Below are 55760 nucleotides of genomic sequence, written 5' to 3'. Positions count from 1 at the left end.
CGCCGCAGGGCCGCACGGTCAAGCTGTTCGCCGAATTCGGGATGCTCGGGAAGCTCGGCGTGAACAGCGCCGGGCTCGGGCTGCACTTCAACATCCTGCATCACGCGAGCGACGACGGCAGCGCGGGCGTGCCCGTGCATGCGATCGCGCGGCGTCTGCTCGAAGAGGCGACGACGGTGCAGGAGGCGATCGAACTCGCGCGCACCGCGCGCGTGAGCGCATCGACGGTGCTGACCGTGTTCACGCGGCACGACGCGAACCCGCGTGCGGCGAGCATCGAACTGAGCCCGTCGGGTGTCGGTGTGGTCGTGCCGCGCCCGGACGGCTGGCTGCTGCACACGAACCACTTCCTCGATCGCGCGTTGAGCGGCGGCGAGTGCATGCCCGACAGTTCCACCACGCGCGAACGCTTCGCGTACCTGAACGAGGTCGTGACGGGCATGACGGGCGCCGATGTGCGCGAACGCGCGGCGGCGATGTGCGGTGCGGCCGGCGACGCGGCCGTCGTGTGTTTCCACCCGGATCCGTCGATGCCCGACACCGAGCGCTGGGAAACGCTGCTGACCGTCGGCATCGATACCGATGCGTGCGCGCTCGACTATGTGGCCGGCAATCCGCACGATCTCGCGCGCGACGGGTTCACGCGGTTCTGACGCGGCACGCGGACAGCGGCAAGGCCGGGACGGCTCGTATGGGCCGCCCTCGTGACGCTCATGCGTCGATGCGTTCGACCTTGCCGACGAGCAGCCCGTACGACAGGCTGCCGGCGAGCGCCATCGCGGCGATGTAGGTGATCGCGCGCGAGAAGTCGGCACCGTCGACCAGCAACCCGATCACGATCGGCGTCGCGATCGCGGACAGGTTGCCGATCAGGTTGAAGACGCCGCCCGTGAGGCCGAGGAGCCGCGCGGGCGCGAGCCCCGATACGAGCGACCACGTGATCGACGCGAAGCCGTTGCCGAAGAACGCGATCGTCATGAACGCGATGACCCAGCCCGTCGACGACACGTAGTTAGCGCCGATGATGCAGGTCGAGACCAGCAGCCCCGAGATGATCGGCAGCTTGCGCGCGAAGGCCTGCGACGCGCCGCGGCGCATCAGCCAGTCCGACAGCACGCCCGAGCACAGCACGCCGACGAACGCGGCGAGGAACGGCAGCGATGCGAGGAAGCCCGACTTGATGAAATCCATCCCGCGGTATTTGACGAGGTAGGTCGGGAACCACGTGAGGAAGAACCACAGCGTCGAGTTCAGCGCGAACTGGCCGAGGTAGATGCCCCACAGCTTGCGTCGGCCGAGCACGACGCCGAGGTCGCGCCACGTCGACGGCGCGCGTTCGCTGCGTGCCGCGACACGGTCCTCCAGATCGACGAGCCCGCCGCCGTCGCGGATCAGCTCGATCTCGGCCGCGTTGACGCCGCGAAACGCGCGCGGCTCGCGATATACCGCATACCAGATCGCGGCCCATGCGATGCCGGCAAGGCCCGTCGCGACGAACACCATGTGCCAGCCGAGGTGCACCTGCAGCCAAGCGAGCACCGGCGTGAGGAACGCGAGGCCGACGAATTGCCCCGACGTGTAGCCGCCGATCGCACTTGCGCGTTCGCGGGTCGGGAACCACGTCGTGACCACACGGTTGTTGATCGGGTAGGCCGGCGCTTCCAGCGCGCCGACCGCGAGACGCAGCACGATCAGCCCGACGAACGAACCCGCGAAGCCGAGCAGCAGCGTCGCGGCCGACCACAGCGCAAGCGCGCCCGCATACAGGACGCGCGGCGATACCTTGTCGACGAGCCAGCCGCCCGGAATCTGCATCAGCGCGTAGGTCCAGCCGAATGCGGAGAACACCAGGCCCGCGCGGACCGGATCGATGTTCAGTTCCTTGAACAGCGCGGGTGCGGCGATCGACAGGTTGCTGCGGTCGAGATAGTTGATCACGACCGTGACGAACAGCAGCGCGAGGATCAGCAGGCGCTTGCGGCTCGGCTGGGTGGTTGCGGTTGAGCGGGGCGTGGATTCGGGGGTGGTACCGCCATGCGCGGTCGAGCGCTCAGGCGGGGTTGCATGGGTGCGTGACGCGGATTGGGCCACGGTCGTCTCCTGTGTTCTCTGCCCGGCCGGCGCCCGCGAGCGGGGCGGCCGAATCGGATGGCGTTGGGGCGAACGTTAGAACCGTGGCGCGACGCGCGTCAACATTTGGACAGGCATCCCTATTAATGGGATGTTTGGCGTTCAGTATGTGGGAAAGGGCGGTGCGTGTCGCGTCGTGCGTCAGTCGGCCATCGCTTCCTTCGCCCTGACCCAGCCCTGCACCACACCCGCGTGCGGATTGCGATACCGCACCTTCAGCCACTGAAAATCATCGCTCGCGTCGATCACCTCCACCGTGTCGCCCGCGACGACATAACGGCGCGTGGGCGCATCGATCATTGCGTCGTGCAGCGGCAGGCGCGCCGGATGTACCTTGAACGTCACGTTGCCGCCGCCATACGCCTGCGGTCGGCGCGACACACGCTTGCCGTGCTCGTCGTAGGTCAGCAGCATCGACGCCGGGCCGTTGTCGTCGTCGAGGAGCGTGCGCAGGTCGTCAGGTACCGCTTCGCTGGACTGGTACAGATACATCTTGCCGGCGGTGTCGAAACGGTACGCATCGGTATACCAGATTGGGCCGCCGCGGCACGAACTGTACAACGTGCGCTCCTTCGGTTTCACGTCGACGTTGATCAGCTCGTCGCAACTGCCGTGCGGCAGGTTGCCCGCCGGCATCGAAAGCGGCGCGAACTGCTGGCGCGCGGCATCGTACAGGTAGATGCCGTAGCTTTCGTTGACCATGCCGAGCAGCGCATGCACCGCGAGATCGCGGTGGCCGTCGAAGTTGTAGTCGTCGGTCGCGAGGTGATAGTGGCCCTCCTCGTCGGTGGCCGTGACGTCGAGCGTTTGCGTTTTCCCGCTCGGCAGGAAGCGGACCGTGATGCGCGCGCTGTCGGCGCGTTCGACGCGGGCCGTGACGGTGTCGTCGACCTTGAACGTGAGCAGCGGCTTGGCCGCATGCGCGGCGGGGGCGATCGATGCGCACGCGGCGAGCAGCAGCGCGGCGACGCGGGGAAGCGGGCGGAGCCGCGGCGAGTGCGTCACGAGCGGGTGCCGGAGCGAAGCGAAGGGGCGCATGCGGGCAGCCGGTCAGCGTTGCGTGCTGTCGTCGCGATAGCCGCTCTTGCCGACGAAGATCTCCTTCAGCGCGGCGCGCAGCGTGACCGGATCGTACTGGCCGGGCGCGAGATGGATCACGTAGCGCGTGTGGCCGTCGAGCCGCGCGGCGATGCCCGGTTCGATCTCGACGTCGATCGCATCGTCGGTCAGGCGCACCGACAGATCCTTGACGCGCAGGTTGACCTGGTCGCGCACCATCACTTCGATCAGCGCGTCGTCCGGAAAGCGCGACAGCGCGAAGCAGTAGTCCTGCTCCGCATCGTGACAGTAGAGGTTGGCGAAGCTTTCGTCGTCGTCGAGGTCGGACGTCGCCGCGCCGACGGTAGCGTGAAGTTCCATGAACGTCGGTTCCTGCATGAAGATTATCGGGGGGAATGCATGCGTGTTTCGATCGTGGCCGCGGTGTCGGGCGTCGGATCGGCCTGCTCGTCGCGCGCCTTCAGCCACAGCCCGAACTCGCGCATGACTTCGACGACCGGCCGCAGCCGGTCGCCGTCCGCGGTGAGATCGTACTCGACGCGCACCGGCACTTCGGGATAGACGGTCCGCTTCACGAGCCCCGCATCCTCCAGCGCGCGCAGGTCGAGCGTCAGCATGCGCTGCGAGATGCCCGGCATGTCGCGGCGCAGGTCGCTGAAGCGCCGCGGCCCGTCGAGCAGATACGACACCAGCAGCAGCCGCCAGCGGCCGCCGAGCAGGCGCATCGCTTCTTCAACGGAACATCCTGTCGCACTCGTTTTCATCGTGCTGAACCCTGGTCGGTAAATTTTTTGTGACTACGGCACAAACGACTGCCGTCTTCCCAGCCGTGCGCCGATGCGAGATATTAGCGCCCGCGTCGCGGCGAATCGATACCTGGACTACCCACGAAGGATACGCATGAAGCTCTATCACGCTCCCGGCAGCTGTTCGCAGGCGATCTGCATCGTGCTGCGCGAAGGCGGCATCGACGCGGAGATCGTCAGGGTCGACGCGCGCAAGCACGTCGTCGAAGACGGCCGCAACTACTACGACGTGAACGAACTCGGCTACGTGCCGCTGCTCGAACTCGACGACGGCACGATGCTGCGCGAAGGGCCGGTGATCGCGCAGTATCTCGCGGACCAGCGCCCGGAAGCCGCGCTCGCGCCGGCCCATGGGACGCTCGCGCGTTACCGGCTGATGGAATGGCTCAACTTCCTCGGCACCGAGATCCACAAGGGCTTCATCCCGTTGCTGTATGCGGTGCAGGCGGGGAAGTACGTCGAGCCCGTCCGACAGAAACTCGACGGCCGCTTCGCATGGATCGACCGCCAGCTCGACGGCCGGACGTTCGTGACCGGCGACACGTTCACGGTCGCCGATGCTTACCTGTTCGCGCTGACCGGCTGGGGCAAGGCCGACTGGATGCGCTCGGTGTACAACGCGGATATCGACCTGAGCCGCCATGCGCATCTGCGCGCGTGGTACGAGCGCGTGCGCGCGCGGCCGGCCGTGCAGGCCGCGCTGGCCGCGGACGGCCTGCTGAAGTGAGCTGTGGCGGCGCGTCATTCTGCCGTAGCGACGCGCCGCCGCGCAGCGACCGGCCGGGATATAATCGCCGCCATGAAACTGCTTCGGACCTTCATCCTGCTGCTGCTGTGCGCGGTGCTGCCCCTCACCGGGCTGGCAGCCAGCGGCCTGACCGGTGAATGTCCGATGCAGCACACGATGTCGACGGAGCCGGATACCGGCATGAACCTGGCGATGTCCGCCGGCATGAGCGGCTGCGATTCGATGCAGCCGTCATCCGCCGATCACGCGAAGGCCAAAGCCAAGGGCGCGGCCTGCAAGGTGACGGCCGAATGTCAGTTCGGCAGCCTCTATCACCCGGTCGCTCGCGTCGACGTCAGCCGTCCCGCCGCATTCGCGAGCACGATCGTCTTCCATTACACGCAGTCCGTCCCGGCCCGCGACCCGAACGGGTTGTGGCGCCCGCCGCGCATCAACTGATCCCGATCTGACCGGTTCACCGCGCACGCGGTGAGGTTCGTCCTGTGCGCAGGACGTGGAATCCTTTTGGGTTCCGACCTGGGGTTACACCATGTCATTCGATTTCAGCACGCCGCGTACGCGGCGTGCGTGTCGGCGCGCGCCCGTACTGTGGGTCGCGCTGCTGGCGGCGGGCGCTGTTCACGCACAGCAGTCGCCTGTCACGCTCGACGCCGCGCTGCAGTCCGCGACCGATCATTCCGCTTCGATGCAGGCCGCGCAGGCTTCCGTGCTCGCGCGTTCCGAAGCGGCCGTCAAGGCCGGCCAGTTGCCCGACCCGATGCTCAAGGCCGGTATCGACAACCTGCCAGTCAATGGCGGTCAGCGCTTCACCGTCGGCCAGGACTTCATGACGATGCGCCGCATCGGCATCGAGCAGGAGTGGGTGTCCGGCGACAAGCGGCGGTTGCGCACGGCACTTGCCAACGAGCAGGTCGGCCGTGAGCGCGCGGGCTATCTCGCGCAGCTCGCCATCGTGCGCCAGCAGACCGCGACGGCTTGGCTCGACGCCGTCTACGCGAAGCAGGCGCTCGCGCTTCAGCAGGCGCTGCTCGGCCACATGAATCACGAACTCGACGCCACGCAGGCGTCGTATCGCGGCGCGAAGGCGGGTGCCGGCGATGTCGTGCAGGCGCGCGCGATGCTCGCGCAAACGCAGGATCAGGTGCTCAAGGCGCAGCAGGCATACCGCACCGCGCTTGTCGTGCTGGCCCGCTGGACGGCCGTTTCGGTAGCCGACGTGACGGGAGCGCCGCCCGCACCCGAATCCTTCGTGTCGTCGCTGCCGCCGGACGAGCTGCGCCTGGCGCAGCCGGCGCTCGTCGCCGCGGCCGACGACATCGCGGTGGCCGAAGCCGACACGGCGGTCGCGAACAGCGAGCGCAGCCCGAACTGGACATGGGAGATCGCGTACCAGCAGCGCGGCGGCGCGTATTCGAACATGGTGTCCGTCGGCGTCTCGATCCCGCTGCCGCTCAATCGCAAGAACCGCCAGAACCGCGACGTCGCCGAGAAGGCCGCCCTCGAGACGAGGGCGCGCCTGATGTACGAGGACACGCTGCGCCAGGTGCAGGCCGATATCCGTACGCAATCCGAGGCGCTGGCGAGCGGCCGCGAACGCATCGCGAACCTGAGCGCCGCGCTGCTGCCCGCCGCCGACCAGCGCGTGCAGCTCGCGATGGCCGCGTACCGGGCCGGTACGGGGTCGCTCGCCGACACGTTCGCCGCGCGGCGGGCGCAACTCGACGCGCAGTTGCAGCTGCTCGATCTCAGGCGCGACGTGTCGCGGACCTGGGCGCAGCTCGAATATCAGGTCGTGCCGTCGGCGCTGGCCGCCGCGCAGTGAAGGAGAACACCATGAACAAGCAAGCACTCGCACGCGCGGTGGTGCTGGCGTTCGCCGGCGCGGCGCTCGGCGGCGCCGGCTACTTCGCGGGCGTTCGCCATGCGGCGGGCGGCGCGGCGACGGCCGCCCCGGCCGCTGCCGCGCCGTCCGGCACGCAGGATCCGCAAGCGGCACGCAAGGTGCTGTACTGGCACGACCCGATGGTGCCGAACCAGCATTTCGACAAACCGGGCAAATCGCCTTTCATGGACATGCAGTTGCAGCCCGTTTATGCGGACGAAGAGGGCGCCGCACCGGGCATCCGGATCGATCCGGGCCTGCAGCAGAACCTCGGCATCCGGTATGCGACCGTGCGGCGCCAGCAGACGGCCGCCGGCTTCGACGCGGTGGGCACGACGCAGTTCGACGAATCGCGCGCGGACGTCGTGCAGTCGCGCGTCACCGGCTATATCGATCGCCTGTACGCGCGTGCGCCGATGCAGCGCATCGAGAAGGGCGCGCCGGTCGCGTCGCTGTTCGTGCCCGACTGGCTCGCGCCGCAGGAGGAATATCTCGCGCTGAAGCGCGGCGGGATGGACGGCAGCCTGCTCGATGCGGCGCGCGCACGCATGCGGGCGCTGTCGATTCCGGACGGGATGGTCGCGACCCTCGAGCGCACCGGCCGTGCGCAGACGCATGTCGTGCTCACGGCGCCGGAAACGGGTGTCGTGAGCGAGCTGAACGTGCGCGACGGCGCGATGGTGGCACCCGGTCAGACGCTCGCGAAGATCGCGGGGCTGTCGACGCTGTGGCTGATCGTCGAGGTGCCGGAAGCGCTCGCGCTGACCGTGCAGCCGGGGATGTCGGTCGACGCGACGTTCGCGGGCGATGCGGCGCGGCACGTCAGCGGCCGCATCCGCGAAGTGCTGCCCGGCATCGGCACGGGCAGCCGTACGCTGCAGGCGCGCGTGGAGATCGACAACGCGTCGCTGAAGCTCACACCCGGCATGCTGATGCGCGTGCGCGTAGCCGCGAAGGATACGGTGTCGCGCCTGCTCGTGCCGTCCGAGGCCGTGATCGCGACCGGCAAGCGCACGATCGTCATCGTGAAGAACGGCGACGGCCGCCTTCAGCCGGTATCGGTCACGACCGGCAACGACGTCGGCGGCGACACGGAAGTGCTCGACGGGTTGCACGAAGGCGACACGGTCGTCGCGTCGGGCCAGTTCCTGATCGATTCGGAAGCCAGCCTGAAAAGCGTGCTGCCGCGGCTCGAACGCGCGTCGGAGGCAGGTACGGCCGCATCGTCCGCTGCGGCGACCGCGCCGGTCTACGAAACGACCGGCAAGGTCGAGAAGGTGACGGCCGACGACATCACGTTCTCGCATCAACCGGTGCCGGCGCTCGGCTGGGGCGCGATGACGATGGCGTTCGGCAAGCCGTCGGCCCGGGCGTTTCCCGACGTGAAGCCGGGTCAGACCGCACGGTTCGCGTTCATGCAGACCGACGACGGCTACCGGCTAACGAAGGTCGAGCCGCAGGGAGGCGAACGATGATCGCGCGCGTCATTCTCTGGTCCGTCCGGAATCGCTTCCTGGTGCTGCTGGCCACCGTGCTGATCGCCGCGTGGGGTGTTCATTCGCTGCGGCAGACGCCGCTCGATGCGTTGCCCGACCTGTCGGACACGCAGGTGATCGTGAAGGCGTCGTATCCGGGCAAGGCGCCGCAGGTCGTCGAGGATCAGGTCACCTATCCGCTGACGACGACGCTGCTCGGCGTGCCGGGCGCGACGACCGTGCGCGCGTACTCGTCGTTCGGCGATGCGTTCGTCTACGTGCTGTTCGACGACCGCACCGATCCGTACTGGGCGCGCTCGCGCGTGCTCGAATACCTGAGCCAGGTGCAAAGCCGCCTGCCGGCCGGCGCGACCGTGTCGCTCGGGCCGGATGCGACCGGCGTCGGCTGGGTGTACGAGTACGCGCTCGTCGATCGCACCGGCCGTCACGATCTCGGGCAACTGCGCGCGCTCAACGACTGGTTCCTGAAGTTCGAGCTGAAGGCCGTGCCGGACGTCTCGGAAGTCGCGAGCATCGGCGGCATGGTGCGCCAGTACCAGGTCGTCCTCGATCCCGACAAGTTGCGTGCCTACGGCATCACGCAGGCGGCGGTCGCGGATGCGCTCGGCAAGGCCAACCAGGCATCCGGCGGCTCGGTCGTCGAGCTGGCCGAGTCGGAGTACATGGTGCGTTCGTCCGGCTACCTGCGCACGCTCGACGACTTCCACCGCGTCGTGCTGCGTACCGACGACGCGGGCACGCCGGTGCTGCTCGGCGACGTCGCGCACATCCAGGTCGGCCCGGCGATGCGGCGCGGGATCGCCGAGTTGAACGGGCAGGGCGAAGTGGCGGGCGGCGTCGTCGTGATGCGCTCGGGCAAGAACGCCCTGACGACGATCGACGCGGTGAAGGCGAAGCTCGCCGGCCTGAAGCGTTCGTTGCCGCCCGGCGTCGACATCGTCACGACCTACGACCGATCACAACTGATCGAGCGCGCGGTCGGCAACCTGAAGGACAAGCTGATCGAGGAATTCGTCATCGTCGGGATCGTCTGCGCGGTGTTCCTGTTCCATCTGCGCAGCGCGTTCGTCGCGATCCTGTCGCTGCCGCTCGGCGTACTGGCCGCGTTCATCGTGATGCGTTACCAGGGCGTGAATGCGAACCTGATGTCGCTCGGCGGGATCGCGATCGCGATCGGCGCGATGATCGACGCGGCGATCGTGATGATCGAGAACGCGCACAAGCATCTGGAAGCGTACGACCACGCGCATCCGGGCGAGCCGCCGACTGCCGCGCGCCGCTGGGAGCTGGTCGCGGCGTCGGCCGCGGAAGTCGGGCCCGCGCTGTTTTTCTCGCTGCTGATCATCACGCTGTCGTTCGTTCCAGTGTTTTCGCTGGAAGGGCAGGAGGGCAAGCTGTTCGCGCCGCTGGCGTTCACGAAGACCTACACGATCGCCGCGGCCGCCGGATTGTCGGTGACGCTGGTGCCCGTGCTGATGGGCTATCTCGTGCGCGGCCGCATTCCGCACGAGCACGCGAACCCGATCAACCGCGTGCTGATCCGCCTGTACCGGCCGCTGCTCGAGGCGACGCTGCGGCGCCCGTGGTTCGCGATCGGTATCGCGGTTGTCGCGCTCGTGCTGACGGCCGTGCCGTTGTCGCGGCTCGGCAGCGAATTCATGCCGCCGCTCGACGAAGGCGACCTGCTGTACATGCCGACCGCGCTGCCGGGCATCTCGGCCGACAAGGCGGGCGAACTGTTGCAGCAGACCGACCGGCTGATCAAGACCGTGCCCGAGGTCGACACGGTGTTCGGCAAGTCGGGTCGGGCCGATTCGGCCACCGATCCCGCGCCGCTCGAGATGTTCGAGACGACGATCCGCTTCAAGCCGCGCAGCACATGGCGGTCCGGCATGACGCCGGAGAAACTCGTCGACGAACTCGACCGGACGGTGAAGGTGCCGGGCTTGTCGAACGTGTGGGTGCCGCCGATCCGCAACCGGCTCGACATGTTGTCCACCGGGATCAAGACGCCGGTCGGCGTGAAGATTTCCGGGCCGGACCTGGCAGGCATCGACGCGATCGCGACGCAGGTCGAGGCGGCCGTGAAGCGCGTGCCAGGCGTGACGTCCGCGCTCGCGGAACGGCTGAACGGCGGCCGCTACATCGACGTCGATATCGACCGGCTCGCGGCCGCGCGCTACGGATTGTCGGTGGCCGACATCCAGTCGGTCGTGTCGTCGGCGGTCGGCGGCGACGATGTCGGCGAAGTGGTCGCGGGGCGCGAGCGTTTCCCGATCAACCTCCGCTATCCGCGCGAGATCCGCGATTCGCTCGAGAACCTGCGGCAACTGCCGGTCGTCACCGCGCGCGGCGCGCAGATCCGCCTCGGCGATGTCGCGCGCATCGGCATCGCCGACGGGCCGCCGATGATCCGCAGCGAGAACGCGCGGCTGTCCGGCTACGTGTACGTCGATCTGCGCGGCGTCGACCTGAGCACGGCCGTCCGCGCGATGCAGCGGGCCGTCGCGCAACGGGTCGCGTTGCCGCCCGGCTATTCGATCGCGTGGTCGGGCCAGTTCGAGTATCTCGAACGCGCGGCGGCGACGCTGCGTACCGTGGTGCCCGTCACGCTCGTCGTGATCTTCGTGCTGCTGCTCCTCACGTTCGACTCGGTGGCCGATGCGCTGCTGCTGATGTCGACGGTGCCGTTCGCGCTGGTCGGCGGCTTCTGGCTCGTGTGGGCGCTCGGTCATGCGGTGTCGGTCGCGACGTCGGTGGGCTTCATCGCGCTGGCCGGCGTGGCCGCCGAATTCGGCGTCGTGATGCTGCTGTACCTGAAAGGCGCGCTGCAGCGCCGGCTCGACGGCGGCGAACCGCTGACCGATGCGCTGCTGCTCGACGCGATCCGCGAGGGCGCGGTGCTGCGTGTGCGACCGAAGGCGATGACGGTCGCCGTCGTGCTCGCCGGTCTCGTGCCGATCATGGTCGGCCATGGCGCCGGCTCCGAAGTCATGCAGCGCATCGCCGCGCCGATGGTCGGCGGCATGGTCACGGCGCCGCTGCTGTCGATGTTCGTCATTCCCGCCGCGTGGCTCCTGCTTCAGCGCCGTCGTGCGTACGGCGCGGGCCGGGCGCGGCATTCCGATGCAGTTCCTTCCGGCACGAACGTGCCACCCATCCCAACCGGAGAATCACGATGAAGATGAATCAATTGATCGCCACCGCAACCGCCGTTGTCGCGCTCGGCGCTGCCGCCATACCGGCGTTTGCCGCCGGCGAGATGTCGGGCATGGACATGGCCGGCATGAAGATGGCGCCGGACGGCGCGGCCGATTCGCATGCCGCGCTGACCGACGCCGAGGTGAAGAAGGTCGATGCCGCGAGCGGCAGGATCACGCTAAAGCACGGCGCCCTCGACAACGTCGGGATGCCGGCGATGACGATGGCGTTCAAGGCGAAGGATGCGGCGATGCTCGCGCACGCGCAGGCGGGCGACAAGGTCAAGGTGCGGATCGAGAAGGTCGACGGCACGCTGACGATCGTCAAGCTCGTCAAGGGTTCCTGACCGTCGTCGGCAGGTGCGGCGGTCGCCCGCATCTGCGCAGTGAAGTGCGCCGCGCCGACGTGTCCGTCGGCCGGCGCGCCCGGTCCACGCATCGGCGCATTCAGCGTGTCAGCGTCAGGACCAGATAACCCGCATACCCCGCGCCGTTCGCGAGCAGTGCCCAGATCGCGAGCCCGCGCGTCCGCGCGTTGACGCGCAGCCACGCGGCCGCCGCGAGCGTGATGATCACGCCGGTCAGCACTTCGGGGCGCGGCTCCCACGGCGTCAGCATGATGCCGATCGCCGGCAGCAGCGTGCCCTGGAACACCATCGCGCCGGTAATGTTGCCGAACGCGAGCGTGTCCTTCCTGCGGCGGATCCACAGCACGCTGTTGACCTTCTCCGGCAGCTCCGTCGCGATCGGCACGATGATCAGCGACAGCAGCAGCGCCGAGATGCCGAGCGCATGCGACACGCCTTCCACGCCGTGAATGAAGCCCTTCGCCCCGCCGACCAGCAGCGCGACGCCGATCAGCAGTTGCAGCGCGATCGTCGCGAGGTTGGTCGGCAGGCCCGCGCGCGACAGGAACATCGCATGCGGCGCCTCGGTGCCGTGCCCGGCATCGACGAGCCGGGTCGACGCGCGGAACGTCATCACGACGTACATCACGTAGAGGCCGACGAGCATCGCGGCGAGCAGCGCGCGCACGGCCCAGTTGTGATGCGGGACGAACATCGCGGCGGTCGCCAGCGAGAACGCGGCGAGGAAGTAGTTCATGTCGCGCACGAAGCCCGTGCGTTCCGGCGCGATCGTGCCGCGCAACCCGCGCGAGCGGATCACGGCGAGCGTCATCAGGAACGTGGTGAGCGTCGCGAGCATCAGCGGCGCGCCGAGGATCGCGCCGACGCCGATTTCCTCGTTCACGGCCTGGTTCGCGGTGCCGCCGGCCAGCGCGAGCAGCGGCACCATCGTTTCGGGCAGCGCCGTGCCGACGGCCGCGAACAGCGAACCGGTCACGCCTTCGGAAATCTTCAGGCGTTCGCCGAGATGTTCGAGCGCATTGGTGAAGACTTCGGCCGCGACGAGGATGACGATCAGCATGAACGCCAGTTCGAGGAACATGAACGTCATGCGGCACCTCCGCGGGCAACGGTGGCGTATGGGGAGAGAGCGGGGAGGAACATGGGGACTCCGTGGTCGGACGCTGACGAACCATGGCGCATCCGCCGCCGTCCGACCAGGAACGACGCGATGCGCCCATGGTCTCGCCAAGCCGATCAGGCCGAACGCGCCACGGCCGCAGGCCGAGTGTGTTGACGCGTTCGCTTTCCGGGGGACGGAAAGCAGGCTACTCCCCAAAGACGAAGGGCAGTCTAGCCGAGCGGGTTGCTTTCGACAAGCCTTCATCTCGAAAAAATGTCTCCCTCCACCCTATGGGGAAACTGTCGTGGAGATATACTCCCCTACCCTATACAGGAGCCATCGATGAGTCATACCGTTCGCGACAAACAGAAGCTGCTGAACCGCGTGCGCCGTATCAAGGGTCAGGTCGAGGCGATCGAGCGCGCGCTCGAGGACGAGCGCGGCTGCAACGATGTGCTGCAGCAGATCACGAGCTGCCGCGGCGCGATGAACGGCCTGCTGGCCGTCGTGCTGGAAGACCACATCCGGTCGCATCTCGTCGACGCGGACACGCCGGACGCGCATGAAGGCAGCGCGACCGAGCAGCTCATCGACGTCGTCCACAGTTATTTCAAGTAACCGGATCGGAACATGAGCAAACTCGAGGGGAGTGCCGCCGACGGCTGGCACAGCCATGCGTTTCTCGGCGCCGCGCACGCGCGGAACGAGCGGAAGACCTGGATGGTCATCGGCCTGTGCACGGCGATGATGATCGCCGAAATCGTCGGCGGCACGCTGTTCGGCTCGCTGGCCCTGGTCGCCGACGGGCTGCACATGTCGACGCATGCGGGCGCGATGCTGATCGCGGCGCTGGCCTACACCTACGCACGCAGGCATGCGGACGATCCGCGCTTCGTGTTCGGCACCGGCAAGCTCGGCGATCTGGCCGGGTTCACGAGCGCGATCGTGCTCGCGATGATCGCGCTGCTGATCGGCTACGAGGCGATCGCGCGCCTTCTGTCTCCGGTGCCCATCCATTTCGGCGAAGCGATTCCGATCGCGGTGCTCGGGCTCGCGGTGAATCTCGCCAGCGTGTGGCTGCTGAGCGGCGATCATCATCACGGGCATGGTCATGCGCATGTCCACGATCACGACCATGACGACGCGCATCACGCGCATCACGCGCATCACGCGCATCACGACCACGGCTCGCTCGCGGCGGCGCATCGCGACCACAACATCCGGTCCGCCTACGTTCACGTGATCGCCGACGCGGCCGTGTCGGTGCTGGCTATCGTCGGCCTGCTGCTCGCGCGGGCGTTCGGCTGGGTCTGGATGGATCCGCTCGCGGGGATCGTCGGCGCGCTGGTGATCGCCAACTGGGCCTACGGGCTGATGCGCGACACGGGCGGCATCCTGCTCGACGTCAACGTCGATCGCAAGCTGACGGACAACGTCCGCCGCGCGATCGAGGCGCTTGGCGACAAGGTCAACGATCTCCATGTGTGGCGCGTGGGCCCGGGGCACATGAGCGCGATCGTGTCGGTCGAAACCGGCGATACCGCGCGCGATGCGCGTTTCTACCATGCGCTCGTCGCGCGCTTCGACGGCGTGTCCCACGTGACCGTCGAAGTGACGACGCGTGCGAAGGCGGCCTGATCGTGGCCGTGAAATCGCCGTGTATCGACCGGTGCGCGTTCGACGGCCGGACGGGCTTTTGTGCCGGCTGCCTGCGCACGCGCGACGAGGCGCGCGACTGGAAGAAGATGACCGATCACCGCCGGCACCAGATACTGAATGACCGGTCGCGCCGCGAGGCGAAGCTGCGGCGCGGAACGGACGCGTGAGCGGGCGGGCGGATTACCCGTGCGTGCCGCGCGGAAAATAAAGCGCGAACGTCGTGCGCCCGTCACGGCTCGCGACCTCCACCTTGCCGCGATGCAATTCCATGATCGACTTCACGATCGCGAGCCCGAGCCCCGCGTTGCGCGCCGCGCCGTGCCGCGACGAATCGATGCGGTAGAAGCGCTCGAAGATCCGTTCGACCTGTTCGGGCGGAATCGCGGCGCCGCGATTCGTGACCTCGACGACCGCATCATTCCCTTGCACCGAAACGGCCAGTTCGATCGCCGACGCGACTTGCGCGTGTTCGAGCGCATTCGATGCGAGGTTGCTCACCGCGCGCCGGAACAGCGTCGCGTCCGCGACGACCGGTGCTTCGCCGCGCACGTCGATGCGCACGCCGGCTTCGTCGGCCAGCGCCTGGAAATACGACGCGAGCCGGCGCAACTCGCTGCCGGCGTCCAGCTCGGCGGTTTTCAGGTGCTGACGCGCATTGTCGGTGCGCGCGAGAAACAGCATGTTCTCGATCATCCGCTGCAGCCGCTCGCATTCCTCGATGTTCGAATCGATCAGCGTTTCGTATTCCTCGGTCGTGCGGGCACGCGACAGCGTGACCTGCGACGAGCTGATCACGTTCGCGAGCGGCGTGCGCATGTCGTGCGCGAGATCGGACGAGAACTGCGACAGCCGCACGAACGCGCGTTCGAGGCGGTCGAGCATCCGGTTGACCGACGTCGCGAGTTCGCGCAGCTCGACGGGGCCGCCGCGCGCGTCGAGGCGCGCGTTCAGGTTGTGCGCCTCGATGCGCGACGTCTGCCGGCCGAGGCTCTCGACCGGGCGCAGGCCGCGCGATGCGACCGCGTAGCCGAGTGCGCCGACCAGCAGCGCGCCGACGGCCGCCGCGAGCCAGATGTCGACGCGATAGCTTTCGAGCAGCGACTGGCGATCGGTCGCCGTGCGTGCGAGCGCGACCTGGATCGCTTCGCCGGACGGCAGCGTTGCACGCGCATACACGCAGCGGGACGTGCCGATGCCCGATGGCGAGCAGGAGAACGGCCCGGCGGCGCCATCGGCTGGATGCGGTGCCGTGATCACCGACGCCAGCGTGTTGCCGGCCGCGTCGGAGTGCTCGACGAGCGGGCGGTCCTGCGCATCGTAGATGCCGAGATAGACCCCGGGGTGCGACAGCAGCACTTCATGGAACACGGCCGGATCGGCGCGCAGCGCGGCTGTCGATCCGCTCGCGTGCGCGAGCTGCAGGAACTGGTTGAGCTTGCCGGAGATCTCGATGTCGTCGCGCCGCGTGAGTTCGGCGGACAGCGAGCGGTACAGGTATGCGCCGGTCAGCGCGAATACGAGCGCGGCGACGACGGCGAACGCGAGCGTCAGGCGCCGCAGCAGCGAATACGAAGCCGGGCTCGCGCTCACGAGCGATCCTCGAGCACGTAACCCATGCCACGGATCGTGTGGATCAGCTTCTTCTCATATGCGTTGTCGATCTTCGCGCGCAGCCGCTTGATTGCCGCATCGACGACGTTCGTGTCGCTGTCGAAATTCATGTCCCAGATCTGCGACGTGATGAACGTACGGGTCAGCACTTCGCCTTCGCGTTCGGCGAGCAGCTGCAACAGCGCGAATTCCTGCGCGGTCAGGTCGATGCGGGTGTCGGCGCGCCGCACGCGGCGCTTGAGCAGGTCGATCTCGAGATCGGCAACGAGCAGGATGTCGCGCGCGTTGCGCGGCGCGCGGCGCAGCAGCGAGCGGATGCGCGCGAGGAATTCGGCGTACGCGAACGGCTTGAGCAGGTAGTCGTCGGCGCCGAGTTCGAGCCCGGCCACCTTGTCCTCGATCGCGTCGCGGGCCGTGAGCAGCAGCACGGGCGTCTGCTTCTGCGCACGCAGCCGCCTGAGCACCTCGAAGCCGTCCAGCGCCGGCAGCATCACGTCGAGCACGACGAGGTCGAAATCCTCGTGCAGCGCGAGGAACAGCCCGTCCTGGCCGTTTTCCGCGATGTCGACCGTGTAGCTCGCCTCCATCAGCCCCTTGCGGAGGTACGACGCCATCTTGGGTTCGTCTTCGACTATCAGTATCCGCATGGTGGGGCAGGTTGTCCGTATTTCCAGCCGGTCAGTGTAACGCCTGAGCTTAAGGTGCCGCGCGTGCGCGAACGATGACCGCCGGATGACGGGATTGTCATGCATCGCCCAGGCGCCGCGTCACCCGCGTTTCATGAAAATCCGGTCATGTTTCGGCCATGTCGTCGTCACCGCGGCGGCGATAACCTGCAGCCGTCTTGTCCCCGGAGCGCGCCGTCGCGGCGCCGCGCCGGCCCAACCGGTCGTTGCCTGCCCGATTCCGCATCCATGTCGTATTGGCGCAAATTCCTCGTCGTCGTGCTGCTGGCGCTGAGCCTGCCGATCCAGTCGTTCGCGGCTGTGTCGATGCAGTGCGCGGGCGCTGCCGTCATGCTGGCGGAGGCGGCCCCGCACGCGCAGGAGGGCCGTCACGATCATGACGGTCACGCGCGGCATGCGTCGTCGTGTTCCGCGTGCGTGTCGTGCTGCTTCGGCACGGGCATGTCGGGTGCCGGGGCGGTGCCCGCCGTCACGAGCGTCGGCGTCGCGATCGCCGCGCCTCCCCCATCGGCCGGCGGCGTGTCGTTCCTGACCGGCGGCATCGACCGGCCGCCTCGCGCGATACCCGTCTAGTTCCCGCCCGTGGCCGACAGGCCGCGACCTGCAATTCACGCTGGCGGCCGCACCCGGTCCGCCGGACGACTCACGACGAGATATTTTCATGCGACTGATCACTGCGGCGCTGTTGAGCGCGGCGGCCTTCATGCCGTCGCTCGCGCCTGCGCAAACCCCGTTGCCCGATCCGGCGGACGCCGCCGCGTCGGTGCCGGACGTCACCGTGACGTCCGCGTTCGACGGCTACCGGCCGTATCGCGACGACGAAGGCCCCGGCTGGAAACAACTGAACAGGGACGTGACGGAGCGGCCCGCGAAGCCCGGCAATGCGGCGCGCAACGACGGCGCGCATGCGACGCACGGAGGGGCCGCGCGATGACGAACCTGGCGATATCGCCGAGGATCGGTGCGGCCGCGGTCGCGCTGGCGTTCCTTGCGGGCTGTACGACGTTTTCGAAGGACGGCGGTTTCGACGCCGTGTCGTCCGCCGCATCGGAACGCATCGGGAAAGACGCGGTGGTCGTCAGGACCGATGCCGACCGCGAGGCCGTCGACAGGCGGACGCAGGAACTGCTGGCCAGGCCGCTGTCGATGGACGATGCGGTGCAGGTCGCGCTGCTGAACAACCGCGGCCTGCAGGCGTCGTACGCCGAACTCGGACTGTCGGAGGCCGACCTCGTGCAGGCCGGCCGGCTGCCGAACCCGCGCTTCGCATTCAGCCGCACGCGCGCCGGCGACGGCGAACTGACGCTCGGTCGCACGTTGTCGGCGAACGTATTCGCACTGCTGACGATGCCGCTCGCGACGAACATCGAACGCCGCCGCTTCGAGCAGACCAGGCTCGAAACGGCCGATGCGATGCTGAAGGTGGCGGCCTACGCGCGCCGCGCCTACGTGGAAGCCGTCGCCGCCGGGCAGGCCGCGAACTATGCGCAGCAGGTGCGCGACGCCGCGAGCGCGGCCGCCGAACTCGCGCAACGCATGCGGCAGGCCGGCAACTTCAGCCGCCTCGATTACGCGCGCGAACAGGCGTTCCAGGCGGACGCGGTCGCGCTGCACGCGAAGGCGCGCCAGCAGGCGCTGGCCGCACGCGAGAAGCTCACGCGCGCGATGGGGCTGTGGGGCGAGCGCACGCGGTACGCGCTGCCCGAGCGCTTGCCCGACCTGCCGAAAGCGCGCCCGAACCTGCCCGATCTCGAACGCTTCGCGATGAGCAACCGCTTCGACATCCAGGCCGCGAAGCTGCAGACGCAGGGCGTCGCGTCGTCGCTCGGCCTGAGCAAGGCGACACGCTTCGTCAACGCGGTCGATCTCGGCTACGTGAACAACTACGAAACCGGCAAGGGCCACGAGCACGGCTACGAAATCAGCGTCGAGATTCCGCTGTTCGACTGGGGCGGCGCGAAGGTCGCGCGCGCCGAGGCCCTCTACATGCAGTCGGCGAACCGGCTCGCGAAAACGGCGATCGACGCGCGCTCCGAAGTGCGCGAATCGTACGCGGCGTACGTGACGAGCTACGACGTCGCGACCCACTATCGCGACGAAGTCGTGCCGCTGCGCAAGACGATCTCCGACGAACTGCTGCTGCGCTACAACGGGATGCTCGCGAGCGTGTTCGAACTGCTGGCCGACGCGCGCGAGCAGGTCGGCGCGGTCAACGGCTACATCGATGCGCTGAAGGACTACTGGCTCGCCGAAACCGATCTGCAGATGGCCGTCGGCGGGCGCTTGCCGTCGTCAGGCGCTGCGCCGCGCGCGGCGAATGCCGCCGAACCGGCACCCGAAACCACGCCCAGGGCCGACGCTGCCGCGCAGCCGGTCTCCACTCCCGCGGCGCCACCGGCGCCCGCGACGCAAACGCATCCGGAAGGTCATTGACATGGTGTCCCGTCGACAATTTCTCAGCGGCTCGGGCGCCGCGCTGCTCGGTGCGGCGATGGTCAGCAAGGCCGGCGCCGCGTCGCTGCCCGAAGCGCCCACGATGGCGAAGACCGGCACGCAGCCGCCGCTCGTGCCGCCGAACGGCCGCCCGTACACACCCGTCGCGACGCTGAACGGCTGGTCGCTGCCGTGGCGGATGAAGAACGGCTGGAAGGAGTTCCACCTGACGGCCGAGCCCGTCGTGCGCGAGATGGCGCCCGGCATGAACGCGAACTTGTGGGGCTACAACGGCCAGTCGCCGGGCCCGACGATCGAGGCCGTCGAAGGCGACAAGGTGCGCATCTTCGTGACCAACCGGCTGCCCGAGCATACGACGATCCACTGGCACGGGCTGCGGCTGCCGAACGGGATGGACGGCGTCGGCGGCCTCACGCAGCCGCACATCCCGCCCGGCAAGACCTTCGTCTACGAGTTCCAGCTCGAAGCGCACGGCACCTTCATGTATCACCCGCACGCCGACGAGATGGTGCAGATGGCGATGGGGATGATGGGCATGTTCATCGTGCACCCGAAGGATCGCGGCACGATGCCGGTCGATCGCGATTTCGTGTTTCTGCTCGCCGCGTACGACATCGACCCGGGCAGCTACACGCCGCGCGTGAACGAGATGACCGACTTCAACATGTGGACTTTCAATTCCCGCGTGTTCCCGGGCATCGATCCGTTGCCGGTGCGCGCCGGCGACCGCGTGCGGATTCGTTTCGGCAACCTGACGATGACGAACCATCCGATCCACCTGCACGGTTACAGCTTCGAAGTGGCCGGCACCGACGGCGGCTGGATTCCACCGGCCGCGCGCTGGCCCGAAGTGACGGCCGATGTCGCGGTGGGGCAGATGCGCGCGATCGAGTTCACCGCCGATCGTCCGGGCGACTGGGCGTTCCACTGCCACAAGTCGCACCACACGATGAATGCGATGGGCCACCAGGTGCCGAACCTGATCGGCGTGCCGCAGAAGGATCTCGCGCAGCGTATCGGCAAGCTCGTGCCCGACTACATGGCGATGGGCAGCACGGGCGGCGCGATGGGCGGGATGGAAATGCCGTTGCCCGACAACACGCTGCCGATGATGACGGGCACGGGCCCGTTCGGGCCGCTGGAGATGGGCGGCATGTTCACGGTCTGCAAGGTGCGGCAGGGGCTCGGCCGCACCGACTATCGCGATCCGGGCTGGTTCCGGCATCCGAAGGGCACCGTCGCCTACGCATACACCGGCGAATTGCCGGACGGTTGAGCAGCAGCATGCGGCGGCCGTGCGTATGCGGCCGCCGGTTTCCATTCACTCACACGGGAGTCGACACGATGAAGAAGGGACTGGTTTTGATGGCAACGGGTTGCGCGCTGGCGTTTTCCGCCGCGTCGTACGCGGCCGGCGACATGGCCGGCATGGACATGAGCGGCGGCGCGAAGCAGGGCGCCGACGCGGCGCAGCGCATGTCGCACGGCGAAGTTCGCAAGGTCGATGCGGCCGCGGGCAAGCTGACGATCAAGCACGGCCCGCTCGAGAACCTCGGGATGGAGGCGATGACGATGGTGTTCAAGGTGAAGGACCCGGCGATGCTGTCCCAGGTCAAGGCCGGCGACAAGATCGACTTCGTCGCCGAAGAGGTGGGCGGCGCGCTGACCGTCGTCGAACTGAAGAAGCCGTGACGCGGAGCGCGAACATGACGATCACGATGCTCAAGCGGCTGGCCGGCTTTGCCGCGGCCGGCGCGATCCTCGCGGCCGCGCCTGTCGCGGCCTCGGCGCACGGCAAGCTGGAAAGCGCCGCACCGGCGACGGGCAGCACGGTCGACGTGGCGCCCGACACCGTGCGGCTCGCGTTCAACGAAGACCTCGAACCGGCATTCAGCTCGGTGAAGGTGTCGGACGCGAACGGCAATGCCGTCACGCAGGACAAGGCGAAGGTCGATGCGTCGAACCCGCGCGTGATGACGGTCGCGATGCCGAGGCTCGCGCCCGGCGCATACACGGTGCAATGGGTGGCGATGACCGCCGACGCGCATCGCACGAAGGGCACCTATACGTTCCGGGTGAAAGGATGAACGACGGTATCGTCGGCCTGCTGCGGCTCGTGGCGGTAGCGATCCAGAATGCGGGGTTCGCCGTCGTCGTCGGTGCGCTGCTCGGCGGCCGCTGGCTCGGGCTTGGCGCGTCGGCATGGCAGCACGGGATCGGGCGACGGCTCGTCGCGACGCTGCGGATCGCGTCCGCCGTGTCGCTGCTCGCGAGCGTCACCGCGTTCTGGGCGCACTGCGCGTTGATGAGCGAAGTGCCGTTGTTCGAAGCGGGGCCGGCCGTCCGCGCGATGCTCGCGGGCACGGGCTTCGGTCATGCATGGCTGGCCGGCGCCGTGTTCATGCTCGTCGTCGTGCTGCTGGCGTTCGTCAGGCGCGCGAACGACACGCGTTTTCCGTTCGCGATGTGGGCCGCGCTTGCCTGCGTTGCGCTTGCGCGCAGCAACGGCGGGCATCCGGTGGACGCAGGCCTGTTCAGCGTGCCCGTGTGGATCGACTGGCTGCATCTGCTGGCGATCAGCGCGTGGGTCGGGCTCGTGCTCGTGACGGCATTCGGCGTGATGCCGCGACTCGCCGGCATGCCCGCGAGCGAACGCGCGACGGGCGCATCGTTCGTGCAGTCGCTGTCCGATGCGTCGACGTATGCGCTGGTCGTGCTGTTCGCGACCGGCGCGTACAACGGGTGGCGCGGCGTCGATACGCCGGCCAACCTGCTCGTGTCGACGTACGGGCAGATCCTGCTGCTGAAGCTTTCGCTCGTGTTGATCGCAGCGGCGCTCGGCAGCCATAACCGCTTCTTCGGGATGCCGAAGCTGTTGGCCGCGCTGCGGGACCCGGCTGCCGCGATGCCGGCCGTCTCGTTGAAACGGTTTGGCGCCGTGTTGCGGATCGAGGCGGTCGTGCTCGGCGGCGTGCTGATGGTGGCGGCCGTGCTCGTATCGAGCGCGTTGCCGGGAACGGCCTAGCGCGGCGATGCGGCGGCGACGGCGCGGGGGAATCGTCCGGAGCACGGAGGCGTTCCTGCCAGCCGATTGCCCCGCATTTCCGGGCCCAAACATGCGATCGGTGGGGATCGCGGCGGGATGACGGGCATTACGTCGGCCTGTCTGTTCATTACCAAAAACTGTCATTGAGCGCCGCTAAGCTTTCGCCACCCTCACAACCGGGATTCCCCGTCATGCGCTCGACAAACCGCCTGTTTGCCCCGCTATTGTTGCTTCCGACGCTTGCCGCGCCGGTATTTGCCGCTCCCGTCAGCCCGAACTGCGGCGGCAGCACGACGCCGATCGCCGATATCCAGGGGCCGGGCGCACCGTCGCCGCTCGCCGGCCAGAACGTGTCGGTCGAGGCGGTCGTCACCGCCGATTTCGGCGGCACGGACGGCTTCGGCGGCTTCTTCGTCCAGCAGGCCGACGCGCAACGCCGCAACCAGCCGGGCGTGTCCGAAGGCCTGTTCGTCTATGCGCCGAAAGCGCGCGCGAAGGCCGGCGATCTCGTGCACGTGACGGGCAAGGTCGAGGAGAAATACGGCCAGACGCAACTGACGCTGTCGGGGGCGATCGCGGTGTGCGCGAACGGCCAGACGGTCACGCCCGCGACGCTCACGCTGCCGGTCGACAGCCCGAACGCGTTCGCCGCGTACGAAGGGATGCGCGTGCGCCTGCCGCAGACGCTGAACGTGACCGACAACTACGAGCTCGGCCGCTACGGCAGCGTGATGCTCAGCAACGGCCGCTTGCGTACGCCGACGAGCGTCGTGCCGCCCGCGCAGGCGCAGACGCAGATCGATGCGAACGCACGCAACCGCCTGATCCTCGACGACGGCTCGAACAAGCAGAACCCGGCGACCGTGCCGTATCCGGCACCGGGCCTGTCGGCCGCGAACACGCTGCGCGCGGGCTACACCGTGCGCGACGTCGAAGGCGTGCTCGAAGTGCGTTACGGCGCGTGGCGCGTGCAGCCGCTGCCCGGCGCGGCCGTGCCGGCGTTCGACACGCGTCCGAATCCGCGCACCAACGCGCCCGCGCGCGATCCGAAGTCGAACCTGCGCGTCGCGTCGTTCAACGTGCTCAACTATTTCAACGGCAACGGGCTCGGCGGCGGCTTCGACGATCCGAACAACCGCGGCGCGAAGACGTTCCAGGAATTCCAGCGTCAGGAAGCGAAGATCGTCAGCGCGCTGAAGGCGATCGATGCCGACGTGATCGGGCTGATGGAAATCCAGAACAACGGCTACGGCGAACTGAGCGCGGTGCGTCAGCTCGCGGCGAAGCTCGGCAGCCACTGGCGCGTCGTCGATCCCGGCTCGTCGCGCCTCGGCGGCGACGCGATCGCGGTCGCGATGATCTATGACAGCCGCAAGGTCGAACCGGTCGGCCGCGCGGCGACGCTTGCAATCGACGACAAGAACCGCCAGCCGCTCGCGCAGTCGTTCCGCCTGGTCGACGGCAACAAGCAGACGCTGACGGTGGCCGTCAATCACCTGAAGTCGAAGAACTGCCCGGACGCCGCGAACGACGATCTCGACCAGGGCGACGGCCAGGGTTGCTGGAACCCGACGCGCACGCGCGCGGCGACGAAACTGGCCGACTGGCTGGCCGGCAACCCGACGGGCGTCGCGGGCCAGGGCGTGCTGCTGATCGGCGACTTCAACAGCTATACGTACGAGGACCCGATCCGCGCGCTCGAATCGCGCGGCTACCGCAACCTCGTCGCGCGCTGGATTGGCGCGAATGCGTACAGCTACGTGTACAACGGCGAAGCCGGCTATCTCGATCACGCGCTCGCGACGCTGCCGCTCGCCTCGCACGTGAAGGCCGTGCACGAATGGCACATCAACGCGGACGAGCCGCTCGCGCTGCAGTACACGCTCGCGTACAAGTCGGCCGAACAGCAGAAGACGTTCTATGCACCGGACGCCTATCGTTCGTCGGATCACGATCCGGTGCTGATCGATATCGCGCTCCCGGGCGGCAAGAAATAATCGACAATCGACGTGCCGCAACCGACGACGTGCGGCGACGCCGCATGTCGTCATCCGCCCGGAAATGCCGGCCGGATATCGAGTAAATAATGCCGTCAAGCCGGATTGAAATTAATGGAATCGGTATTTTATGGACGATGCGGCGCGTATCAGCATGGCGATTGAAGAAAGGTTGAAGCGAATCGAATCCTGGCGTGATGGATGAAGGCTGCCGTGCTGTATTAATCGATCACGGATAATAAAAATGAAAGAAAAATCCTGTCGATCTGAAGGTTTCGTCATCGTCGAGTCAATGCAGGCGGGGCTTCCGGGTTATGCGAGAAAAGTAAAATATTCGGCCCGGTATTACCGATAAAGCGCAGCTTGCACGAATAATTCCGTTTTCTTTCAAATACCAGACACTGTCCGCCCTTCGCATCATTGCGGGATTTTTAATATCCGAATGATCTTTGACAACGCGGCGCAGCACCGCCTATTTTGTCGATGTCGTAAATTTCGGTAATCAGAATAGAAGTCCAAACTGCAGGGGGCGGTTCAAGCACGATTCTCGCCAGCAGTTTGCTGTGTCTGTATCACGTTCAGTCTCTTGAAGCAGTCCGATCCCAACCGCCTTTTGCGCGAGTGGCGGGTGTTGCTGCGCGTCTCGTCGGCGAAGGCGGCCTTTGTGAAGCGGTATCCGAACCAAAGGACAGAGATGAAACCAGACAGGAGCTGTACCGGCAGCCGCCGTGCTCGTCACGGCCGGATGGCCGGGCTGGGCGTAGTGACCGTCATGACACTGGCGCTCGCGGCCTGCGGCGGCGACGATTCGTCGTCCGTCGGCGCGTCGAGCCTCGCGCAGGCCACGGCCAGCCAGCAGGCCAGCGCGCAAGCGGCCGGCAATCAGGCGCCGGCGGCCAACCAGCCGTACATCGACCCCGTCGCCTACTCGATGAACGCGACCGACGGTCTCGCCGCGGCGCAGGTATCCGAGAAAGCGGCCGTCATGCATTACCAGTGGAAATCCGGCGGCACGACGGTCAACTACACGACGACCACCGGCCACCTGACCGCGCAGGATGCGAACGGCAATGCGGAAGCGTCGATGTCGTACGTCGCGTACACCGCGCCGAGCACCAACGGCAAGCCGCGCCCCGTCACGTTCGTCTATAACGGCGGCCCCGGCTCGTCGTCGATCTGGCTGCGGCTCGGCTCGTTCGCGCCGACACGGGTGGCCACGCCCGATCCCGGGTTCGGCACCACCTGGCCGAACTATCCGCTCGTCGACAATGCCGAGAGCCTGATCGACACCACCGACCTCGTGTTCATCGACCCGCCCGGAACGGGGCTGTCGGAAGCCGTGTTGCCGAACACCAACCAGAAGTACTGGGGTTCCGATGCGGACGTGAACATCATGCGCGATTTCATCCAGCGCTACCTGAACGTCAACAGTCGCGGCACGTCGCCGATTTATCTGTACGGCGAATCGTACGGCACGCCGCGTACCGACATGCTGGCGCTCGCGCTCGAATCGGCCGGCGTGCACCTGACGGGCATCGTGCTGCAGTCAGCCATCCTGAACTACTTCGCGGATGCGGTGGAAGCGGTGGCGATCACGCAGTCGACGGAAGGGCTGCTGCTCGAAACCGATACGGTGGCCGGTTACCTGCCGGGCTATGCGGCGGTCGCGGCGTATTTCAACCAGGTCTCGCCGGCGCCGGTGAACCAGGGGTTGTACGCACTGCAGACGGAACTGTTCACGACGCTGATTTACAACCAGCTGCAGAAGTACTCGCAGTCGTGGGTGTTGAGCCAGCTCGGCATTCCGGATGCGCTCGGCACGCCGGTGTTCCCGAGCGATGCGACGCTCAGGCTGTGGTCGATCCCGTCGAGCCTCACACAACAGGCGCTGCGCGGCTACTTCAACGCGAATCCGTTCGGCACGAGCCTGCTGCCCGGCACGACGATCGGCCGGTATGACGGACGCGTGTCGTTGCCGAATTCCGATCCGCGGCTGCAGAATGACGGCGACCCGTCCGACATCCTGATCTCGCAGCCGTTCACGAACGCGCTCGCGACGCAGATGCCGGATTACCTCGGCTACTCCGCGCCGAACGCGACGTACCTGCCGCTGAACGACAACATCATCGGCGTATGGGACTTCTCGCACGACGGCCAGCCGATGCCCGACACGATCCCCGATCTGCTCGGTGCGCTGCAGTTGAACCCGAAGCTTCGCGTGCTCGCGGAGAATGGCTATCACGATCTCGCGACGCCGTTCTTCAACACCGAGAAGCAACTCGCGCGGTTGCAGACGGTGAAGGGCCTCAATCCGAAGCTGCAGGTGAACTTCTTCCAGGGCGGCCACATGATCTACCTGGACGACGTCGCCCGGCCGGAGATGAAGCGGGACCTGAAGACGTTCTACAAGGGCGCGCGGATTCCGACGGCGCTGACGCTGCACACGCTGCCGCCGCCGTGGCCGGACGAGAATCCGCCGAGCGTGCCGACCGGCAGCGTCCCGGGCGCGACGGCCGGAACGACGCTGGCGGCGGCGCCCTGAGCGACGGACTCCTTGTCAAAGGAACCCTCTATTCATCCATTGAATGCGAGTGATCATGTCCCTAATCAAATTGATGCGGCGTATGTCTCCGTTGATCGTCCTCGGTGCCGTGACGAGCAGTGCCTATGCGTTGCCGCCGCAAGCGGTGGCGCCGGTGAAGCTGCCGCACGGTGGGCGCGGCGTCGACGGCCCGTTCTTTCCCGCCACGCGGGCGGCGCCGGTGTTGCCGTCGACCGGCGCTGCGCTGCAGCAGCAGGCGCAGCAGCGCGTCGACGCAAGGCTTGGCGGCAATACCGTGCTGAGCAACGGCGCGGCCGTGACGAAGGCGCAGGCGCAGAGCAGCGGCCTGGGTTTCGTGTCGAAGCACTTCGACGAGATCGATGCGAAGCACACCGGGCGTGTGACGATGAGCGACGTGCGACAGTTCATCCAGCAGCGGCAGGTGCAGGCGCAGCAGGAACAGCAGGACGAGTGACGTAGCAGGCAGCGCGGCGGCCGGTGCGATGGAGAATCGCATCGGCCGCCGAATCTTGGGCGGCGCGGGTGCGGGATCGTCCGGCTTTATCAGATTTCGGCGGCGTAGTGAAAATCCGGAAGCGTGCGCCGGATGCGAGCAGCGTCGCATTCGCGCAAGGGTGGGACGCACACGACGTGCGCAGCGGCGTGTCCGGCGAGAAGGTGCTCGTGCATGCGCAACGCGGCACGCAGCGCTATGAGTACGCGACGTTTCAGGCGAACGACGATCCCGCGCTGAAACTGGCGATCTACACGCGGATGAATGACGGAGAAGGGGGCTGATGCTGCGTTGGCCGGCATCACCTCGCGGTCATGCAACGCAGCATCGGCTTCGTGCGTGAACGCGGGTGACGCGGTATAGCGGGGACGTGCGCGGGTTCAGGCCGTGCGTCGCGCGGACAGGCGATTCCACAACAGGCCGGAGCGGCTGCCGCTTCGGCAATACGCGAGCACCGGCTTCTGCAGCGTGTCGACCAGTGCGCCGAACGCGTCGATCTCCGCGTCGCCGATCTGGTCGCGCTCGACCGGCAGGTAGCGTGCCTCGAGGCCCAGTTCGCGGGCGGCGGCGGCGATCTCGTCGAACGCCGGCTGATCGTCGCCTTCGCCGTCGGGCCGGTTGCAGATGACCGAGCGGAAGCCGGCATTGCGGATCGCCTTCAGGTCGGCCGGCGTGATCTGGCGCGACGCGGAGAACCCGTTCGCCGCCGTCGCGCGGCACTGCTCGATCGCCTTGCGGAAACACGCGATCGCGAAGTCGACGTCCTGCTCCGTCGTGAAGCGGCCGAAGCTGATGCGCACCGTGCGGCCGGCCGTTTCCGCATCGAGGCCGAGCGCGGTGAGCACGTGCGACGGTGCGCCGCTGGTCGAGTTGCACGCGGAGGTCGACGAGACGGCGAGCGCTTCGCCGAGCATGAACGGGAAGAAGCCCGGGGCGTTCACGGTCAGGCTCAGCGTATGCGGGATGCGGCGCGCGGCGGCTGCATTCTGCGTGACGTCGCCGAGCGCGAGCAGCGCGTCGGTCAGGCGTGCGCCGAGCGCGGCGATCCGTGCGGTTTCGCCGTCGAGCTTGTCGGCGGCGAGTGCGCATGCGACACCCATGCCGACGATCTGATGCGTCGCGAGCGTGCCCGAGCGCAACCCGCGCTCGTGACCGCCGCCGTGAATCTGCGGTGCGATGCGATCGGCGATCTCGCGGCGCACGAATAGCGCGCCGATGCCCTTGGGCCCGTAAACCTTGTGCGCCGACATCGACATCATGTCGATGCCGAGCGCGCGCACGTCGATCGGCGTCTTGCCGAGCGCCTGCGCGGCGTCGACGTGGAGCAGCGCGCCCGCGGCGTGCACGAGGCGGGCGATCGCGCCGATGTCGGTCAGCGTGCCGATCTCGTTGTTCACGAGCATCAGCGACACGAGGCCCGTCTCGGGGCCGATGGCGGCCGCCACCGCGTCGGCGGTGATCTCGCCGTCGCGCGTGGGCGTCAGGAACGTGACCTGCGAGCCGTGCTTCGCCAGGCTGGCCATCGTGTCGAGGATGGCCTTGTGCTCGATGCGGCTCGTGATCAGGTGGCGCTTGCCGGCCGCGTTTTCCGCATAACCTTTCAGCGCGAGGTTGTTCGATTCGGTGGCACCCGACGTCCAGACGATCTCGTCGGCATCCGCGCCGATCAGTGCGGCGACTTGCGCGCGTGCGTGCTCGACCTTGTCTTTCGCCAGCCGGCCGGCGGCGTGCGAACTCGACGCGGGGTTGCCGAAGATGCCGTCGAAGCCGAGGCAGGCCGTCATCGCGTCGATCACGCGCGGATCGGCCGGCGTCGTGGCGGCGTAGTCGAGGTAGTGCAGCGGGTGGGTGTCGCTCATTTCCGTCTCTTGCTCATTGCATGGTGACGGAAATGATACGGGGGACAGAAGGGAAAAAGGATCCAAAGTTGGCTGGTAATTCGGCCTGATATGAAATGACGTTTTATTCTGGTGCTAAATTGGGGAATTTGGTTCTCATTCGATGCGAGGGCCTTTCTGTCCGGATGAGACGCGCGCCCTCCCGCGTTCCCGGGTGGTGTGGTATCCGGGCGCTTGCAAGTCCATGAGGGATTCCCCGATGCGGCGCGCGTGAGCGCCGCTTCAACACGGCGTCGACGTGCGCGACGCTTCCCTGCCGGTCCTTCCTGCCCGCCGTTCCCGATTATTTGCGTTTCGCGAATGGCGCGTTCGCCGGTTGTTCCATACCCGATTCGCGGCCATACCCCTATCGTGGCGACGTCGGCCGGGCGAATTCGACGCGTCGAATCCGGGCGCCGGCCGGCACTTCATTGCGATTCGCATCGCACACAAAAACCATCGGACCGGACCCACGCGCAGGCGCTGCGGCGCGCGCGGGCGAACCGGCGTCCACGGAGACGGACATGAAAGCAAACGAGTGGGATACCGCATACGAGTGGAGGGCAGTCACGCTGCTGGCGCTCGGATTCGGGCTGGTCGGCCTCGACCGCTGGCTCATCGCGCCGCTGTTTCCTTCGATCATGAAGGACCTGAACCTGACCGCGCAGGACGTCGGCAACTGCATCGGCGTGCTCGGCCTGTCGTGGGGCATCTTCGCGGCGCTGATGGGCGGCATCTCCGACAAGATCGGCCGCAGGAAGGTGCTGATTCCGGCCATCATCGCGTTCTCGCTGCTGTCGGGGTTCTCGGGGCTCGCGGGCGGGCTGCTCGGCCTGATGGCGATTCGCGGGCTGATGGGCGTCGCGGAAGGCTCGTTCTGCCCGACCAGCTTCGCGGCGACGGCCGATGCGTCGCATCCGCGGCGGCGCGGCCTGAACCTCGGGCTGCAGCAAAGCGGCTTCGCACTGTTCGGTCTCGCGCTGTCGCCGATCATCGCCACGCAACTGCTCGGCTTCGTGTCGTGGCGCTGGGTCTTTGCGCTGGTGGCCGTGCCCGGCCTGGTGCTCGGCGCGATCATGTTCTTCGTGATTCGCGAGCCGAAGGTGGTAAAGGAAGTCGCCGCGGAACATGCGCCGGCATCGCTCGGCCATGTACTCAAGAGCCGCAACATCCTCGTCGCGATGGCCGCACTGTGCTGCGCGATGACGGGCGTCTTCGTGCTCGGCGCGCTGCTGCCGCTGTACCTGACCGATTACCTGGCGCTCGGTACGCAGAAGATGGGCCTCGTCGTCTCGGCGATCGGCTTCGGCGGTTTTCTTGGGCAGTTCGGGTTGCCGGGTCTTTCCGATCTGGTCGGCCGCCGCATCGCGAGCATCGTCGGTTTCGCGGGAACGGCCGCGATGCTCTACCTCTTCCGTGGTCTCGGCCCGCAGCCGCTCGCGCTGTTCGGCGTGCTGTTCGTCGCATCGTTCTTCACGCTCGGGCTGGTGTCGCTGCTGTCCGGCCCGGTCGCGACCGAAGCCGCACCGGTCGGCCTCGTGTCGACGTCCATCGGCGTGGTGGTCGGCGTCGGCGAGATCTTCGGCGGCGGCATCGCGCCGGCGCTGGGCGGTTATGTCGCCGCACACTTTGGCATCCAGAACATTCTGTGGTTGCCGATGTGCGCGGTCCTGCTCGGTATCGTGGTCAGTCTGCTGTTGAAGGAAACCGCGCCGGCCGTGTTGCAGCGCCGCGCGGTCGTGCCGCCGGAGCTGGCGGCCGGAGAGCAATCGCGGTAACGCGCGGTGCGCCGCGCAATTGACATCGATTCGGCGACACTGTGACGCTTTTCACATGACACAGCCCGATTCCCGCGCGGGTAGACTGCCGGTTTCGCTGTCGAAAAAGGGCGCGGTATGGACCGGTTCCTGAGCATCGAGGCATTCGTGAGAGTGGCCGAGGCGAGCAGCTTCGCGGAGGCCGCGCGGCAGCTGGGTGTGACGAGTTCGGTCGTGACGAATCGCATCCAGCAGCTCGAGAAGTTCGTCAACGCGCCGTTGTTCCATCGCAGCACGCGCCACGTGCGCCTGTCGGACGTGGGCGAGACGTTCTATCGCGAGTGCGCGGAGGTGGTCGGGCGCGTCAACGAGCTGACGGACCAGATGCGCGAGCTTCGCGCGACGCCGACCGGGCGGCTGCGTATCCAGATGCTGCCCGGCTTCGCGCTCGATCACTTCGGCGCGCCGCTGGCGGCCTTCAATCAGCGCTACCCGGGCATCCAGCTCGACATCATCGTCAACGACCGTGTGGTCGACCCTGTCGAAGAAGGGTTCGACATCGCGTTCCAGATCTTCCCGCCGATTTCCGAATCGCTGATCGAGCGACGGCTGTTCACGGTCCGGCGTCTCTTTTGCGCGGCACCCGCCTACGTCGACGCGCATGGTGCGCCACAACATCCGCGCGAATTGCTGCAGCACACGACGGCGCTGTATTCGGGCTATCCGTCACGTAACCGCTGGACCATGACGCGCGGCGACGAGGTCGTCGAAATGGAGCTGCCGGGCATGATCCGCTCGAACTCCGTCCACCTGCTGCGCGAATACGCGCTGACCGGCGGCGGGGTCGTCTGTTTGCCGACGCTCGTGGCGAGCGACGCGCTCGTCGCGGGCCGCCTGGTGCCGATCCTCACCGACTACCAGCTCGCGCCGCTGAGCTTCGCCGCCGTTTATCCCGCGACGCAGCGACAGGCGCTGAAGGTCAAGGCGCTGGTCGAATTCCTCGCCGAATACATCGGCGACGAATCGCCGTGGGATCTCCCGCTGCTGGCGCGCGGCTGGGTGCGTTGAGCCGCGCGGATTATTCGCGAAACGCAAATGCCGTAATCGCCGTCCGTTGCCTTGTTGCTGCCGTGCGTTGCCCCTAGAGTGGAATCCAACAAGCGGTTCAACTCAGGAGACAGCAATGACCAGCACGGCATTCCACACCGTCTTCGGCTCGCTCGACGGTTACCGGAAGGGCGAGATCGAAATCACCAGCGGCAGCGCGCAGCACTACGCCTTCTCGAACGTCTTCGAGGTGGCATCGAAGTCGGCCCCTTATGAAAAGGTCGTCGCCGGCAAGAATCTCGAATACGTGATCGAAGTGTTGAGGACCGACGGCCAGTCGCCGTGGTTCGCCTGCGCGCACGACGAGTTCACGATCCAGATGGACGGCGAAGTCCGGATCGATTTCATCAAGCTCGACCACCCGCCGAGATCGGGCCGCGGTACCGTGAGCGCCGGCTCGCAGCCGGCCGGCCGGAACATGGGGTACGTCGTGTTGCGCCAGGGCCATCAGGCGCTGCTGCCGGCCGGCTGCGCGTATCGCTTCACCGCGAGCCGGCCGGGCGTCGCGCTCGTGCAGACCGTCCTCGGCGAACTGTCCGTCGAGAAGTGGGCCGAGATCTGCCTGCACTGACCTTCCGACCTCATTCGACTATTCCAGGAGACACGTTATGGCCACCCTCGACACCCTCGATCCGTCCACGGGCTTTGCCGCCGATCTGGTGCGATCGACCGACGCCGATGCCGTGACCGGCTACCGCCGCTTCCAGCTCGGCGAATTCGAATTCCAGCGCGACGAATACTTCGTGAAGATCAGCTGGCCCGCGAAAGGCCAGACGCGCACGCATGCGATGCCGGCGGATGCGTTCCTGCGCGCGATGATGCGTGACGTCGCCTGGGGCTTCTTCTACGGCTGGGTGAACTTCGACCACGTGTTCGGCACGCGCAATCACTACGGCAAGGTCGACATGTATGCGGGCACCTTCAACGGCATCCTGAAGGATGCCGGTGTCGACTACACCGAGTCCTTCGACACGCCGACGATCATGGCGACCTTCAAGGCGATGCTGCACGACTGGACGAACGAAGGCTTCGATCCGTTCGCGGCGCCCGAGGAAACCGGGACTGCGTTCGGGCGCAAGCACGGCGACAACGGCTCGGCGATCGAGCGCACGCGTATCGCGACGCGCCGCATGCCGGGCCTCGAAGGCGATTCGCCGCTGCGCGACGCACTGCCGGTCAACCGCGCGTTCCTCGACGTCGCGCAGGACGAGCCGGACGTGCACGTCGAGCCGGGCTTCGAAGGCGAGCTGCACGCGTTCAACCTGTTCAAGTACCTGTCGCGCTCGGACGTGACGTGGAATCCGTCGGTGACGTCGGTGTGCGGGCGCAGCCTGTTCTGCCCGACCACCGAGGAATTCATCCTGCCGGTGTTCCACGGCAACGATCGCGTCGAATGGTTCCTGCAACTGTCCGACGAAATCGTGTGGGACATCGGCGACAAGAACACCGGCGCGCCGCGTGCGCGCATCACGATGCGCGCGGGCGACATCTGCGCGATGCCGGCCGACATCCGCCACCAGGGCTATTCGACGAAGCGGTCGATGCTGCTGGTCTGGGAAAACGCGACGCCGGACCTGCCGCAGCGCTACGAGAGCGGCGAGCTTGCGCCATACCCGATCGCGTTCTGAGCCGCGCGCCAGCGACGGCTTCCGCTTCAGCCCTACACCGAGGACGATTCATGCAAACCCAACTCTTCATCGACGGGCGTTTCGTCGACGCCGTCGAGCGCGGCACGATCGACGTGCTGAACCCGCACGACGGTGCCGTCATCGCGAAGATCGCGGCGGCCACCGCGGCGGACGTCGACCTGGCCGTCGAAGCCGCGACGCGCGCCTTTCCGACATGGTCGGCGATGCCGGCGGCCGAACGCGGCCGTCTGCTGCTGCGCCTGGCCGATGCGATCGAAGCCAACGCGGACGAACTGGCGCGGCTCGAATCGCTGGATACCGGTCACCCGATTCGCGATTCGCGTTCACTCGACGTGCCGCGCACGGCCGCATGCTTTCGTTATTTCGGCGGCATGGCCGACAAGCTGCAAGGCTCGGTGATCCCGGTCGAGACCGGTTTCCTGAACTATGTGCAGCGCGCGCCGATCGGCGTCGTCGGCCAGATCGTGCCGTGGAATTTTCCGCTGATGTTCACGAGCTGGAAGATGGGCCCGGCGCTGGCGGCCGGCAACACGGTGGTGCTCAAGCCGTCGGAAATCACGCCGCTGTCGACGCTGCGCATCGTCGAGCTGATGGCGGAAGTCGGGTTTCCCGCCGGCGTCGTCAATATCGTGCCCGGTTACGGTCATACGGCAGGCCAGCGGCTCGCCGAACATCCGGGCGTCGGCAAGATCGCGTTCACGGGGTCGACCGCGACCGGCCGGCGGATCGTCGAAGCGTCGCAGGGCAACCTGAAGCGCGTGCAGCTGGAGCTGGGCGGCAAGGGCGCCAACATCGTGTTCGACGATGCGAACCTCGATGCGGCGATCAACGGCGCTGCGTGGGCGATCTTTCACAACCAGGGGCAGGCGTGTATCGCGGGCTCGCGTCTCGTGCTGCACGAACGGATCGCGGATGCGTTCCTCGAGCGCTTCGTCGCGCTCGCGTCGTCGATCCGCATCGGCAATCCGCTGGATGCGAATACCGAAATGGGGCCGCTCACGTCGAAGCAGCACCTCGAGCGCGTGCTGTCGTATGTCGACGTCGCGCGCGAGCAGGGCGGCCGCGTGCTCACCGGCGGCAGCGCGCCGCAGGATCCGGCGCTCGCCAACGGCTACTACGTGCGCCCGACGGTCATCGAGGCGAAGCGCGCCAACGATCGCGTCGCGCAGGAGGAAGTGTTCGGCCCGTTCGTCACCGTGTTGCGCTTCGGCAGCGACGAAGAGGCGCTCGCCATTGCCAACGCGACGGAATACGGGCTCGGCAGCGGCCTCTGGACCCAGAATCTGTCGCGTGCCCACAAGATGGCGTCGCGGATCAACGCCGGCATGTGCTGGATCAACTGCTACAAGCGCGTCAATCCGGGCAGCCCGTTCGGTGGCGTCGGCAAGTCGGGCTACGGCCGCGAGATGGGTTTCGAGGCCATGCACGACTACACGGAAGCGCGATCGGTGTGGGTCAACGTCGACGGCAACGTGCCGCCGCACTTCAAGCGCTGAGGTTCGCATGGAGCGCTTCGTCTATCAGGGCACGCCCTCCCGCGTGGTATTCGAATGGGGGGCGCTCGACAGGCTGCCGGACGAGCTGGCGACGCTCGGCGCCCGCCGCGCGCTCATCCTGTCCACACCCGAACAACGGCCTCTCGCCGACCGGGTGACGGACATACTGGGCGAGCGCGCGGCCGGCGTGTGCGCGCAGGCCGTCATGCACGTGCCGGTCGACGTCGCGCGCGCGGCCCGCGAGATGGCCGCCGAACGGGGCGCGGACTGTTGCATCGCGATCGGCGGCGGGTCGACGATCGGGCTGGGCAAGGCCATCGCGCTCGAATCGCCGCTGCCGATCCTGGCCGTGCCGACGACGTATGCCGGCTCGGAGATGACGCCGATCTACGGGCTCACGGAAGGCCGCCTGAAGCGCACCGGGCGCGATGTGCGCGTGCTGCCGCGTACCGTGCTGTACGACCCGTCGCTGACGGTGTCGCTGCCGCCGGGCATTTCGGCGGCGTCGGGCGTCAATGCGATCGCGCATGCGGTCGAGGCGCTCTATGCGGAAGATGCGAACCCCGTGATCAGCCTGATGGCCGAAGAAGCGATTCGCGCGCTCGGCGAAGCGCTGCCTGGCGTGGTGCGCGATCCGGCGGACCGGCCGATGCGCAGCCGCGCGCTGTATGGCGCGTGGCTCGCCGGGACCTGCCTCGGTGCGGTCGGCATGGCGTTGCACCACAAGCTCTGTCACACCCTCGGCGGCACGTTCAACCTGCCGCACGCACAGACGCACGCGGCGATGTTGCCGCATACCGCGCATTACAACCACGCGGCGGCGCCGGATGCGTTGCGTCGCGTCGCGCGGGCGCTGGGCGGGAACGACGCGGCCGACGCCGGCCCGTTGCTGTTCGGGCTGAACGAGCAGCTCGGCATCGCGCCGGCGCTCGCCGCGATCGGGATGCCGCGGGAAGGGCTCGACGAGGCGGCCGATCTCGCATGCAAGAACCCGTATGCGAATCCGCGGCCGATCGAGCGCGCGGCGATTCGCGCGCTGCTTCAGCACGCATGGGAAGGCCGTGCGCCGCGTTGAGCGGCGTGATGCGCCAATGGAGAAAGACTGATGAATGACCCCATCGACCGGAGCTGATCGTCATGGCTCGATTTTTCGCGGTATTGGCGACGGACCAGCCCGGCATGCGCGACGTGCGCGACCGTGTGCGGCCGATTCATCGGACCTATCTGCGTGCGGCCGCCGAGCACGGCGTGGTCGTGCGGCTCGGCGGCCCGACGCTCGACCCGCAGGGCGACGCGATGAACGGTACGCTGCTCGTCGTCGAGGCGGACGACATTCATGCGGTGATGCGGTTCGTTGGCAACGACCCGTATGTGAAGGAGGGGTTGTTCTCGCACGTGGAAGTGCGCCCGTGGGACTGGAGCCTCGGCAACCCCGAGCAGCGGGTGTGAGCGATGGAAGCGAGACGACTCTGCCGCGTTTCCGAGGTGCCCGACGGCGGCGCGCGCGTCGTCGACGAAGCGTGCATCGGGCGTCCCGTCATCGTCGTGCGGCGTGGCGAGCAGGTATGGGCGTACGTGAATCGATGCCCGCACTTTTCCGTCCCGCTCGATTACGTGCCGGGCAATGTCTCCTGCTATCGGTCGCAGGTGCTGATGTGCGCACATCACAGCGCGCTGTTCCGCTTCGACGACGGCGTGTGCATCGACGGGCCGTGCACGGGGGCCGGACTGGAAGCCGTGGCCGTTGACGTGGATTCCTCGGCGTGGGTCATTTCTCGAGAGCCGTGAATCACGGATCCTGATCGACTAGGGTGCGACACCGGTTCACGTAAAGAATTTCACGATAATAAATCAGTAAAACTAATCATGATTTTGATGGTGATGTAGCAGCCCGAATCAGGGCGATTTTCCACGAGGCAACAAGCGAGCACCCGCCGCCTGGCGCGGTGACGGGCTCGTATTTCCATAAAAAAGACGGAGACAACATGAAACTCAGGTTTGGCGTATTCGCGGTGCTTGCCGTCGCGCAGGGCGCATGGGCGCAGAGCAGTGTGACGATGTTCGGTCTGATCGACGCCGGCATCTCGTATGTCAGCAACGAGGGCGGCGGCAAGAACGTCAAGTTCGACGACGGCATCTATGCGCCGAATCTGTTCGGCTTGCGCGGCACCGAAGACCTCGGCGGCGGATATCGCGCCGTGTTCGCGCTCGTGAACCAGTTCTCGATGGCGAACGGCAGCATCGTCGGGACCGGGATCTTCGGGCGCAACGCGTACGTCGGCCTCGACAGCGACCGGTTCGGCAGCATCACGCTGGGAAATCAATACGACTTCATGGTCGACGCGCTTTTCAACAAGGGGAATGCGATCGGGCGGGACATCTCGGGGCTGTACGGTTTCAGGAACGGGCCGTTCCAGCGTCTCGCGCTGCCGGGCAATCCGACCGGCGCGTTCGACTGGGACCGCACGGCAGGCAGCAAGCCGATCGCGAATTCGGTCAAGTACACGTCGCCGACGGTCTCGGGCTTTTCCGGCGGCGTGATGTATGCGTTCGGCGGGGTGGCCGGCTCGATCGGCGCGGACAACGCCGTCAGTGCCGGCGTGAACTACGAGATCGGCGCTTTCGGCGTGGGCGCGGCATACACGAACGAGAAATATGGCCCGGCGCCGGGCGTGCCGTCGACCAGCGTGCGCAACTGGGGCGTCGGCATGCACTACGACTTCGGTGTCGTGAAGGCGATGGCACTGGTGACCACCGTGCGGAATGCGTTCAACGATGCCGGTGTGTGGATGGCGGAAGCGGGCGGCCTGTGGCGGATCCGGCCGGACGTCGTCCTGGGCGCGAAGTACATGTACATGAAGGGCAACGAAGCGGTGAACGACAACCACGCGCACCAGGTCAGCGTGGCGCTTCAGTACCTGTTGTCGAAGCGGACCATGGTGTACGTGTCGGCCGATTACCAGCGCGCCAATAGCGGCGCGAATGCGCAGGTGAACGGCGTGCTCGATCCGAACGGTGCGTCGAGTTCGGCAAGTCAGACGGTGGCTCGGCTCGGGTTGCATACGGTGTTTTGAGGGAGCGGAGTCGACGCCGCACGACGGTGCGCGGGTCCGGCTCCGTCACCTGCGAGGGTTCCCGGCGTCAGCCGGCCGATGCGGCGGCCGCCTTCACCTTGTCCTGCTCCGCCGCCAGCGCCGCATCGGCCGCCTGCGCGCGCTGGATGGCGGGGCGTGCGAGCACGCGGTCGAGATAGTGGCGCACCGCCGGCGTCTCGGGCATCAGTTTGAACATCGTGATCCAGTTCAGCGCGGACGCCCACAGCACGTCCGCTGCGGTGAAGCGTTCGCCGAGCAGATAAGGCCCGTTGGCCAGTTGCGCGCCGCTCGTGTCGACGACGGTATCGAAGTCGCCGTAGGGTGACGTCGAATACGGAGCAGGCGGCCGGTTCATCGATCGATCGACGATGGCCGGCTCGAAGCACGATCCGTAGAACACCATCCAGCGCAGGTACGAGCCGCGCAGCGGATCGCCCGTCGCCGGCGCCAGGCCGGCTTCCGGATACAGTTCCGCCGCATAGAGATAGACGGCGACCTGCTCGGTGACGACCACGTCGCCGTGGCGCAGGGCGGGCACCTTGCCCAGCGGATTGATCGCCCGATAGGCGGGCTCGCGATGCTGGCCGGCGGACAGGTCGAACGCGTGCAGTGCATAGTCGGCGTTCAGTTCCTCGAGCAGCATGCGGGCGCCGGCCGACCGGCTGCGCGGCGAATGGTAAAGGATCAGGTGGCGGTCTGGCGGCATCGCGGACTCCATGGCGTGGTCGGGAAGCGGGCGTCCAATGTAGGCCGGCGCGCGCGGCATCGTCTTGGAAAAATCCGCTGTGGCGGTGCATCATCACGGTATTCCCTCTCGCCGTTCACACCATGTCCGACCTGCGCAGCGTGACCGATAGCCCCAAGGGCGTGGTCGGCCCTCGGGCCGCCCTGCAGCGCTTCCGCCTGAATCGCTACTATCCGTGCGCCGCACTGGCCGGCGTGCTCGATCACCACTGGATCGTCGAATGGGATTTGCGCGACCAGCCGCCCCACGTGCAGCGCACGCTGCCGTATCCCTGCGTGAACCTGGTGTTCGACCGGCGGCAGACGGGCATTTTCGGCGTGGTGTCCGGCGCATTCGAGACGACGCTGGCCGACACGGGGCGCGTCATCGGGCTGCGATTCCGGCCCGGCGCGTTTCGGGCGTTTTTCGGCAAGCCCGTGCATCTGATGACCGACAAGGTGCTGCCGGTGTCGACGCTGCTCGACTGCAGCGATGCGCAGGCCGAGGCGGCGGTGCTCGGTGCGCAGGACGATGCGGGCATGGTATCGGCCGCGGAGTCGTTGCTGTTGCGCGTGCTGCCGCCGCCCGATCCTCAGGTGGAGCGTATCCACGGCTTGCTGCAGATGCTGCAGCAGGACATCGGCATCACGCAGGTGCGCGATCTGGCCGAACGCGCCGGCTTGAGCGAGCGCACGCTGCAGCAGCTCTTTGCCGACTACGTGGGGGTGACGCCGAAGTGGGTGATCTGTCGATATCGCCTGCACGAGGCGGCTGACCGGCTGGCCGGCGGACAGCCGGTCGATCTGGCGGAACTCGCGCAGGCGCTCGGCTATTTCGATCAGGCGCACTTCACGCGCGATTTTCGCAAGCTGGTGGGGAAGGCGCCGGCGGAGTATCGGCGGGAGGACGGGCAGGCATGAGTGTGTGGATGCCCGATGGGCGCCGCAGCGCACATCCCGTTGGTTGTTGTCGGCCGGGCAACACGGTAGTGTGCCCGTGGGCCTGCCGCCGCGCCGACAACGAACCTATGATGGGGCGAGCCGGCCCTCGGTGACGGTCAACACCGAGGGGTGCGCTGCCGATCATTCCACCCTATAGTGCTCGTCGTTGATCGATCTGCAAGCCAATCAGGAGTGTGTCGTGTTTCACCGGAAATCCAAATGGGGTCGTTCGAACCTGGCGTGCATCGTCGCCCTGGCGACGATGCTGGCGACGGTCGCCGCGCACGCAGAGACGGAGACTGTCGACGGCGCGACGCGCATCGCGTCGGCCGTCAATCGCGACGCGTCGCCGGCCCGGCCGATTGTCGGCGACGACCCGGCCGCCATCCGCGATGCGCTGCAGAAGCTGCACGTCGGCACGCGCTCGCCTTCGTTGCGCGACCGGGTTCGCGGCCTGGTTCCCGGTGCGACCGACCGGCGCGGATCGAATTCCGACCTGGCGGCCGTCGGTCTGGATCGTGACGTGACGTTCGTGGTGCCGGTGCGGTACGGGGTGAGGTACCGGTCGCGGCGGCACCTGTTGACGCTGGATGTCGACCTGTTCGACGCGGAGCGCGGCGACCGGACGGGCATCCTGCTCAGCAAGGTCACGACGGGGCCACGAGGGCGCGGGCTCGTGATTGCGCCCGAAGCGAAGGCAAAAGGGTACATCCAGCACGTCGACGTCATCGAACTCGACGCCGGGGAAGGCAAAAAGACCACCGTTCGTAGCCGCATGCGGCTTTCGCCCGCCGAGTACGCCCGGACGCAGGGCGACTTCGCGCTCGTTTTTTCCGGGCGCCTGGTTCGGCCTTACCTGACCGACCAAACCGAACATGCCGATCCGAGTATCGAGGAGCCGACGGACATCACGACGAGGGTCTCCACGTTGCACGTGGATCTCCACGACATCCGGCTCGTGAGCCCGTCGAGCGGCGTCGTGGTGTCGAAGAAGCTGGCTTTGTCGAAGTAGCGGGTGTCGGCGACGAGGGTATGCCGGCGTGTGGACAGACAAGGGCCGGATCGGTGATGCGGTCCGGCTGAAGCGCCGTTTTCCGGGGCTTCTTGCCCGACGGCAGGTTTTCGGTATAATGAACCCACGTTCGAAATGCCGAACGTGACACATCAAGCATCCAGAGTCGGGTTATCCGACGCCAACCTGCCCTCCCGGGCAAGGTGGACGCCTTCGAGGCGATGCGGCCGATTGACGGCAACGAAACGGGAGCAGCATGGCTGGCACCGGTTCGATAACCTTTCATCCGGAGCAACCATGAGCCAAGTTTCCTCCGCTTCCCGCCCGACCCTCTGTGACGACTGGTCGCGGTTCCTTCCCGGTTTCACGTTGACGCATACCGTCCATCTCGTATCGAAACGGAATCCGGGCATCGTCTCGACCGCGGCCGCCGTGCTCGAAGGTGAAACGGCGACGGTCGACCGTTGGGCCATCACCCGCTGTGGCGACGTGCTCGAGCAAAAAATCGTTCTCGGTGAAATGACGGAAGGGCAGGCGGTGCGTCTGCGCGAACGGCTTGCCGCGCTCGATGGTGTATTGCGCACGAGGGTGGAGCATCATTTCGTGCGGGCGGGGTGAGGCGCGTTCGGATGAACCGGACAACGGCCCGTTGGTGCAGGTCATACGGATCGTGTGTCCACCATCAACATCCGAACACGCGCTTTTGCAATCGTGTGAATGACGTATGCCGCCGGTGGAACTGCGCGCGTGACTTCTCCGGACCGCGTCTCCCGCCAGTGCCTTGACGCACGCTTCATCAGCGAATCGTGGCGGGTGGCTCGAATTGCGGCAGGGTTCGGTGCTGCTCAAATTTTGGCGTTACGCAATCTCAGCGCGTTCAAGATGACCGAGGCCGAACTCAGGCTCATCGCCAACGCTGCAATCATCGGCGAGAGTAGCAGCCCCGTGAACGGGTAAAGAACGCCGGCCGCCAACGGAACCCCGAGCGCGTTGTAAACGAACGCGAAGCCAAGATTCTGCTTCATGTTTGCGACGGTTGCCTCGGACAGCTTTCGAGCACGCGCGATACCGCGCAAGTCGCCCTTGACGAGCGTCACCTGAGCGCTGCTCATCGCCACATCCGTGCCTGTTCCCATGGCTACGCCGACATCGGCCTTGGCAAGCGCGGGGGCGTCGTTTATACCGTCGCCAGCCATCGCGACGACATGCCGGGCTTGCTGAAGCCGTGTCACCAGATCGAGCTTGTCGGCAGGTTTCACCTCGCCATGGAATTCGTCGACGGCGAGCTTTTCGGCCACCGCCTGGGCCGTGACCACACCGTCACCGGTCGCCATCACGACTCGAATTCCGTTCGCCCTCAATGTCGAAAGTGCCTCCGGCGTGGTCAGCTTTATCGGATCGGCGACCGCCAGCAGTCCGGCCAAACTGCCGTCGACTGCCAGATACATGACGCTGGCGCCTTGTGCACGCAGGCTGTCCGCCTTGTTGGACAGCGATTCGACGGATACGCCGTCAGTCTGCATCAGCGCGGTGTTGCCGAGTGCAAGTCTCTTGCCCGCGACCATTCCTCTCACGCCGATACCCGTTGCGGATCCAAAATTTTCCGTGCGGTCCAAAGTCAGCTTCTTCTCACGGGCTGCCGCAACGATGGCTGCCGCAAGCGGATGCTCGCTGCCTTGATCGAGACTTGCCGCCAGACGAAGCACTTCGTCGGTCGTGTATCCGTTTGCGCCTACGGCTTGCTCGAACGCGGGACGCCCTTCCGTCAGCGTCCCCGTCTTGTCGACAAGGAGCACGTCGACCTTGCGCAAATTTTCGATCGCAGCCGCATCGCGAAAGAGAATTCCGTTTGTGGCGCCTTTTCCGCTCGCGACCATGATGGACATGGGCGTCGCCAGGCCCAGCGCACACGGACATGCAATGATGAGCACCGCCACCGCATTGATGAGACCGAACACCCAGCTGGGCTCGGGGCCAAGGATGCCCCACACGAAGAACGTCAGAAGCGCAACGCTGACGACCCCGACGACAAATACGCCGGCGACCTTGTCGGCCATACGTTGCATGGGGGCACGGGAGCGCTGCGCCTGCGCGACCATCTGCACGATCTGCGACAGGACGGTCTGGGCGCCGACTTTCTCGGAGCGGATGAGGAGACTGCCCGTCGCGTTCATCGTTGCGCCGATGATGTGGTCGCCAACACGCTTCGTGACGGGAATGGGCTCGCCGGTAATCATGGACTCGTCGACCGAACTCGTGCCGTCCGTCACCACACCGTCGACGGGGACTTTCTCGCCCGGCCGCACACGAAGAATGTCTCCGACATGAACATGGGGCAACGGAATGTCTTCTTCGGAGCCGTCCGGGTTGACGCGCCGCGCAGTCTTGGGCGCGAGCCCGAGGAGTGCCTTGATGGCGGCGGTCGTTTGCGAGCGGGCCTTCAGTTCGAGCAGCTGCCCGAGAAGCGTTAGCGAAATGATGACTGCCGCCGCCTCGAAATATACGCTGACTCGGCCGTGCGCACTGTACGTATCGGGAAACACGCCGGGGAAGAGGGTGGCGATGACGCTGTAGATGTAGGCCGCGCCTGTCCCGAGCCCGATGAGCGTCCACATGTTGGGGCTGCGGTTCATGAATGAGCGCACGCACCGCTCGAAGAACGGCAGTCCTGCCCACAGGACGACCGGTGTGGAGATGACGAACTCGATCCAGCTCCCGGTGCCGACGTCCATCAATCTGAGGCGATGACCGAACATCGCCAGGACGAAGACTGCGACGGTCAGTGGCAACGTCCACCAGAATCGGCGTTGGAAATCGGCCAGCTCCGGATTGTCGTCTTCGTCGTCGCTGGGCAGAATCGGTTCCAGGGTCATGCCGCACTTCGGACATTGCCCGGGATGGTCCTGGCGAATTTCCGGGTGCATCGGACACGTGTAGATGGTGCCCCCGGGCACTGCTTGTGGTTGCTCAATGGTCGAAGGCTCAACGTACCTGGACGGTGCAGCCTCGAATTTCGTCAAGCAGGCCTGGCTGCAGAACGTGTACCACCTGCCATTGTGTTCGCGGCGGAAGCGTGACTCATCGGTCACCGTCATTCCACAGACAGGGTCGCGAAGCGAATCGGTGGAACGAACGCGCTCGTCCTGGCCCTCACGGTGATGAGCATGTGCGTCGTGTTCGTGCCCGGCGGGATGGTCGTGCTTGTCCATCTCGCGAGCGTGATGTTCGCCCGACGACACGTGCTCGGAAATCCGTGGGTGATGAAGCTTGTCTTCGCCGGGTTGGCCGCTCATTTGACGCTCCTTTGCTCATCCGTTCCGCTTCCATTGAGGCTGGCCGGTATCTCGGTTGCGTACAGTGAGATTACATTGCCGAATCGTCGGAAGACGCCTGAGCGATAGGGCGGGAGCAACATTCATTCCGGGCGGCAGTGCCAGCTACGGGTGAGCCGGGCGTTTTCCAGACAAGTTCGGCACAAAGCGCGGCGTATGTGCCGCATATTCACGCCACGCAGCGCCGAACTTCGCCTCCGAATCGCGCTCCTCCTGTATCGCGAGTCGAACGTACATGAAGACCAGGATGGGGAACATGGCCAAAGTCACGAGCGTGGGCCATTGGAGCAGGAAGCCCAGCATGATGACGACGAACCCGACGTACTGAGGATGCCGGATTTTCGCGTAGGGGCCGGTGGTGGCCAGCTCTTTGTCGCGTTGCGCTTCATACAGTACGTGCCAGGCTGTGGACAGCAAGTAGAAGCCGCCCAGTATCAGGAAGAAGCTGAGAAGATGCGGCAGTCCGCCATGCGGGTCGCCGTGCCGGCCGGTCAAGGTCCACCAGAGGTGCCCTGCGTCGTGAGACAGCAAATTCGTTTGCGGAAAGCGCGTCTGCAACCAACCCGACAGCAAATAGAGGGTGAGCGGAAATCCGTACATTTCCGCAAATAGCGCGACGATGAAGGCAGAGAACCCGCCGAACGTTCGCCAGTCCCGCTTGGTTGCCGGCTTGAAGAAGCTGAACGCGAAGATGATGAAGACAAGAGAATTGATAACGACGAGGCTCCATAGCCCGTAACCGTCACCGATGCTGGTCATGACCGTCTCCTGAATCAGGACGCCTGTCGGTCGATTTCGTCCCGTGGTGCCCGTGTCCATGGTGCATAAACAGATGCATCAGCGGGCACGAGAGCAACAGCAGATAGGGCAGCGCCCCAAGGAAGTGGGCGCGGTGTTCGGAAAGCAGGAGGACCAGCGCTATTGCGGTGAACGCGATGAGTGCAACGGCTGACCGCGATTTCCAGAACGGCCGGTCGCCATGCGAGTTGTCATCCACGGCAGTCTCCCATTTCGTACCGTCACTTCTCGGCCGGATGCTCCCGAGCAGCCTGACGGTCCATCATTGCCTGCATCATCATTTGCATCATGTCCATGCGCATTTCCATGCTTCCCCGCCGCGACGACATCGGCATGCCGGACGAGGGAGGCCCCATCATTTCCATCATGCTCATGCCGTTTTGCATGACTTTCATCTGTTCGTCCATCAGGGCGGCGCGTTCTTCAGGCGTCTTCGCGTTCATCATCTTTTCGTGCATGACGCGCATGGCCTGCATTTGGTCGTCCGCGTCGCGTTTCGACTTGCTCGGCGCTTTTGCGGTTGCTTTATTCGGATGATGGGCGTCGTGTGCTGCACTGTCGCTGGCTGCCGGCGTACCAGCGATTGCAGCGGCACTGACCATGCCGAGCGTCGCAATTGCAATGGCGAGTTTTTGCGGGATTGCCATCTTGTTCTCCATGAGCGCGGTTCTCGGGAGGCGGTCGAACCCTGAAACCACTCTATGCCGACGCCCCTCCGATGGCTTGACGTGGCTCAACGAATCACGCACTGAATTCTTCATATGTAGCGCGGCCATAACGCGATCCAGAGCGAAGACGAGGGGGTGAAGGCCGGAGCGTTTCGTGGAGGGAGACAAATTCTCCGAAAAACCTAACTGGACGGGGCGCGGAACGCTTTTTTCATCGTGCCGAAATTGCGCAAAAAACAGGCTTCACTCCACCGTCACCGACTTCGCCAGATTCCTCGGTTTATCAATATCCGTCCCCCGCGCCAGCGCCGCGTGATACGCGAGCAGCTGCATCGGCACCGTATGCAGGATCGGCGATAGCGGCCCGTAATACTCGTTGAGCCGAATCACCTCGATCCCCTCGCCCGGCACCAGCCCGCAGTCCACATCCGCGAACACGAACAGCCGTCCGTTCCGCGCGCTGACCTCATGCATGTTCGACCGGAGCTTTTCGAGCAGCATGTCGTTCGGCGCGACCGCGATCACGGGCATCTCGTTACTGACGAGCGCGAGCGGCCCGTGCTTCAGCTCGCCGGCCGGATAAGCCTCCGCATGGATATACGAAATCTCCTTCATCTTCAGCGCGCCTTCCAGCGCGATCGGGTAATGCATCCCGCGCCCGAGAAACAGCATGTTGTCGCGTCGTGCGAGCAACTCCGACCACCCCATGATCTGCGGCTCCAGCGCGAGCACTTTCGACATCGCATCGGGCAGGTGCCGCAGCGCGCGCAGATGCGTCTTCTCCTCGTCGTCGCTCAACCGCCCGCGCACCTGCGCCAGCGACAACGTCAACAGGAACAACGCAACGAGCTGCGTCGTGAACGCCTTCGTCGACGCCACGCCGATCTCGATGCCCGCGCGCGTCACGAACTGCAGCGCGCATTCGCGCATCAACGCGCTCGTCGAGACGTTGCAGATCGCGAGCGTATGCATCATCCCGCTCTTCTTCGCAACATGCACCGCGCCGAGCACGTCGGCCGTCTCGCCGCTCTGCGACACCGCGACCACCAGCGTGCGCGGATTCGGCACGCCGTCGCGATAACGAAACTCGCTCGCGATCTCGACGCTCGCCGGCAGCTTGGCGATGCTCTCGATCCAGTACTTCGCGGTCAGCGCCGCGTGATAACTGCCGCCGCACGCGAGCAGCAGCACCGAGTCGACATCGTTGAACACGCGCCACGCACCGTCGCCGAACAGCTCGGGCATGATCGACGACACGTCGAGCAGCGTATCGGCCACAGCCTGCGGCTGCTCGAAGATCTCCTTCTGCATGTAGTAGCGGTACGACCCGAGATCGGCCGCGCCGCTATGCGCGGCGACGCGTTGCACCGCGCGCTCGACGCGCTGGCCGTTCGCGTCGACGATCCAGTAGCGATGCAGCTGAATGTCGGCGACGTCGCCGTTCTCCAGATACGCGATGCGATCGGTGATGCCCGACAGCGCGATCGCATCGGACGCCAGGAAATTCTCGCCTTCGCCGACCCCGACCACGAGCGGCATCCCGTCGCGCGCGCCGACGATCCGGTGCGGCTCGTCGCGGCACATCACCGCGATCGCGTAGCTGCCGCGCAGCCGCGCCACCGCCCGCCGCACCGCATCGAACAGATCGCCGTCGTACAGGTGATCGATCAGGTGCGCGATCGCCTCGCTGTCGGTCTGGCTCGCGAACACATAACCGTGCGCCTGCAACTCCACGCGCAGTTGATCGCAGTTCTCGATGATGCCGTTATGCGACAGCGCGATGCGCGCATTGGCGTCGCTCGGCGAGAAGTGCGGATGCGCGTTGAGCGTGACGGGCGCGCCGTGCGTGGCCCAGCGCGTATGCGCGATGCCCGTGTAACCGGACAGCGCCTGCGCGGCGATGTCGCGCTGCAGGTTGGCCACGCGGTCGACGCTGCGCGCCCGCGCGAGCGTCCGGTCGCGATAGACCACGACGCCGCACGAATCGTAGCCGCGGTATTCGAGCCGCTTCAGGCCGTCGACCAGGTTCGGCAGGATGTCCCGCTGGGCGACCGCCCCGACAATTCCACACATATCGCGCTCCGTAAATGTCCTGTCTGGATCAGTGAGAGCGATGGTAGGGCGGGCTGAGTGGAATTAAATTTCAAAAATCAAATGAAAATGAAACGTAACGTAGATCATCTATCATATTGAAATTAAATTTCACTCCCTTGACCGGAAGGAGCCGCCGATGGCCGGCATCACCCTCGACGATCTCGACCTGCGCATCCTCGCGATCCTGCAGGAGGATGCGTCGGTGTCGAACCTGCAACTGGCCGAGCGGGCGCTGTCGTCGCCGCCGACCTGCATGCGCCGCGTACGGCGTCTGACGGAGGCGGGCGTGATCCGCCGGCAGGTCGCGGTGCTCGACCCGGTCGCGATCGGTACGGCCGTCACCGCACTGATCGAGATCAGTCTCGACCGGCAGACAGCCGAGGACTACGACGCGTTCGAAACCTACGTCTGCGCGGAGCCGGCCGTCACGCAGTGCTACCGCGTGTCCCCGGGGCCCGATTTCGTCGTGGTGGCCGATCTGGCCGACGTCGCCGAATACGACGAATTCGCGCGACGGCTGTTCACCGGCGCATCGAACGTCCGCAACGTGCGAACGTTCTTCTCGACGCATCGCGCGAAATTCGAAGCGAACGCACGGGTCGCGCATGCGACGCGCAAACGCGCGTGACCTGACCATACCGTTCGATCCGCATCACGCAACCGCAGGCGCCTCCGGCAGTTGCAGCGGCTTGCCGTATCCGAAGCAATGCGCGGGCTCCGGAAACACGCGCTCCCGCACGTCGTGCGCATACTGCCGGATCGCGTCGCGCATCACCGCATTCGCGTCGGCGTAGCGCTTCACGAAGCGCGGTGTGTACGCATCGAACGCGCCGACCATGTCCTCGGTCACGAGCACCTGGCCGTCGCATGCGGGCGACGCGCCGATGCCGATCGTCGGGATCGTCAGCGTGTCGGTCAGGTGGCGCGCGAGCGCTTCGGCGGTGCCTTCGATCACCACGCTGAACGCGCCGGCCCGCTCGGCCGCGCACGCGGCGTCGAACACGTGCGCGGCCGAATGCGGGTCCATCCCCTGCGCGCGGAAGCCGCCCGTCGCGTTGGCCTGCTGCGGCATGAGGCCGACGTGCGCCATCACCGGGATGCCGCGATCGGTCAGGAAGCGGATCGTGTCGGCCATCTCGCAGCCGCCTTCGAGCTTCACGGCCTGCGCACCGGTTTCGGCGAGCAGGCGCGCGGCCGAACGATAGGCCTGGGCGGGCGATTCCTGGAACGTCGAGAACGGCAGGTCGACGACGACGCACGCCTGCGCGGCGCCGCGTACGACGGCCGCGCCGTGTGCAATCATCATGTCGAGCGTGACGCGCAGCGTATCGGGCATTCCGTACAGCACCATGCCGACGGAGTCGCCGACGATGATCACGTCGGCCACGTCGTCGACGAGTTTCGCCATCGGCGCGGAATACGCGGTCAGCGCGACGAGGCTGCCGATGCCCTTGGTCGAACGGATCGCGGTGACGGTCTTGCGGGTGGTGCGGGTGTGAGCGCTCATGAACGGAAGCCGTGTGAATGAAGAGCCGCCACGGTAGCATCGCATGCGTTCGCGCAATGACCTTCGGAGGACGTCTTATGTTGCTGGCGGGACAATCGGCCGACCCTTACGCGGTGCCTCCGATGGCGCGGCTGCCGAGGCCGCTGTACGTGCGCGCGTTCGGCATTCCCGGCAACGTCAGCGTCGACGCGCACAGTCATCCGTGGGCGCAGCTGATGTATGCGACGAGCGGCGTGCTCGAGGTGTCGACGCCGTCGGGCCGGCAACTGCTGCCGCCGCACTATGCGATGTGGATTCCGCCGCACGTGCCGCATGCGGTATCGACGCGCGATTGCGTCGCGTTCCACAGCCTGTATCTCGATGCAGCGATCGCGCGCGACGACGTGAACGGCGACTGCACGATCCTGTGCATGACGCCGCTGCTGCGCGAGCTGGTGATCGCGACGGGCGAGTTGCCGGTGAACTACGACGAGACGGGGCCGGACGGCGCGCTCGTGTGTCTGATCGCCGACCGGATCGCGCGCATGCAGCCGGCGCCGCTGACGGTGCCGCTGCCGCGCGATCCGCGTCTGCTGAAAATCGCGCGTGCGTTGCATGCCGCGCCGGGCGATACGCGCAGTCTCGACGAATGGGGCCATCAGGTCGGCGCGACGCGGCGCACGTTGTCGCGGCTGTTCCGGCAGGACACGGGGTTGTCGTTCACCGAATGGCGGCAGGCCGTGCGGCTGCTCGCGTCATTGCCGCTGCTCGACGCGGGCGAGCCGATCGGCACGGTGGCCGCGCAACTGGGTTACGACTCGACGTCGTCGTTCATCGCGCTGTTCCAGGCGAAGTTCGGCGTGACGCCCGGCGCGTATGCGAAGCGTGAAGCGCGCCGGCCGGCGTTGAGCGCGTGATGCGCAGCGTCGCTCAGAACGCGAGCGCCTGCTGCACTGGATGGGACGCGCCGCGCGAGAACCCGGCGCCTTCGAGCGACAGCAACGCGCGCTTGCGATCGATGCCGCCCGCGTAACCGGTCAGGCTGCCCGACGCGCCGACCACGCGATGGCACGGCACGATGATCGATACCGGATTGCGGCCGACCGCGCCGCCGACGGCGCGCGCGCCGCTCATCGGCAACCCGACGCGCTCGGTGATGTCGCCGTACGACACGCGTTCGCCGAACGGAATCGCGAGCAGTTCCTTCCATACGCGGCGCTGAAACGCGGTGCCGCGCAGGTGGATCGGCACCGAGAACGTGTCGCGCGTGCCGGTGAAATATTCGGCGATTTCCTCCGCGACCTTGCGCGCGATCGGCGACATCGGGTGTGCGTCCGCTTCGGTCACGATCGTCACCGGCGGAAAGTATTTCTGGCCGACGAAGTACAGGCCCGTCAACGCATCGTCCTCGATGCGCACGGCGATGTCGCCCAGCGGGCTCGGAATCAGGTGAGCGGGAGTCATCGCGCTGCATCTCCTTGGAGGCGCCACACATGCAGTGCGGCATACGCGCGCCACGGCGCCCAGCGCGCCGCATGCGGCGCGGATGATGGCAGGGTCGCGCGTTCGTTGCGGGCGGGAAGCCACGTATCGTCCGCGGGGAACGCATTCGGCCAGGCCATCGCACGCATCGCGACGTACTGCACCGCGCGTTCGTCGAAGCCGGGCATCGCGCGCAACGCGGCGAGCGTCGCGTCGAGCGGCGCCATCGGTTCGAGCGCGAGTGTGCCGTCGTCGACCGCGCGCGCGAGCGACACGATGGCGCGCGCCGTCTCGCGCGGGATGCCGATCGTTTCGAGGGCCGCAGGCGGCAGGGCGGCCAGCGTCGCGGCGCACGGCAGCGCATGCGCGAGGCCCGGCGGCGCACCTTCGACCGACGCGCCGAAACGTTCTGCGAGGCGTGCCGGCACGGGCGTACCCGTACACGCATCCGCCGCCGCAAGCTGCTCGCCCGCGATCGCGCGGATCGCGATCTCGAGGCCGTCGAACGCGCCGGGCACGCGCAGGCCCGGCGAGCCGTGCGCGAGCTCGCCGAGATGCGCGTCGATCACGTCGGGCCGGCTGTCGAGATCGAACAGCCGCCGCACGCGCGCGAGCACGGCCGGGACGACCGGCGTCAGCGCGGGCGACACGGTGACGGCCAGCGCGAAGCGCTGCGGCACGTGTGCGACGGACAGCCAGCCCGTCACGCGGCCGCCGTCGTTCCGGTTCGGCATGGCGACGGCGCGCGCATAACCCCGTGCATCGATCCGCTCGACGCCGTCGATCTGCCGCTGGGCGAGAAAACGCATCAGCTCGTCCCACGCGAACGGCGGCCGGTACGGCAGCGGGAACGTCATGTCGCCGGCGGCGGCACCGGCGCCCTTGCGCAGCCGCAGCGGGTTGAGGCCATAGCGTTGGCGGAACAGGTCGTTGAAGCGTCGCACGCTGCCGAATCCGGCCGTCGATGCGACGACGGCCAGCGGCAGCGCGGTGTCGGTCAGCAGCCGCTTGGCCATCAGCAGGCGGTGCGTCTGCGCGAACTCGACCGGCGACACGCCGAACTGCGCGCCGAAGATCCGTCGCAGATGCCGCTCGGTCACGCCGACGCGCTGCGCGAGCGCGTCGACGCCGTGCGCATTCAGGAAACCGTCCTCGATCAGCGTCGCGGCCGCGTCGGCGAGATTGCCGGACAGGTCGAGCAGCCCGTGGCCGGGCGCGAGCTCGGGGCGGCAGCGCATGCAGGGCCGGAACCCGGCTTTCTCGGCCGCGGCGGCGGTCGGGTAGTAGCTGCAGTTCCGCGCCTTCGGCGGCTTCACCGGGCAGACGGGGCGGCAGTACACCCCGGTCGTCGCCACGCCGACGAAGAACCAGCCGTCGAAGCGGCGGTTCCGCGCAAGCAGGGCGTCGTAGCAGGTATCGGGATCGAGGCGCATGGGGCGACTGTAACCCATCTCCGTGCCGCATTCTGGCTGGAATCGGACATGTGTATCGGCGGCCGCCCGTCTGCGCGCGCGTCGGGAAAATCCGGGAAAAACGGTTAATGCCACGCTGCGAAACAGTCGTCTCTTTTGCCGCGATCAATTTGAGATGACTCATCGAAATCCCCGACTGACAGGGCGCCGGCAGACGCCCTATCCTTTGAAAAACGTTTTCCAGACTGATTGGCGAAAGGGCCCGCGCGTCAGCGCGGGCCGTCCGCCCCGGCGCCGGTCGCCGGTCAACGAACCCAGTGCGGCGCGACGGGCGCGGCCGCGCATCGGAGACATTCATGCAATCTGCCGTCGTCGGCGCCGTGCGCGCAGCCGCCAGCCGCTACCGCTGGACCGTCTGTGCGCTGCTGTTCTTCGCGACCGTGATCAACTACATGGACCGGCAGATCCTCGGGCTGCTCGCGCCGATGCTCCAGCACGACATCGGCTGGAGCCAGGTGCAGTACGGCCGGATCGTGATGGCGTTTTCCGCGTTCTATGCGCTCGGCCTGCTCGGTTTCGGGCGGATCGTCGACTGGCTCGGCACGCGCGTGTCGTACGCGGTGGCGATGCTGGTGTGGAGCATCGCCGCGATGCTGCACGCGGCGGTCGGCTCGGTGACGGGCTTCGCGTTCGTGCGCGCGCTGCTCGGGATCGGCGAGGGCGGCAATTTCCCGGCCGCGATCAAGACGACGGCCGAATGGTTCCCCCGCCGCGAACGCGCGCTCGCCACCGGCATCTTCAACTCGGGCGCGAACATCGGCGCCGTGTTCGCGCCGGCGATCATCCCCGCGATCGCGGTGGCCTACGGCTGGCGCGCGGCGTTCGTGATCATCGGCGCGATCGGCATCGTGTGGCTCGCGGTGTGGCTCGTGCTCTATCGGCAGGCCGACACGCGCGCACTCGCCGCGGAATACGACGAACCGCGCGACGAAGCCGAGGCGCTCGATGCGGCGAACGCGGACGCCGGCGCGCCGCGCTGGGGCGAACTGATCCGCAAGCGCGAGACGTGGGCGTTCCTGATCGGCAAGTTCCTGACCGATCCGGTGTGGTGGTTCTACCTGTTCTGGCTGCCGAAGTGGCTCAACGAATCGCGCGGGATGGACATGCAGCACATCGGCCTGCCGCTCGTGTGCATCTACGCGCTGACGACGGTCGGCAGCATCGGCGGCGGCTGGCTGTCGTCGATGCTGCTGCGCGCGGGCTGGAGCGTGAACGGCGCGCGCAAGACGGCGATGCTGATCTGCGCATGCTGCGTGCTGCCGATCGCGTTCGTGTCGCAGGTGCAGAGCCTGTGGGTCGCGGTGCTGATCGTCGGCCTCGCCGCCGCCGCGCATCAGGGCTGGTCGGCGAACCTGTTCACGACCGCGTCCGACCTGTTCCCGCGCCGTGCGGTCGCGTCGGTGGTCGGCATCGGCGGGATGGCCGGCTCGATCGGCGGTGTGCTGTTCTCGGAAGTGATCGGCCAGGTGCTGCAGCGCACGGGCCACTACTGGGTGCTGTTCGCGATCGGCGCGTCGGCCTACCTGATCGCGCTGGCCGTGATGCACGTGCTGACGCCGAAGATGAAGCCCGCGAAGCTCGACGCGTGATCGCGTGCCGGCAAACGAACGCGCCGCCCGAGGGCGGCGCGTTTTCGTTCGGCGTGCGGGGCGGGCGCGCGGTCAGCCGGCCGGCGCCGTCGACGCCCGCATGATCAGCCGCGGCTCGAACGTCGAATAGCTCGCGTCGGTGCGCCCCGCGAGCGCGTCGATCAGCTTCTGCATCGCGAGCTCGCCCATGTTCTCGCTCTGGATGTCGACGGTCGTCAGCGCGGGCGCCGCGTATTCGCCGTACGGCACGTTGTCGATGCCGGCGACGGACACGTCCTGCGGCAGCCGGAAGCCGAGCGACGCGGCTTCCTTCATGAAGCCGAGCGCGATCAGGTCGTTGTAGCAGATCACCGCTTGCGGGCGTTGCGGCCCGAGCATCACGCGCGAGCACGCGCGTTCGCCGGCCTCGGCGGTCGGTGCGTGCGCGTCGTGTACGTCGAGCGTGAGCCCCGCTTCGGCGAGGCAATCGCGCGCGCCCTGGATCCGCTCGTCGTTCACGCGCGCGCTGCCGAAGCCGAGATACGCGATGCGCGTGTGGCCGAGATTGAGCAGGTGACGCGCGAGCATGTAGGTCGACAGCCGGTTGTCGATGCCGACGCTCGGAATCGGCAGGCCGGGGCTGCGCCGCAGCAGCACGAGCGGCTTGTTGAGGTCGAGCATCCAGCCGGCTTCCTCGTCGGGCATCCGCGTGCTGACGATCAGCCCGTCGACGCGCTGCGCGAGCGCTTCGATCAGCGAGCGTTCGCGTGCCTGGTTCTCTTCGGTGTCGACGAGCAGCAGCGTGTAGTCGTGCTGCAGCGCGACGCGGTTCGCGCCTTTCACCACGTTCGTGAAGTGCGGGTTGCTGATGTCGAGGATCACGAGGCCGATCGTGCGGGTGCGGCCGGTGATCATCGAACGCGCGAGCGGGTTCGAACGGTAGCCGAGCCGCTCGATGGCCTCCTTGAGCCGCGCCTCGACGGTCGGCGAGAAGCGCTGGGTACCGTTCACGTACTTCGATACCGTCGCGACCGACACGCCGGCTTCCGCGGCCACGTCGCGGATCGTCGGGGAAACTTTTTTCATCGGAAGGGTAACGTTTTCGTTCGATAACGCCGGATTGTGGCAGAAAAAGCCGGGCTGCGGCCACCGGCCGATATCGGGAAAGTGCGGATGGCTGCGAACAGGTTCGGCCATTGACGTTCGGCCGCGCCCCCGCGTATAGTTGGAAAACGTTTTCCGATTTTGGTCAGATTGTCAGATTCAAGGAGATTCGATGAACGCCTCATCCACCGCCGCGCGCAAACCGTTCGGGCGCCTGCTGCTGACGGGCGCGGCCGGCAACCTCGGCCGCCAGTTGCGCGGCGCGCTCGCCGACTGGGCCGACGTCGTGCGCGTCAGCGACATCGCGGCGCTGGACGACGCGGCCGCGCATGAAGAAATCCGCGTGGTCGATCTGGCCGACCGTCCGGCCGTGATGCAGCTCGTCGAGGGCGTGGACGCGATCGTCCATCTCGGCGGCATTTCGGTCGATGCGCCGTTCGACGATCTGGTCGACGCGAACATCACCGGCACGTACAACCTGTACGAGGCCGCGCGCAAGCATGGCGTGAAGCGCGTCGTGTTCGCGAGCTCGAACCATGCGATCGGCTTCCACCCGGTCACCGAAGTGCTCGACGCCGATTCACCGCTGCGCCCCGACAGCCTGTACGGCGTGACGAAGTGCTTCGGCGAATCGCTGTCGCGCTACTACTTCGACCGCTTCGGGATCGAGACGGTGTGCCTGCGGATCGGCTCGTCGTTCGAAGTGCCGAAGAATCCGCGCATGCTCGTCACGTTCCTCAGCTATCGCGACTTCATCGAGCTCGTGCGCTGCTCGCTGCTGACGAACCGCGTCGGGCA

55 protein-coding genes and 2 riboswitches (2 of these 57 cut by a window edge) are annotated in these 55760 nt (G+C 66.8%); of the genes, 37 read left to right on the top strand and 18 right to left on the bottom strand.

Translation table 11 applies throughout. The features are described 5' to 3' along the window. Window positions 1-653 carry the 3' portion of a C45 family peptidase gene (locus G3N62_RS01870; protein WP_124670143.1) on the top strand. The gene continues 424 nt to the left of window position 1, outside the view, so the window shows 653 of its 1077 coding nt (coding positions 425-1077); its start codon lies beyond the left edge, outside the window; it ends in the stop codon at window positions 651-653. A 58-nt stretch (window positions 654-711) separates the two neighbouring features. On the opposite strand, the gene G3N62_RS01865 is transcribed toward G3N62_RS01870, so the two are convergent. The 4 genes from G3N62_RS01865 to G3N62_RS01850 form a co-directional block, all read right to left on the bottom strand. Continuing rightward, window positions 712-2091, bottom strand: coding sequence for an MFS transporter (locus tag G3N62_RS01865; protein WP_124670142.1), 1380 nt, complete (start codon window positions 2089-2091; stop codon window positions 712-714). A gap of 180 nt (window positions 2092-2271) precedes the next feature. Next, window positions 2272-3135: a hypothetical protein gene (locus G3N62_RS01860; RefSeq protein ID WP_124670194.1), complete on the bottom strand. Its 864-nt coding sequence runs from the start codon at window positions 3133-3135 to the stop codon at window positions 2272-2274. 45 nt (window positions 3136-3180) lie between these two features. Continuing rightward, complete coding sequence (locus tag G3N62_RS01855) at window positions 3181-3549, bottom strand: hypothetical protein (RefSeq protein WP_034188610.1); 369 nt, start codon at window positions 3547-3549, stop codon at window positions 3181-3183. 23 nt (window positions 3550-3572) lie between these two features. Beyond that, a complete protein-coding gene (locus tag G3N62_RS01850; protein WP_124608144.1) occupies window positions 3573-3953 on the bottom strand; it encodes a helix-turn-helix domain-containing protein in 381 nt (126 codons plus the stop codon). 136 nt (window positions 3954-4089) lie between these two features. Between G3N62_RS01850 and gstA the strand changes: the two genes are divergently transcribed. The 6 genes from gstA (at window position 4090) to G3N62_RS01820 (ending at window position 11668) form a co-directional block, all read left to right on the top strand. Continuing rightward, window positions 4090-4722, top strand: coding sequence for a glutathione transferase GstA (gene gstA, locus G3N62_RS01845; protein WP_124670141.1), 633 nt, complete (start codon window positions 4090-4092; stop codon window positions 4720-4722). A gap of 72 nt (window positions 4723-4794) precedes the next feature. Continuing rightward, window positions 4795-5181, top strand: coding sequence for a hypothetical protein (locus tag G3N62_RS01840; protein ID WP_124670140.1), 387 nt, complete (start codon window positions 4795-4797; stop codon window positions 5179-5181). Window positions 5182-5272: 91 nt separating this feature from the next. After that, window positions 5273-6565, top strand: a complete 1293-nt coding sequence (locus G3N62_RS01835; protein ID WP_124670139.1) for a TolC family protein — start codon at window positions 5273-5275, stop codon at window positions 6563-6565. An 11-nt stretch (window positions 6566-6576) separates the two neighbouring features. Next, on the top strand, window positions 6577-8100 hold the full coding sequence (locus G3N62_RS01830; RefSeq protein ID WP_124670138.1) for an efflux RND transporter periplasmic adaptor subunit: 1524 nt from the start codon (window positions 6577-6579) through the stop codon (window positions 8098-8100). After that, window positions 8097-11303 carry an efflux RND transporter permease subunit gene (locus G3N62_RS01825; RefSeq protein ID WP_124670137.1) on the top strand — a complete coding sequence of 1069 codons (3207 nt, stop codon included), beginning with the start codon at window positions 8097-8099 and terminating at the stop codon, window positions 11301-11303. The genes G3N62_RS01830 and G3N62_RS01825 overlap by 4 nt, the downstream gene beginning before the upstream one ends. Further along, window positions 11300-11668, top strand: a complete 369-nt coding sequence (locus G3N62_RS01820) for a copper-binding protein (RefSeq protein WP_124670136.1) — start codon at window positions 11300-11302, stop codon at window positions 11666-11668. Before G3N62_RS01825 ends, G3N62_RS01820 begins: the two co-directional genes overlap by 4 nt. A 100-nt stretch (window positions 11669-11768) precedes the next feature. Here the strand turns inward: G3N62_RS01820 and G3N62_RS01815 are convergent, their stop codons facing one another. Continuing rightward, window positions 11769-12779, bottom strand: a complete 1011-nt coding sequence (locus G3N62_RS01815) for a sodium:calcium antiporter (RefSeq protein WP_049035875.1) — start codon at window positions 12777-12779, stop codon at window positions 11769-11771. Between the two features lie 69 nt (window positions 12780-12848). After that, window positions 12849-13017, bottom strand: a riboswitch (yybP-ykoY riboswitch). A 116-nt stretch (window positions 13018-13133) separates the two neighbouring features. On the opposite strand from G3N62_RS01815, the gene G3N62_RS01810 reads away from it, so the two are divergent. Genes G3N62_RS01810 through G3N62_RS01800 form a run of 3 tightly spaced genes read left to right on the top strand, consistent with a single transcriptional unit; the run spans window position 13134 to window position 14617 of the window. Continuing rightward, window positions 13134-13409: a metal/formaldehyde-sensitive transcriptional repressor gene (locus G3N62_RS01810; protein WP_034188488.1), complete on the top strand. Its 276-nt coding sequence runs from the start codon at window positions 13134-13136 to the stop codon at window positions 13407-13409. Window positions 13410-13421: 12 nt separating this feature from the next. Then, window positions 13422-14429 (top strand): CDF family Co(II)/Ni(II) efflux transporter DmeF, encoded by a 1008-nt coding sequence (gene dmeF / locus G3N62_RS01805; RefSeq protein ID WP_124670135.1) that lies wholly within the window; start codon window positions 13422-13424, stop codon window positions 14427-14429. Between the two features lie 2 nt (window positions 14430-14431). Next, on the top strand, window positions 14432-14617 hold the full coding sequence (locus G3N62_RS01800; RefSeq protein WP_124670134.1) for a DUF1289 domain-containing protein: 186 nt from the start codon (window positions 14432-14434) through the stop codon (window positions 14615-14617). 13 nt (window positions 14618-14630) lie between these two features. Here the strand turns inward: G3N62_RS01800 and G3N62_RS01795 are convergent, their stop codons facing one another. Further along, complete coding sequence (locus tag G3N62_RS01795; RefSeq protein ID WP_124670133.1) at window positions 14631-16040, bottom strand: heavy metal sensor histidine kinase; 1410 nt, start codon at window positions 16038-16040, stop codon at window positions 14631-14633. Continuing rightward, a complete protein-coding gene (locus G3N62_RS01790; protein WP_034188484.1) occupies window positions 16037-16708 on the bottom strand; it encodes a heavy metal response regulator transcription factor in 672 nt (223 codons plus the stop codon). Before G3N62_RS01790 ends, G3N62_RS01795 begins: the two co-directional genes overlap by 4 nt. A gap of 267 nt (window positions 16709-16975) precedes the next feature. Between G3N62_RS01790 and G3N62_RS01785 the strand changes: the two genes are divergently transcribed. The 11 genes from G3N62_RS01785 to G3N62_RS01735 all read left to right on the top strand — a co-directional run bounded on the left by G3N62_RS01785 (window position 16976) and on the right by G3N62_RS01735 (window position 27584). Beyond that, a complete protein-coding gene (locus tag G3N62_RS01785; RefSeq protein WP_124670132.1) occupies window positions 16976-17320 on the top strand; it encodes a hypothetical protein in 345 nt (114 codons plus the stop codon). Window positions 17321-17408: 88 nt separating this feature from the next. Next, on the top strand, window positions 17409-17681 hold the full coding sequence (locus G3N62_RS01780) for a hypothetical protein (RefSeq protein WP_124670131.1): 273 nt from the start codon (window positions 17409-17411) through the stop codon (window positions 17679-17681). After that, on the top strand, window positions 17678-19180 hold the full coding sequence (locus G3N62_RS01775) for a TolC family protein (RefSeq protein WP_124670130.1): 1503 nt from the start codon (window positions 17678-17680) through the stop codon (window positions 19178-19180). The genes G3N62_RS01780 and G3N62_RS01775 overlap by 4 nt, the downstream gene beginning before the upstream one ends. A 1-nt stretch (window position 19181) precedes the next feature. Next, complete coding sequence (locus G3N62_RS01770; RefSeq protein ID WP_059559871.1) at window positions 19182-20477, top strand: copper oxidase; 1296 nt, start codon at window positions 19182-19184, stop codon at window positions 20475-20477. A 68-nt stretch (window positions 20478-20545) separates the two neighbouring features. Continuing rightward, on the top strand, window positions 20546-20893 hold the full coding sequence (locus tag G3N62_RS01765) for a copper-binding protein (RefSeq protein WP_069704436.1): 348 nt from the start codon (window positions 20546-20548) through the stop codon (window positions 20891-20893). A 14-nt stretch (window positions 20894-20907) separates the two neighbouring features. Then, window positions 20908-21288, top strand: coding sequence for a copper homeostasis periplasmic binding protein CopC (gene copC / locus G3N62_RS01760; protein WP_034188608.1), 381 nt, complete (start codon window positions 20908-20910; stop codon window positions 21286-21288). Beyond that, window positions 21285-22226, top strand: a complete 942-nt coding sequence (locus G3N62_RS01755; protein ID WP_124670129.1) for a CopD family protein — start codon at window positions 21285-21287, stop codon at window positions 22224-22226. Before copC ends, G3N62_RS01755 begins: the two co-directional genes overlap by 4 nt. Before the next feature lie 212 nt (window positions 22227-22438). Beyond that, window positions 22439-24244: an ExeM/NucH family extracellular endonuclease gene (locus tag G3N62_RS01750; protein ID WP_124670128.1), complete on the top strand. Its 1806-nt coding sequence runs from the start codon at window positions 22439-22441 to the stop codon at window positions 24242-24244. Window positions 24245-24938: 694 nt separating this feature from the next. Beyond that, window positions 24939-26786, top strand: a complete 1848-nt coding sequence (locus tag G3N62_RS01745; RefSeq protein ID WP_069704439.1) for a peptidase S10 — start codon at window positions 24939-24941, stop codon at window positions 26784-26786. A gap of 43 nt (window positions 26787-26829) precedes the next feature. Then, window positions 26830-27261, top strand: a complete 432-nt coding sequence (locus G3N62_RS01740; protein WP_049033869.1) for a hypothetical protein — start codon at window positions 26830-26832, stop codon at window positions 27259-27261. Window positions 27262-27368: 107 nt separating this feature from the next. Further along, the gene (locus tag G3N62_RS01735; RefSeq protein ID WP_226252001.1) at window positions 27369-27584 is read left to right on the top strand and encodes a hypothetical protein; all 216 of its coding nucleotides are present in this window, start codon (window positions 27369-27371) and stop codon (window positions 27582-27584) included. 96 nt (window positions 27585-27680) lie between these two features. On the opposite strand, the gene G3N62_RS01730 is transcribed toward G3N62_RS01735, so the two are convergent. Beyond that, window positions 27681-29159 carry an aminotransferase class V-fold PLP-dependent enzyme gene (locus G3N62_RS01730; RefSeq protein ID WP_034188471.1) on the bottom strand — a complete coding sequence of 493 codons (1479 nt, stop codon included), beginning with the start codon at window positions 29157-29159 and terminating at the stop codon, window positions 27681-27683. Window positions 29160-29701: 542 nt separating this feature from the next. Between G3N62_RS01730 and G3N62_RS01725 the strand changes: the two genes are divergently transcribed. The 9 genes from G3N62_RS01725 (at window position 29702) to G3N62_RS01685 (ending at window position 38260) form a co-directional block, all read left to right on the top strand. Next, a complete protein-coding gene (locus G3N62_RS01725) occupies window positions 29702-30955 on the top strand; it encodes an MFS transporter (RefSeq protein ID WP_069704442.1) in 1254 nt (417 codons plus the stop codon). Between the two features lie 117 nt (window positions 30956-31072). Then, window positions 31073-32002, top strand: coding sequence for a LysR family transcriptional regulator (locus G3N62_RS01720; RefSeq protein WP_034188469.1), 930 nt, complete (start codon window positions 31073-31075; stop codon window positions 32000-32002). Between the two features lie 115 nt (window positions 32003-32117). Next, entirely contained in the window at window positions 32118-32612 is a 495-nt protein-coding gene (locus G3N62_RS01715) for a hydroxyquinol 1,2-dioxygenase (RefSeq protein WP_069704443.1), read from the top strand. Between the two features lie 37 nt (window positions 32613-32649). Continuing rightward, the gene (locus tag G3N62_RS01710) at window positions 32650-33669 is read left to right on the top strand and encodes a hydroxyquinol 1,2-dioxygenase (RefSeq protein WP_124670127.1); all 1020 of its coding nucleotides are present in this window, start codon (window positions 32650-32652) and stop codon (window positions 33667-33669) included. 50 nt (window positions 33670-33719) lie between these two features. Continuing rightward, entirely contained in the window at window positions 33720-35186 is a 1467-nt protein-coding gene (locus G3N62_RS01705) for an aldehyde dehydrogenase family protein (protein ID WP_034188466.1), read from the top strand. A gap of 7 nt (window positions 35187-35193) precedes the next feature. Further along, window positions 35194-36261, top strand: a complete 1068-nt coding sequence (locus G3N62_RS01700; RefSeq protein ID WP_124670126.1) for a maleylacetate reductase — start codon at window positions 35194-35196, stop codon at window positions 36259-36261. A 62-nt stretch (window positions 36262-36323) separates the two neighbouring features. Continuing rightward, on the top strand, window positions 36324-36635 hold the full coding sequence (locus tag G3N62_RS01695; RefSeq protein WP_034188464.1) for a YciI family protein: 312 nt from the start codon (window positions 36324-36326) through the stop codon (window positions 36633-36635). A 3-nt stretch (window positions 36636-36638) separates the two neighbouring features. Next, a complete protein-coding gene (locus tag G3N62_RS01690) occupies window positions 36639-36974 on the top strand; it encodes a Rieske 2Fe-2S domain-containing protein (RefSeq protein WP_049034746.1) in 336 nt (111 codons plus the stop codon). Window positions 36975-37171: 197 nt separating this feature from the next. After that, on the top strand, window positions 37172-38260 hold the full coding sequence (locus G3N62_RS01685; RefSeq protein ID WP_124670125.1) for a porin: 1089 nt from the start codon (window positions 37172-37174) through the stop codon (window positions 38258-38260). Window positions 38261-38327: 67 nt separating this feature from the next. Here the strand turns inward: G3N62_RS01685 and G3N62_RS01680 are convergent, their stop codons facing one another. Next, window positions 38328-38987 carry a glutathione S-transferase family protein gene (locus G3N62_RS01680; protein WP_124670124.1) on the bottom strand — a complete coding sequence of 220 codons (660 nt, stop codon included), beginning with the start codon at window positions 38985-38987 and terminating at the stop codon, window positions 38328-38330. Window positions 38988-39109: 122 nt separating this feature from the next. Here G3N62_RS01680 and G3N62_RS01675 point away from each other — a divergent pair, with 122 nt between their 5' ends. The 3 genes from G3N62_RS01675 to G3N62_RS01665 all read left to right on the top strand — a co-directional run bounded on the left by G3N62_RS01675 (window position 39110) and on the right by G3N62_RS01665 (window position 41576). Beyond that, complete coding sequence (locus tag G3N62_RS01675) at window positions 39110-39925, top strand: helix-turn-helix domain-containing protein (RefSeq protein WP_124670123.1); 816 nt, start codon at window positions 39110-39112, stop codon at window positions 39923-39925. 220 nt (window positions 39926-40145) lie between these two features. Continuing rightward, window positions 40146-40958 carry a hypothetical protein gene (locus G3N62_RS01670; protein ID WP_124670193.1) on the top strand — a complete coding sequence of 271 codons (813 nt, stop codon included), beginning with the start codon at window positions 40146-40148 and terminating at the stop codon, window positions 40956-40958. 151 nt (window positions 40959-41109) lie between these two features. Then, a riboswitch (SAM-I-IV-variant riboswitch) is annotated at window positions 41110-41213 on the top strand. A 42-nt stretch (window positions 41214-41255) separates the two neighbouring features. Continuing rightward, the gene (locus G3N62_RS01665) at window positions 41256-41576 is read left to right on the top strand and encodes a hypothetical protein (protein WP_185733085.1); all 321 of its coding nucleotides are present in this window, start codon (window positions 41256-41258) and stop codon (window positions 41574-41576) included. Window positions 41577-41803: 227 nt separating this feature from the next. On the opposite strand, the gene G3N62_RS01660 is transcribed toward G3N62_RS01665, so the two are convergent. The 5 genes from G3N62_RS01660 to glmS form a co-directional block, all read right to left on the bottom strand. Continuing rightward, window positions 41804-44167 (bottom strand): heavy metal translocating P-type ATPase, encoded by a 2364-nt coding sequence (locus tag G3N62_RS01660; RefSeq protein WP_124670192.1) that lies wholly within the window; start codon window positions 44165-44167, stop codon window positions 41804-41806. Between the two features lie 228 nt (window positions 44168-44395). Then, the gene (locus tag G3N62_RS01655; protein WP_034188459.1) at window positions 44396-45049 is read right to left on the bottom strand and encodes an isoprenylcysteine carboxylmethyltransferase family protein; all 654 of its coding nucleotides are present in this window, start codon (window positions 45047-45049) and stop codon (window positions 44396-44398) included. Continuing rightward, on the bottom strand, window positions 45033-45287 hold the full coding sequence (locus G3N62_RS01650) for a DUF2933 domain-containing protein (protein ID WP_080287846.1): 255 nt from the start codon (window positions 45285-45287) through the stop codon (window positions 45033-45035). Before G3N62_RS01650 ends, G3N62_RS01655 begins: the two co-directional genes overlap by 17 nt. Before the next feature lie 22 nt (window positions 45288-45309). Then, window positions 45310-45747, bottom strand: a complete 438-nt coding sequence (locus tag G3N62_RS01645; protein ID WP_051700987.1) for a hypothetical protein — start codon at window positions 45745-45747, stop codon at window positions 45310-45312. A gap of 252 nt (window positions 45748-45999) precedes the next feature. Then, on the bottom strand, window positions 46000-47829 hold the full coding sequence (glmS, locus tag G3N62_RS01640; protein WP_124670122.1) for a glutamine--fructose-6-phosphate transaminase (isomerizing): 1830 nt from the start codon (window positions 47827-47829) through the stop codon (window positions 46000-46002). Between the two features lie 157 nt (window positions 47830-47986). Here glmS and G3N62_RS01635 point away from each other — a divergent pair, with 157 nt between their 5' ends. Further along, window positions 47987-48478, top strand: a complete 492-nt coding sequence (locus G3N62_RS01635; protein ID WP_034188457.1) for an Lrp/AsnC family transcriptional regulator — start codon at window positions 47987-47989, stop codon at window positions 48476-48478. A gap of 24 nt (window positions 48479-48502) precedes the next feature. Here the strand turns inward: G3N62_RS01635 and panB are convergent, their stop codons facing one another. Continuing rightward, the gene (gene panB / locus G3N62_RS01630) at window positions 48503-49357 is read right to left on the bottom strand and encodes a 3-methyl-2-oxobutanoate hydroxymethyltransferase (RefSeq protein ID WP_124670121.1); all 855 of its coding nucleotides are present in this window, start codon (window positions 49355-49357) and stop codon (window positions 48503-48505) included. 77 nt (window positions 49358-49434) lie between these two features. Between panB and G3N62_RS01625 the strand changes: the two genes are divergently transcribed. Then, on the top strand, window positions 49435-50253 hold the full coding sequence (locus G3N62_RS01625) for a helix-turn-helix transcriptional regulator (protein WP_034188455.1): 819 nt from the start codon (window positions 49435-49437) through the stop codon (window positions 50251-50253). A gap of 13 nt (window positions 50254-50266) precedes the next feature. Here G3N62_RS01625 and G3N62_RS01620 read toward each other — a convergent pair whose 3' ends face one another. Both G3N62_RS01620 and G3N62_RS01615 read right to left on the bottom strand, forming a co-directional pair. After that, the gene (locus G3N62_RS01620; protein ID WP_124670120.1) at window positions 50267-50800 is read right to left on the bottom strand and encodes a methylated-DNA--[protein]-cysteine S-methyltransferase; all 534 of its coding nucleotides are present in this window, start codon (window positions 50798-50800) and stop codon (window positions 50267-50269) included. Continuing rightward, the gene (locus G3N62_RS01615; protein ID WP_059559836.1) at window positions 50797-52269 is read right to left on the bottom strand and encodes a DNA-3-methyladenine glycosylase 2 family protein; all 1473 of its coding nucleotides are present in this window, start codon (window positions 52267-52269) and stop codon (window positions 50797-50799) included. Before G3N62_RS01615 ends, G3N62_RS01620 begins: the two co-directional genes overlap by 4 nt. Window positions 52270-52586: 317 nt before the next feature. Here G3N62_RS01615 and G3N62_RS01610 point away from each other — a divergent pair, with 317 nt between their 5' ends. Further along, window positions 52587-53879: an MFS transporter gene (locus G3N62_RS01610; RefSeq protein WP_034188452.1), complete on the top strand. Its 1293-nt coding sequence runs from the start codon at window positions 52587-52589 to the stop codon at window positions 53877-53879. A 72-nt stretch (window positions 53880-53951) separates the two neighbouring features. Here G3N62_RS01610 and G3N62_RS01605 read toward each other — a convergent pair whose 3' ends face one another. Continuing rightward, the gene (locus G3N62_RS01605) at window positions 53952-55055 is read right to left on the bottom strand and encodes a LacI family DNA-binding transcriptional regulator (protein ID WP_034188451.1); all 1104 of its coding nucleotides are present in this window, start codon (window positions 55053-55055) and stop codon (window positions 53952-53954) included. Between the two features lie 79 nt (window positions 55056-55134). Between G3N62_RS01605 and G3N62_RS01600 the strand changes: the two genes are divergently transcribed. Beyond that, window positions 55135-55760 carry the 5' portion of an NAD(P)-dependent oxidoreductase gene (locus G3N62_RS01600; protein ID WP_124670119.1) on the top strand. The gene runs 211 nt beyond the window's last position, so 626 of the gene's 837 nt are visible here — the first part of the coding sequence; its start codon is at window positions 55135-55137; its stop codon lies beyond the right edge, outside the window.

Source organism: Burkholderia sp. Tr-20355 (genome assembly GCF_017104685.1).
GTDB classification, from domain to species: Bacteria; Pseudomonadota; Gammaproteobacteria; order Burkholderiales; family Burkholderiaceae; genus Burkholderia; species Burkholderia seminalis.
This window is presented reverse-complemented; position numbering and strand designations above follow the sequence as displayed.

What these genes read in the sequence shown, in the direction of transcription:
- G3N62_RS01855 (WP_034188610.1), bottom strand. Translation starts at nt 3,549, where the DNA reads ATGGAACTTCACGCTACCGTCGGCGCGGCGACGTCCGACCTCGACGAC.
- G3N62_RS01850 (WP_124608144.1), bottom strand. Translation starts at nt 3,953, where the DNA reads ATGAAAACGAGTGCGACAGGATGTTCCGTTGAAGAAGCGATGCGCCTG.
- gstA (WP_124670141.1), top strand. Translation starts at nt 4,090, where the DNA reads ATGAAGCTCTATCACGCTCCCGGCAGCTGTTCGCAGGCGATCTGCATC.
- G3N62_RS01840 (WP_124670140.1), top strand. Translation starts at nt 4,795, where the DNA reads ATGAAACTGCTTCGGACCTTCATCCTGCTGCTGCTGTGCGCGGTGCTG.
- G3N62_RS01835 (WP_124670139.1), top strand. Translation starts at nt 5,273, where the DNA reads ATGTCATTCGATTTCAGCACGCCGCGTACGCGGCGTGCGTGTCGGCGC.
- G3N62_RS01830 (WP_124670138.1), top strand. Translation starts at nt 6,577, where the DNA reads ATGAACAAGCAAGCACTCGCACGCGCGGTGGTGCTGGCGTTCGCCGGC.
- G3N62_RS01825 (WP_124670137.1), top strand. Translation starts at nt 8,097, where the DNA reads ATGATCGCGCGCGTCATTCTCTGGTCCGTCCGGAATCGCTTCCTGGTG.
- G3N62_RS01820 (WP_124670136.1), top strand. Translation starts at nt 11,300, where the DNA reads ATGAAGATGAATCAATTGATCGCCACCGCAACCGCCGTTGTCGCGCTC.
- G3N62_RS01815 (WP_049035875.1), bottom strand. Translation starts at nt 12,779, where the DNA reads ATGACGTTCATGTTCCTCGAACTGGCGTTCATGCTGATCGTCATCCTC.
- G3N62_RS01810 (WP_034188488.1), top strand. Translation starts at nt 13,134, where the DNA reads ATGAGTCATACCGTTCGCGACAAACAGAAGCTGCTGAACCGCGTGCGC.
- dmeF (WP_124670135.1), top strand. Translation starts at nt 13,422, where the DNA reads ATGAGCAAACTCGAGGGGAGTGCCGCCGACGGCTGGCACAGCCATGCG.
- G3N62_RS01790 (WP_034188484.1), bottom strand. Translation starts at nt 16,708, where the DNA reads ATGCGGATACTGATAGTCGAAGACGAACCCAAGATGGCGTCGTACCTC.
- G3N62_RS01785 (WP_124670132.1), top strand. Translation starts at nt 16,976, where the DNA reads ATGTCGTATTGGCGCAAATTCCTCGTCGTCGTGCTGCTGGCGCTGAGC.
- G3N62_RS01780 (WP_124670131.1), top strand. Translation starts at nt 17,409, where the DNA reads ATGCGACTGATCACTGCGGCGCTGTTGAGCGCGGCGGCCTTCATGCCG.
- G3N62_RS01775 (WP_124670130.1), top strand. Translation starts at nt 17,678, where the DNA reads ATGACGAACCTGGCGATATCGCCGAGGATCGGTGCGGCCGCGGTCGCG.
- G3N62_RS01770 (WP_059559871.1), top strand. Translation starts at nt 19,182, where the DNA reads ATGGTGTCCCGTCGACAATTTCTCAGCGGCTCGGGCGCCGCGCTGCTC.
- G3N62_RS01765 (WP_069704436.1), top strand. Translation starts at nt 20,546, where the DNA reads ATGAAGAAGGGACTGGTTTTGATGGCAACGGGTTGCGCGCTGGCGTTT.
- copC (WP_034188608.1), top strand. Translation starts at nt 20,908, where the DNA reads ATGACGATCACGATGCTCAAGCGGCTGGCCGGCTTTGCCGCGGCCGGC.
- G3N62_RS01755 (WP_124670129.1), top strand. Translation starts at nt 21,285, where the DNA reads ATGAACGACGGTATCGTCGGCCTGCTGCGGCTCGTGGCGGTAGCGATC.
- G3N62_RS01750 (WP_124670128.1), top strand. Translation starts at nt 22,439, where the DNA reads ATGCGCTCGACAAACCGCCTGTTTGCCCCGCTATTGTTGCTTCCGACG.
- G3N62_RS01745 (WP_069704439.1), top strand. Translation starts at nt 24,939, where the DNA reads ATGAAACCAGACAGGAGCTGTACCGGCAGCCGCCGTGCTCGTCACGGC.
- G3N62_RS01740 (WP_049033869.1), top strand. Translation starts at nt 26,830, where the DNA reads ATGCGAGTGATCATGTCCCTAATCAAATTGATGCGGCGTATGTCTCCG.
- G3N62_RS01730 (WP_034188471.1), bottom strand. Translation starts at nt 29,159, where the DNA reads ATGAGCGACACCCACCCGCTGCACTACCTCGACTACGCCGCCACGACG.
- G3N62_RS01725 (WP_069704442.1), top strand. Translation starts at nt 29,702, where the DNA reads ATGAAAGCAAACGAGTGGGATACCGCATACGAGTGGAGGGCAGTCACG.
- G3N62_RS01720 (WP_034188469.1), top strand. Translation starts at nt 31,073, where the DNA reads ATGGACCGGTTCCTGAGCATCGAGGCATTCGTGAGAGTGGCCGAGGCG.
- G3N62_RS01715 (WP_069704443.1), top strand. Translation starts at nt 32,118, where the DNA reads ATGACCAGCACGGCATTCCACACCGTCTTCGGCTCGCTCGACGGTTAC.
- G3N62_RS01710 (WP_124670127.1), top strand. Translation starts at nt 32,650, where the DNA reads ATGGCCACCCTCGACACCCTCGATCCGTCCACGGGCTTTGCCGCCGAT.
- G3N62_RS01705 (WP_034188466.1), top strand. Translation starts at nt 33,720, where the DNA reads ATGCAAACCCAACTCTTCATCGACGGGCGTTTCGTCGACGCCGTCGAG.
- G3N62_RS01700 (WP_124670126.1), top strand. Translation starts at nt 35,194, where the DNA reads ATGGAGCGCTTCGTCTATCAGGGCACGCCCTCCCGCGTGGTATTCGAA.
- G3N62_RS01695 (WP_034188464.1), top strand. Translation starts at nt 36,324, where the DNA reads ATGGCTCGATTTTTCGCGGTATTGGCGACGGACCAGCCCGGCATGCGC.
- G3N62_RS01690 (WP_049034746.1), top strand. Translation starts at nt 36,639, where the DNA reads ATGGAAGCGAGACGACTCTGCCGCGTTTCCGAGGTGCCCGACGGCGGC.
- G3N62_RS01685 (WP_124670125.1), top strand. Translation starts at nt 37,172, where the DNA reads ATGAAACTCAGGTTTGGCGTATTCGCGGTGCTTGCCGTCGCGCAGGGC.
- G3N62_RS01680 (WP_124670124.1), bottom strand. Translation starts at nt 38,987, where the DNA reads ATGCCGCCAGACCGCCACCTGATCCTTTACCATTCGCCGCGCAGCCGG.
- G3N62_RS01675 (WP_124670123.1), top strand. Translation starts at nt 39,110, where the DNA reads ATGTCCGACCTGCGCAGCGTGACCGATAGCCCCAAGGGCGTGGTCGGC.
- G3N62_RS01665 (WP_185733085.1), top strand. Translation starts at nt 41,256, where the DNA reads ATGAGCCAAGTTTCCTCCGCTTCCCGCCCGACCCTCTGTGACGACTGG.
- G3N62_RS01660 (WP_124670192.1), bottom strand. Translation starts at nt 44,167, where the DNA reads ATGGACAAGCACGACCATCCCGCCGGGCACGAACACGACGCACATGCT.
- G3N62_RS01655 (WP_034188459.1), bottom strand. Translation starts at nt 45,049, where the DNA reads ATGACCAGCATCGGTGACGGTTACGGGCTATGGAGCCTCGTCGTTATC.
- G3N62_RS01645 (WP_051700987.1), bottom strand. Translation starts at nt 45,747, where the DNA reads ATGGAGAACAAGATGGCAATCCCGCAAAAACTCGCCATTGCAATTGCG.
- glmS (WP_124670122.1), bottom strand. Translation starts at nt 47,829, where the DNA reads ATGTGTGGAATTGTCGGGGCGGTCGCCCAGCGGGACATCCTGCCGAAC.
- G3N62_RS01635 (WP_034188457.1), top strand. Translation starts at nt 47,987, where the DNA reads ATGGCCGGCATCACCCTCGACGATCTCGACCTGCGCATCCTCGCGATC.
- panB (WP_124670121.1), bottom strand. Translation starts at nt 49,357, where the DNA reads ATGAGCGCTCACACCCGCACCACCCGCAAGACCGTCACCGCGATCCGT.
- G3N62_RS01625 (WP_034188455.1), top strand. Translation starts at nt 49,435, where the DNA reads ATGTTGCTGGCGGGACAATCGGCCGACCCTTACGCGGTGCCTCCGATG.
- G3N62_RS01620 (WP_124670120.1), bottom strand. Translation starts at nt 50,800, where the DNA reads ATGACTCCCGCTCACCTGATTCCGAGCCCGCTGGGCGACATCGCCGTG.
- G3N62_RS01615 (WP_059559836.1), bottom strand. Translation starts at nt 52,269, where the DNA reads ATGGGTTACAGTCGCCCCATGCGCCTCGATCCCGATACCTGCTACGAC.
- G3N62_RS01610 (WP_034188452.1), top strand. Translation starts at nt 52,587, where the DNA reads ATGCAATCTGCCGTCGTCGGCGCCGTGCGCGCAGCCGCCAGCCGCTAC.
- G3N62_RS01605 (WP_034188451.1), bottom strand. Translation starts at nt 55,055, where the DNA reads ATGGCCGAACCTGTTCGCAGCCATCCGCACTTTCCCGATATCGGCCGG.